Source organism: Campylobacter sp. BCW_6465 (genome assembly GCF_001762815.1).
Lineage (GTDB): Bacteria > Campylobacterota > Campylobacteria > Campylobacterales > Campylobacteraceae > Campylobacter_D > Campylobacter_D jejuni.
Window position 1 is genome coordinate 102,233 of sequence record NZ_MJXN01000112.1, and the last position, 42,821, is coordinate 145,053.

General features: G+C 30.5%; 42 protein-coding genes and 1 pseudogene. 32 read left to right on the top strand and 11 right to left on the bottom strand.

The features are described 5' to 3' along the window. On the bottom strand, nt 1-229 hold a 229-nt coding region (locus AJ886_RS10910), incomplete at its 3' end, for a ribbon-helix-helix domain-containing protein (protein WP_070275083.1). A 10-nt stretch (nt 230-239) separates the two neighbouring features. Then, on the bottom strand, nt 240-839 hold the full coding sequence (locus tag AJ886_RS08665) for a bacteriohemerythrin (protein WP_002861919.1): 600 nt from the start codon (nt 837-839) through the stop codon (nt 240-242). A 148-nt stretch (nt 840-987) separates the two neighbouring features. On the opposite strand from AJ886_RS08665, the gene dccR reads away from it, so the two are divergent. After that, nucleotides 988-1,653, top strand: coding sequence for a two-component system response regulator DccR (dccR, locus tag AJ886_RS08670; protein WP_044779059.1), 666 nt, complete (start codon nt 988-990; stop codon nt 1,651-1,653). Then, nucleotides 1,646-2,836 carry a two-component system sensor histidine kinase DccS gene (dccS, locus tag AJ886_RS08675; protein WP_070286633.1) on the top strand — a complete coding sequence of 397 codons (1,191 nt, stop codon included), beginning with the start codon at nt 1,646-1,648 and terminating at the stop codon, nt 2,834-2,836. Before dccR ends, dccS begins: the two co-directional genes overlap by 8 nt. A gap of 42 nt (nt 2,837-2,878) precedes the next feature. On the opposite strand, the gene groL is transcribed toward dccS, so the two are convergent. Together groL and groES are read right to left on the bottom strand one after the other, a co-directional pair. Then, nucleotides 2,879-4,516, bottom strand: coding sequence for a chaperonin GroEL (gene groL / locus AJ886_RS08680; protein WP_044779061.1), 1,638 nt, complete (start codon nt 4,514-4,516; stop codon nt 2,879-2,881). 19 nt (nt 4,517-4,535) lie between these two features. Next, a complete protein-coding gene (gene groES / locus AJ886_RS08685) occupies nt 4,536-4,796 on the bottom strand; it encodes a co-chaperone GroES (RefSeq protein ID WP_052834033.1) in 261 nt (86 codons plus the stop codon). A gap of 161 nt (nt 4,797-4,957) precedes the next feature. Between groES and AJ886_RS08690 the strand changes: the two genes are divergently transcribed. The 4 genes from AJ886_RS08690 to AJ886_RS08705 are packed head-to-tail and all read left to right on the top strand — an operon-like array spanning nt 4,958 to nt 8,967. Further along, nucleotides 4,958-7,498 (top strand): hypothetical protein, encoded by a 2,541-nt coding sequence (locus tag AJ886_RS08690; protein WP_070287562.1) that lies wholly within the window; start codon nt 4,958-4,960, stop codon nt 7,496-7,498. A gap of 8 nt (nt 7,499-7,506) precedes the next feature. Further along, nucleotides 7,507-8,118 (top strand): riboflavin synthase, encoded by a 612-nt coding sequence (locus AJ886_RS08695; RefSeq protein ID WP_052857481.1) that lies wholly within the window; start codon nt 7,507-7,509, stop codon nt 8,116-8,118. Next, nucleotides 8,082-8,762, top strand: a complete 681-nt coding sequence (locus AJ886_RS08700) for a polyphenol oxidase family protein (RefSeq protein WP_052857484.1) — start codon at nt 8,082-8,084, stop codon at nt 8,760-8,762. Before AJ886_RS08695 ends, AJ886_RS08700 begins: the two co-directional genes overlap by 37 nt. A gap of 1 nt (nt 8,763) precedes the next feature. Beyond that, entirely contained in the window at nt 8,764-8,967 is a 204-nt protein-coding gene (locus AJ886_RS08705) for a hypothetical protein (RefSeq protein WP_070276671.1), read from the top strand. Here AJ886_RS08705 and AJ886_RS08710 read toward each other — a convergent pair. Beyond that, the gene (locus AJ886_RS08710) at nt 8,964-10,124 is read right to left on the bottom strand and encodes a M23 family metallopeptidase (protein ID WP_070287563.1); all 1,161 of its coding nucleotides are present in this window, start codon (nt 10,122-10,124) and stop codon (nt 8,964-8,966) included. The genes AJ886_RS08705 and AJ886_RS08710 overlap by 4 nt on opposite strands. A 122-nt stretch (nt 10,125-10,246) precedes the next feature. On the opposite strand from AJ886_RS08710, the gene AJ886_RS08715 reads away from it, so the two are divergent. Genes AJ886_RS08715 through AJ886_RS08725 form a run of 3 tightly spaced genes read left to right on the top strand, consistent with a single transcriptional unit; the run spans nt 10,247 to nt 13,167 of the window. Beyond that, entirely contained in the window at nt 10,247-10,972 is a 726-nt protein-coding gene (locus AJ886_RS08715; RefSeq protein WP_070283112.1) for a plasminogen-binding N-terminal domain-containing protein, read from the top strand. Between the two features lie 2 nt (nt 10,973-10,974). After that, a complete protein-coding gene (locus AJ886_RS08720; protein ID WP_070286630.1) occupies nt 10,975-12,357 on the top strand; it encodes an FAD-linked oxidase C-terminal domain-containing protein in 1,383 nt (460 codons plus the stop codon). A gap of 3 nt (nt 12,358-12,360) precedes the next feature. Next, nucleotides 12,361-13,167 carry a YihY/virulence factor BrkB family protein gene (locus AJ886_RS08725; RefSeq protein WP_070286629.1) on the top strand — a complete coding sequence of 269 codons (807 nt, stop codon included), beginning with the start codon at nt 12,361-12,363 and terminating at the stop codon, nt 13,165-13,167. On the opposite strand, the gene AJ886_RS08730 is transcribed toward AJ886_RS08725, so the two are convergent. Genes AJ886_RS08730 through AJ886_RS08745 form a run of 4 tightly spaced genes read right to left on the bottom strand, consistent with a single transcriptional unit; the run spans nt 13,111 to nt 17,036 of the window. Then, complete coding sequence (locus tag AJ886_RS08730) at nt 13,111-14,370, bottom strand: ComEC/Rec2 family competence protein (protein WP_070287564.1); 1,260 nt, start codon at nt 14,368-14,370, stop codon at nt 13,111-13,113. The two genes, AJ886_RS08725 and AJ886_RS08730, sit on opposite strands and share 57 nt — an antisense overlap. Next, on the bottom strand, nt 14,370-14,927 hold the full coding sequence (locus tag AJ886_RS08735) for a DedA family protein (protein WP_053872364.1): 558 nt from the start codon (nt 14,925-14,927) through the stop codon (nt 14,370-14,372). The genes AJ886_RS08730 and AJ886_RS08735 overlap by 1 nt, the downstream gene beginning before the upstream one ends. An 8-nt stretch (nt 14,928-14,935) precedes the next feature. Further along, the gene (gene rny, locus AJ886_RS08740; protein ID WP_052857493.1) at nt 14,936-16,489 is read right to left on the bottom strand and encodes a ribonuclease Y; all 1,554 of its coding nucleotides are present in this window, start codon (nt 16,487-16,489) and stop codon (nt 14,936-14,938) included. Beyond that, nucleotides 16,410-17,036, bottom strand: coding sequence for a 5-formyltetrahydrofolate cyclo-ligase (locus AJ886_RS08745; RefSeq protein WP_044779072.1), 627 nt, complete (start codon nt 17,034-17,036; stop codon nt 16,410-16,412). Before AJ886_RS08745 ends, rny begins: the two co-directional genes overlap by 80 nt. Before the next feature lie 82 nt (nt 17,037-17,118). Between AJ886_RS08745 and AJ886_RS08750 the strand changes: the two genes are divergently transcribed. The 8 genes from AJ886_RS08750 (at nt 17,119) to AJ886_RS08785 (ending at nt 24,431) form a co-directional block, all read left to right on the top strand. Further along, a complete protein-coding gene (locus AJ886_RS08750) occupies nt 17,119-17,676 on the top strand; it encodes a TlpA family protein disulfide reductase (protein WP_053872365.1) in 558 nt (185 codons plus the stop codon). Continuing rightward, entirely contained in the window at nt 17,676-18,542 is an 867-nt protein-coding gene (gene ftsY, locus AJ886_RS08755) for a signal recognition particle-docking protein FtsY (RefSeq protein WP_053872366.1), read from the top strand. The genes AJ886_RS08750 and ftsY overlap by 1 nt, the downstream gene beginning before the upstream one ends. Beyond that, nucleotides 18,542-19,882: a DNA repair protein RadA gene (radA, locus tag AJ886_RS08760; protein WP_070287565.1), complete on the top strand. Its 1,341-nt coding sequence runs from the start codon at nt 18,542-18,544 to the stop codon at nt 19,880-19,882. The genes ftsY and radA overlap by 1 nt, the downstream gene beginning before the upstream one ends. A gap of 68 nt (nt 19,883-19,950) precedes the next feature. Beyond that, on the top strand, nt 19,951-20,631 hold the full coding sequence (locus AJ886_RS08765) for a F0F1 ATP synthase subunit A (RefSeq protein WP_070287566.1): 681 nt from the start codon (nt 19,951-19,953) through the stop codon (nt 20,629-20,631). Next, nucleotides 20,628-20,813 (top strand): hypothetical protein, encoded by a 186-nt coding sequence (locus tag AJ886_RS10915; protein ID WP_053872368.1) that lies wholly within the window; start codon nt 20,628-20,630, stop codon nt 20,811-20,813. The genes AJ886_RS08765 and AJ886_RS10915 overlap by 4 nt, the downstream gene beginning before the upstream one ends. A 118-nt stretch (nt 20,814-20,931) precedes the next feature. Next, on the top strand, nt 20,932-22,350 hold the full coding sequence (gene gatB, locus AJ886_RS08775; protein ID WP_070240412.1) for an Asp-tRNA(Asn)/Glu-tRNA(Gln) amidotransferase subunit GatB: 1,419 nt from the start codon (nt 20,932-20,934) through the stop codon (nt 22,348-22,350). After that, nucleotides 22,347-23,243, top strand: coding sequence for an NAD(P)H-dependent glycerol-3-phosphate dehydrogenase (locus AJ886_RS08780; RefSeq protein WP_074468983.1), 897 nt, complete (start codon nt 22,347-22,349; stop codon nt 23,241-23,243). Before gatB ends, AJ886_RS08780 begins: the two co-directional genes overlap by 4 nt. A 9-nt stretch (nt 23,244-23,252) precedes the next feature. Continuing rightward, nucleotides 23,253-24,431 carry a metal-dependent hydrolase gene (locus AJ886_RS08785; RefSeq protein WP_070287567.1) on the top strand — a complete coding sequence of 393 codons (1,179 nt, stop codon included), beginning with the start codon at nt 23,253-23,255 and terminating at the stop codon, nt 24,429-24,431. A 7-nt stretch (nt 24,432-24,438) separates the two neighbouring features. On the opposite strand, the gene AJ886_RS08790 is transcribed toward AJ886_RS08785, so the two are convergent. Further along, complete coding sequence (locus AJ886_RS08790) at nt 24,439-25,965, bottom strand: inorganic phosphate transporter (protein ID WP_070233544.1); 1,527 nt, start codon at nt 25,963-25,965, stop codon at nt 24,439-24,441. Between the two features lie 141 nt (nt 25,966-26,106). Between AJ886_RS08790 and AJ886_RS08795 the strand changes: the two genes are divergently transcribed. Continuing rightward, nucleotides 26,107-26,913 carry an inverse autotransporter beta domain-containing protein gene (locus tag AJ886_RS08795; RefSeq protein WP_002887816.1) on the top strand — a complete coding sequence of 269 codons (807 nt, stop codon included), beginning with the start codon at nt 26,107-26,109 and terminating at the stop codon, nt 26,911-26,913. Here the strand turns inward: AJ886_RS08795 and AJ886_RS08800 are convergent. Next, entirely contained in the window at nt 26,910-28,286 is a 1,377-nt protein-coding gene (locus AJ886_RS08800; protein ID WP_070287568.1) for a cation:dicarboxylate symporter family transporter, read from the bottom strand. The two genes, AJ886_RS08795 and AJ886_RS08800, sit on opposite strands and share 4 nt — an antisense overlap. Before the next feature lie 261 nt (nt 28,287-28,547). Between AJ886_RS08800 and cetC the strand changes: the two genes are divergently transcribed. The 14 genes and pseudogenes from cetC to AJ886_RS10920 all read left to right on the top strand — a co-directional run. After that, on the top strand, nt 28,548-29,042 hold the full coding sequence (cetC, locus tag AJ886_RS08805) for an energy taxis response protein CetC (protein ID WP_070242795.1): 495 nt from the start codon (nt 28,548-28,550) through the stop codon (nt 29,040-29,042). Nucleotides 29,043-29,794: 752 nt separating this feature from the next. Next, complete coding sequence (locus AJ886_RS11040; RefSeq protein ID WP_374700111.1) at nt 29,795-30,541, top strand: methyl-accepting chemotaxis protein; 747 nt, start codon at nt 29,795-29,797, stop codon at nt 30,539-30,541. 17 nt (nt 30,542-30,558) lie between these two features. Next, on the top strand, nt 30,559-31,056 hold the full coding sequence (cetB, locus tag AJ886_RS08815) for a bipartate energy taxis response protein CetB (RefSeq protein WP_002861897.1): 498 nt from the start codon (nt 30,559-30,561) through the stop codon (nt 31,054-31,056). An 87-nt stretch (nt 31,057-31,143) separates the two neighbouring features. Next, nucleotides 31,144-33,003, top strand: coding sequence for a tRNA uridine-5-carboxymethylaminomethyl(34) synthesis enzyme MnmG (gene mnmG, locus AJ886_RS08820; RefSeq protein WP_052949273.1), 1,860 nt, complete (start codon nt 31,144-31,146; stop codon nt 33,001-33,003). Further along, entirely contained in the window at nt 33,004-34,290 is a 1,287-nt protein-coding gene (locus tag AJ886_RS08825) for an arsenic transporter (RefSeq protein ID WP_070287569.1), read from the top strand. It begins immediately after the preceding gene. A gap of 89 nt (nt 34,291-34,379) precedes the next feature. After that, a complete protein-coding gene (gene petA / locus AJ886_RS08830) occupies nt 34,380-34,883 on the top strand; it encodes a ubiquinol-cytochrome c reductase iron-sulfur subunit (RefSeq protein ID WP_002852880.1) in 504 nt (167 codons plus the stop codon). Between the two features lies 1 nt (nt 34,884). Beyond that, on the top strand, nt 34,885-36,135 hold the full coding sequence (locus AJ886_RS08835; protein WP_002852758.1) for a cytochrome b: 1,251 nt from the start codon (nt 34,885-34,887) through the stop codon (nt 36,133-36,135). Beyond that, the gene (locus AJ886_RS08840) at nt 36,132-37,256 is read left to right on the top strand and encodes a cytochrome c1 (protein ID WP_070287570.1); all 1,125 of its coding nucleotides are present in this window, start codon (nt 36,132-36,134) and stop codon (nt 37,254-37,256) included. The genes AJ886_RS08835 and AJ886_RS08840 overlap by 4 nt, the downstream gene beginning before the upstream one ends. Nucleotides 37,257-37,383: 127 nt before the next feature. Further along, a complete protein-coding gene (locus AJ886_RS08845; RefSeq protein ID WP_002861892.1) occupies nt 37,384-38,547 on the top strand; it encodes an SAM-dependent methyltransferase in 1,164 nt (387 codons plus the stop codon). A gap of 115 nt (nt 38,548-38,662) precedes the next feature. Then, a complete protein-coding gene (gene rpsB, locus AJ886_RS08850; RefSeq protein WP_070287571.1) occupies nt 38,663-39,454 on the top strand; it encodes a 30S ribosomal protein S2 in 792 nt (263 codons plus the stop codon). Then, nucleotides 39,454-40,527: a translation elongation factor Ts gene (tsf, locus tag AJ886_RS08855; protein WP_070287572.1), complete on the top strand. Its 1,074-nt coding sequence runs from the start codon at nt 39,454-39,456 to the stop codon at nt 40,525-40,527. The genes rpsB and tsf overlap by 1 nt, the downstream gene beginning before the upstream one ends. A gap of 12 nt (nt 40,528-40,539) precedes the next feature. Next, on the top strand, nt 40,540-41,175 hold the full coding sequence (locus AJ886_RS08860; protein WP_044780077.1) for an ABC transporter ATP-binding protein: 636 nt from the start codon (nt 40,540-40,542) through the stop codon (nt 41,173-41,175). Continuing rightward, nucleotides 41,162-41,929: a flagellar biosynthetic protein FliR gene (gene fliR / locus AJ886_RS08865; protein ID WP_002855878.1), complete on the top strand. Its 768-nt coding sequence runs from the start codon at nt 41,162-41,164 to the stop codon at nt 41,927-41,929. Before AJ886_RS08860 ends, fliR begins: the two co-directional genes overlap by 14 nt. A 293-nt stretch (nt 41,930-42,222) precedes the next feature. Next, a pseudogene (locus tag AJ886_RS10920) lies at nt 42,223-42,821 on the top strand (highly acidic protein); the annotation flags it as partial.

Here is a 42,821-nt window from a genome sequence, read left to right on the forward strand (position 1 = left end):
TTTTGACAATTTTATCTATTTTTTTACTCGCCTTTTGATAATCCCCATCTTTAAGTTCTTCTAGGGCATTAACAGCAAAAGAAAAATCTTCAACTTCATTAAGATAAGCTTCTATAGCTTCTTTTATTATAGCTGATTTTGGCTTAGAAAGATTTTTACTTAAATTATCCAAACGCTCCTTAAGCTCTAAAGGCATTCTAAAAGAATAAGTTTTTACATTGTGTTTCATTTTATCCTCCTTAAGAATGTTTTTTGTAAAATTTTATAATTTGCTTACAAGTTTTGCAGGTAAATTTGTGACCTTGTAGTTCTATTTTTTGATGAATGTTATAAGGAACATCGTGAATTTTACCAGGACAATTACAGATATAAAGATAAAATTGTGGATGCTCATTATCTTCATCTTCTGCTGCTTCAAAGCTAATATCACTGCCATCATCTGTAGATAAAGAAGAACTTCTCCATTTTTCAACTTTCATGTCTTCGTATAGTATGTGTTCTAAAAGCCACTTTTTAGCCACTATATAAAGTTTTTCTTTAAGATCATTGGTTGATTTGATATCTTTGATTAAATTAATCATGGTTTGGATGATTTCTTTATGTATTTTTCGATGTTCTTCTAAATTTGGATAGCCTATTAGCTGCATGTATTTTTCTTCATCATTAAAGTGATCTTTCATATAATTAAAAAATTCAGCCAAAAGTTCTTTGACTTCATTTTTACTTACAGATCTATCTGATACAACTTCAACTTTTGCAGCAAGTTCAAAAAGCTTTTTATGTTGCTCGTCAATTTTAGCATTGTGCACACTATAGCTATTATCCCATTTTGGAAGCATTTTAACTCCTTAAGGAAAAATTTATTTATATAAAAGGATTATAGATAAAAATAAATTAAATAAAAATGAAATTTTATTAAATAATTGATAGGAATTTTGATACAATGATATATATTTTAAGAGATTTGAAATTAGAAAGATTTAAATTATGGCTGCTAAAATTTTACTTTTAGAAGATGATTTGAGTTTGAGTGAGATCATTGAAGAGTTTTTAAATGATGAAGGATATGAAGTATTTTTATGCAATAATGCGCAAGAAGCTTTAGATATAGCTTATGAAAGATATTTTGATCTTTGGATTTTAGATGTAAAAGTTCCTTTAGGAGATGGATTTTCATTGCTTAAAGAATTAAGAAAAAGCGGAAAGCAAACCCCAGCAATTTTCATGACTTCTTTAAATACAACAAACGATTTAAAACAAGGCTTTGATGCAGGTTGTGATGATTATATAAAAAAACCTTTTGAACTTGCTGAGTTATCTATTAGGGTTAAAGCTTTGCTTAAAAGAGCTTTTTCACATAAAAATGAAGATTTTGAAGATTTAGGGGATGGATTTAGATTTGAATTTACTACACAAATTCTTTACTATAATAATAAAGCCTTGACTTTACCGAGTAAAGAAATTAAGCTTTTGTCTTTATTACTTAAAAATAAAAACAACTTTTTAAGCACAGAGAGAATTTTTGAAGAACTCTGGGATTATGATGAGGAGCCTAGTGAGCTAAGTTTAAGGGCTTATGTGAAAAATTTACGTAAAATTTTAGGAAAAGAAAAAATTATAAATCAAAGAGGCAGGGGATATTGCTATGGCTAAAAAAGTCATTAGGCAAATTTTATTAATCTATCTAACAACTACAGGTATTTTTTTAACTATTTTTTTTGCATTATGGTATCAAAAATTATATGAAGAATTAGTTGTTTTAAAGGGTGCCACTTTGAGAGAAAATCATAGAAATATTGTTATAAGCATCTTAAATTCTCGTTTTACCCCTATAGATATAAGTGCAAAAAATATTGCTCAAAGCACAGCATTAAAATTTGCTATATTTGATACTAAAAAGATTGTTTTTAGTAATATAGATTTTGATTTAAGAAAGGCAAAGATAGAGCTTAAAGGTAGAGGTATTTGTGATAATAAGGTTTTTTTTCTTGCTCCTATGAGTGCAGATCATTATTTTTTAAGACATGCTAGCAATGAAGAAGTAAATACTAACGATGGTTTGCAAATTTTAATACAGGGTGAAGATGTTGGTAAAGATCTTTTTTGGATTAGAACGAAAGTTTTTGGTTTTGCTATTATGGCTTTTTTCATATTGGGCTTAATATCTTATATTCTAGTAAAAATTGCTCTAAAGCCTTTAGAGGATAAAATCAGCACACTAAATCGTTTTATTAAAGATTCAACTCATGAACTCAATACCCCATTAAGTATTATTTTGATGAGTATAGAACAACTTGATCATCAAAATTTAGGAGATAATGCTAAATTTACAAGGATTAAGCTTGCTGCAAAAAGTTTGTCTCAAGTGTATTCTGATCTTGTTTTTTATAATTTTCCTAATACCTTAGAAACAGAAAAACAAAAATTTGATTTAAGAATGCTACTTGAAGAAAGATTGGAATATTTTAAAGTATTTTTTGAGCAAAAAAAAATTACACTAAAGCTTGATTTAAATCAAGCAAATATTTTTGCCTCTAAAAATCAAATTTCTAAATTGATTGATAATCTTATAAGCAATGCTATTAAATACAATAAAAAAGGTGGAGTAATTTCTATAATTTTGAAAGCCAATTTTTTAAGTATTGCGGATACAGGTTGTGGAATTTCAAAGTCAAATTTAAATCAAATTTTTGATAGATATACAAGATTTAATACCGATCAAGGAGGATTTGGTATAGGGCTTTCTTTGGTAAAAAAAGTTTGTGATGATAATGATATTAAGATTATTTGCGAATCTGTAGAAAATCAAGGGAGTGTTTTTAAATTAAATTGGTAATCAGCAAGAATTTTTCTTGCTGATTAGAGGTTAGAGCAGATATTACATCATTCCGCCCATACCACCCATTCCTCCCATACCGCTCATATCTGGCATAGCAGGTTTATCTTCTTTAATTTCACTAATTGTTGCTTCTGTGGTTAAAAGCATACTAGCTACAGAAACTGCGTTAAGTAAAGCTACTCTTTCTACTTTAACAGGGTCGATAATTCCACTTTCAAGCATATTGACATATTCACCTTTTGCAGCATCAAATCCTGTGTTTTCATCTTTAGCATTTTCTACACTATTTACAACCACACCTGCATCAAATCCTGCATTTTCAGCAATTTGTCTTAAAGGTGCTCTTAAAGCTCTTTCAACGATAGCTGCACCAATTGCTTCATCACCTTTTAAATCAAGTTTGATTTTAGCTTTTGCTTTGATAAGTGCTGCACCACCACCGATTACTATACCTTCTTCCACTGCTGCTTTGGTAGCACTTAAAGCATCATCAACGCGATCTTTTTTCTCTTTCATTTCAGTTTCAGTTGCTGCGCCTACTTTAATAACTGCAACACCGCCACTTAATTTTGCAAGTCTTTCTTGCAATTTTTCTCTGTCATAATCTGAAGTTGTTTCAGCAATTTGTGCTTTGATTTGATTTACTCTTGCATCGATATTTGCTTTTTCACCTGCGCCATTTACTATGGTTGTATTGTCTTTATCGATAATTACGCTAGAAGCTTGTCCAAGATCTTGTATGGTCGCACTTTCAAGAGTTCTTCCAAGTTCTTCAGAAATCACTTCTCCGCCTGTTAAAATTGCTATATCTTCAAGCATAGCTTTCCTTCTATCGCCAAAACCTGGAGCTTTTACGGCTGAAATATTAAGAACACCGCGAAGTTTATTTACAACTAAAGTTGCAAGCGCTTCACCTTCAATATCTTCAGCGATAATTAAAAGTGGTTTGCCTGTTTTTTGAATTTGTTCTAAAACCGGTAATAAATCTTTTAAATTTGCAATTTTTTTATCAAAAAGCAGGATATAAGGGCTTGAAAGCTCTACGGTCATTTTTTCTGCATTAGTGATAAAATAAGGGCTTAAATAACCTCTGTCAAATTGCATACCTTCAACCACATTTAATTCATCATTGATTGATTTTGCCTCTTCAACAGTGATAACACCATCTTTGCCCACTTTTTCCATAGCATCAGCGATTAAATTTCCGATTTTTTCATCAGAGTTGGCTGAGATTGTAGCAACTTGTGCAATTTCTTTTTTATCTTTTACTTCGCGAGAAAGTTTTTTAAGTTCGCCTACTATAGCTTCGCAAGCCTTATCCATACCGCGTTTTACTTCAATAGGATTTGCGCCTGCTGTGATATTTCTTAAACCTTCTTTGAAAATTGCATGAGCTAAAACCGTTGCAGTAGTTGTTCCATCCCCTGCTTGATCAGCTGTTTTGCTTGCTACTTCTCTTACAAGTGAAGCACCCATATTTTCAAGACTGTCTTTAAGTTCTACTTCTTTAGCAACACTTACGCCATCTTTAGTAATGCTTGGAGCACCAAAGCTTTTTTGTATTAAAACATTGCGTCCTCTTGGCCCCATAGTTACTTTTACCGCGTCATTAAGTTTTTTAACGCCCTCATAAAGTTTATTTCTTGCTTCATCTGAAAAAATAATTTCTTTTGCCATTTTTTATCCTTTTTATAAATTATTTTAAAATTCCTAAGATATCATCTAAATTTAAAACTAAATATTCATTATTATCAAGTTTAATTTCTGTTCCACCGTATTTAGCAAACACGATTTTATCACCATTTGCAATATCAGTGATTTCTTTACTTGCTGCCACTACTTCACCCATTAAAGGCTTTTCTTTAGCATTATCTGGTATAATTATGCCTGAGGCTGTTGTTTTGGTTTCTTCAACGCGTTTAACTAGAACACGCTTTCCTAAAGGTTGAAAATTCATTTTTGTCCATCCTTAAAAATATTGATTTTAGCACTCTTTTATTTAGAGTGATAAAATCATACTATAAAAAATGAATTTTGTCAATACTTTAAATTAAAATATTTATAAAAGTTTAGTTTTATAGACTAAAGTTATTTTATAAAATAAACTAAAGGATAAAAATGAAAAAGATTTTTTATGGAGTTATAGCTTTTGTTGTTGTGCTTTTAATTGCTATTTATACCATACTTTTCACAAGTTTTGGTAATAATATAGTGGCAAATATAGCACAAAAAAAAATCAAAGAAAGTGCGAGATTAGATGTAAATATCACGCATTTTAATTTACGTTTTTCAAGTCTTGAACTGCAAGCAAATATCGCAAATATGGCAGATTTTAATCTTAAGGGAGCTTTGAGTCCTTTTAAGCTTGGATTTGATCTTGACTATCTTATTTCTTTAAATCAAAATTATGCTAAAAATTTAGGTTTAAATTTAAATCAAAACCTTTCTTTTGGCGGTAAGATTCAAGGTAAAGCAAGTGATTTTACTTTAGATGGAAAAGGTTATTTATTAGGTTCAAATGTACTTTTAAATGCAAGAATGTATAATTACAATCCTATTGCTTTAAATTTAGATGCGCAAAATCTTAAGGTAGAAGAAATACTTCATCTTTTATCTTACCCTAGTTACGCTAAAGGTTTTTTAAATGCTCAAGCAAAAATTTCAGCACAGGATTTAAAACCTGATGGAAATATTATCATAAAACTTGATACAAGTTATATAAACTATGAGGCGATAAAAAAAGATTTTTCTTTAGACTTGCCTTTAAATTCTAATCCTAAAGCAGAAATTTTGGCCAATGTTAAAGAAGATAAGATTTATGCTGTAAGTAAAATTTACAATGATTATCTTAACTTACAAACCCAAAAAACTCTTTATGATATTAGCAAGAATGCTTTAAGTACTGATTTTAATTTAAGTATTCCTTCTCTTGCAAAGCTTGAAAAACTTACAAAAACTAGACTAAATGGTAGTTTGGGTGTGATAGGTCAAACAAGTGTTGTAAATAATGCCTTATCAAGTTTAAATGCTCAAGTTATCGGACTTGGTGGAGAGGTAAAGGCAAGTTTGAAAAATAATAAAATTTTTGCAGATATTAATGAAGCAAGTTTGGAAAAATTATTAGCTCTTGCAGGATATGGAGCTTTGGTTTCTGGAAATTTAAATGCTAAGCTTCTAAATGCGGATTTAGATTTTTCTAATTTCGATCTTGAAGCAAAAATAAACAATGCAAAGATTAACACCAATGAGCTTAAAAAAATAGCCAAAATAGAACTTCCAAATACAATTTTTAGTCTTGATACTAAAGCAAATGCAAAAAATAGCAATATTTCTTACAATGCTTTACTTGCTTCAAATTTGCTTAATATTAAAAAACTTCAAGGAACTTATAATTTAAAAAATAGTGAGTTAAATACAGATTTAAATGCTTTTATTGATGACTTGTCTCAGTTTAGTACTATAGCAGGACAAAAATTACAAGGTAAGGCAGATCTTACTGCAAAAGCTCATATTATAGGCACTCAAATACAAAATTTAAATGCAAATGCAAATTTGGCAGATGGTGTAATCAAGGCTGATTCAAATGGTAAAAAACTTGATTTAAACATTGATAAACTTGATTTATCTAAACTTTTTGTTATAGCAGGTATGCCAAATTATGCCAGTGGAATTGTTAATGCAAAAGTTAATTTAGATAATATCGATTTTAACAACCTTAATGGTAAAGCAAATTTAGAAGCTAAAGGTATTTTAAATGTTACAACTTTAAGTAACATTTTAAATAAAAATTTTCCAAACAATACAAGTTATGATTTAAATACCAAAATTAATTTTAAAAATAATATCGCTCAATTTGATTCCGTTTTAAATTCATCTTTAGCTGATCTTACAAAACTACAAGGAAGTTTTGATATAGGCAAAATGCTTTTAAATTTGGATTTTAGTCTAAAGATAAATGATTTTTCAAAACTAGGCTTTTTGTTGGATAGAAAACTTAAAGGTAAGGCAGAATTTAATGGAAAGGTAGGTTTTGATAAGAGTTTAAATTTTGTTGTAAATAGTCCAAATTTATTTGAAGGGAAGCTTCAAAGCACACTTAAAAATAACCTTTTGCTTGCTGATTTAAATGGAGTGGATTTAAGTAGTCTAGCTCAAAGTTTGGACTTTATGGATGTTTATCAAGGCAAGGCAGATGTGAAGGCAAATTACAATCTTTTAAGCGAAGAAGGCGAGGTTAATTTGGACATGAAAGAGGGTAAATTAAAACCAAATCTTATTACCAATGCTTTAAAAATTTTAATGCTAAAAGATATTACAAATGATGTTTATCGCACTGTTAATGCTAAAGCTTTGATTAAAAAAGAAAATATCAAACTTGATCTTAATATGCAAGCGGATCGTTCTTATATTTTAGTACAATCAGGAGCTTTAAATTCTAAAAGCGGGGCTTTAAATTTGCCTTTTGATATTAAACTCGATAGAGCCAATTTTAAAGGAAGCATTACAGGAACTACGGAAAACCCTAAAGTAAATTTAAATGCAGGAAGTGTGTTAAATTCTATTAAAAATGTAGTAGGTGGTGGTGTGAGTGATGGTGCTAAAAGTACAGGCGATAAAGTAGATAAAGCGGTAAATAAATTATTAAATAAGATTTTTTAAGGTAAAAAATGTTTAATGGACTCATAAGAGAAATTGCTAAAGTTCAATCTTATCAAAACAATACTTTAAGTTTAAAAGCAAAATATCGCCCAAATCTTGGCGATAGTATAGCTGTGAATGGAGCTTGTTTGAGTGTGACAAAACTTTATGAGGGAGGTTTTGAAGTGGAGCTTTCTCGTGAAAGTCGCACTCATATAGCTATAGAAAATTTAAAAGATAAAGTTCATATAGAATCTGCTTTAAGATACGGTGATAGAATTGATGGACATCTTATGCAAGGACATATTGATTTTATTGGCACACTTGAAAAAATTCAAAAAGATGAAAATGGAGTAGATTTTCATATATCTTTACCTAAAGAAGCTATGAAATTTATAGCAGAAAAAGGAAGTATAGGCGTTGATGGAGTAAGTCTTACTATCAATGAAATTTTAAAAAATGGTATCAGGCTTACTATTATTCCTATTACCTTTAAAGAAACGCTTTTTAAAGACTATCAAGTAGGTAGAAAAATCAACATAGAAAGTGATTTGCTTGCTCGTTATATTTATGCACAATTACAAGGTAAAAACAAAGGATTGTCATGGGAAGAAGTGGAAAGAATTTCTTATCTTTATTAGAAAATGATAAAGTCGGTATTTTTTGCGCTTTTGATAAGGATTATAATGTTTTTAGAGCTAAAATTTATAATGAGAATTTATTTTCTCATTTAGGTTTTAAAGACATTGAAAAATGTGTTTTTATGGATCAAATTCACTCCCATAAAGTTATTATTTATGATAAAAATTTAAAAAATCTCAGTTGTGATGGACTTATAAGCAAGGAAAAAAATACTGCTCTTTGTGTTTTAAGTGCGGATTGTTTGCCTTTAATTTTATATCATGAAAGTGGTATTATAGCAGCTTTGCATTCAGGTAGAAAAGGAAGCTTTGAAAATATCCTAAAAGAATGCGTTGATCAAATTGCTATGCAAAATTCACATTTAGATAAAAATAAATTTCATCTTTTTATCCTGCCTGGAATTTGTGCTAAAAATTATGAAATAGATGGAGAAATTTTAGAATTTGCTAAAAAAGAATTTAAAGAATTTGTTCAAGACGATAAACTTGATTTAAAAGCTTTAGTAAAATTTCAAGCGCAAAATTTAGGCATTGAAAATATTAAAGATTGTGGAATTTGTAGCTTTGATGATGAGAGTTTTTTTTCTTATCGTCGAGATAAAACGACTAAGCGTTTTGTGAGTGTGGTTTATTTAAAGGATTAAAATGTACGAAAGAAAAGATTTAAGAGTGTTAAAAATCATTCAAAAAGCTAGAGAATTTGGCGATGGGGATTTGCTAAATGAAGCTTTGGTGAAACAATTGATTAATGCAGATTTTTGTGAAATTAATGAAAAAGAAAAAGAAGAGCTTGCAACTCTTCTAAATTCTTTAATCAATGCGAAAGATAAAGCGTTATTGAGTAATTAAAATTCTATATAGTTTTCAAAATCTTCTTCTTTTGGAGGATTAGGTTGATTTGAAGCTAGGGCTTCTTTAACAACCTGGTCGTATCCAGCTATGATATGCTTAAAATTCTCTTTCGCTTTTCCACTAAGTTCTGATTTGGCGATTTTTACAACAGATGCAGGATTTATAGCTCTATTATTTAAATATACTCCAAAATGCAAATGAGGACCTGTGCTCATACCTGTTGAACCAACATATGCAATTACTTGTCCTTGATTTACCTTTTGTCCGTTTTTAATTTTTGCAAAACGACTAAGATGAGCATATAAAGTCATATAACCTGAGTCATGCTTGATTTGAATTACATTTCCATAACCACCTTTTGTGCCTATAAAGGTTACTACTCCTTTGCCAGCACTTTTCACAGGAGTTCCGGTAGGTGCAGCATAGTCTATACCAAGATGGGCGCGATAGCGTTTTAATATAGGATGATATCTTGCTGTTGTAAAAGGAGAAGAAATTCTAGTGTAATTCACAGGTTTTGTAAGTAAAAAAGATTCCAATTCTTTGCCATCACGATCATAGAATATATCATTATAAGAAAAGACTTCTCTTGCGCTTTTATTGATTTCTACCATTGCCATTTTTATATTTATATCACCCCAAAGTTTACCCATGCGTCTTTTTTGTTCATAATATAGGGTTACTTCATCACCTTTTTGGATATTGCGAAAATTTATACTTCCTCGAAAAGCACGAACCATAGCACGAGCTAAAGTGCTGCTACCACTTTCTTCATAGACATCTTGATAAGCAGAGCTTTTAATGGTTAAATGTAAAATTCTATCTTCTTTTTGATAAGATACAGGAGTAAAAGCAAGAGTGTATTGTCCACCTTTATCTTTATAGATATGAATTTGTAAATCATCACTAATTGGAATTAAAACTTGTTCTATGTTGTTGTTTTCATCTTTTAAAACTTGATATTTTATTTTGTAGGCTATATCAGAAGCAAGCTCTTGATCTTCTCTATCAAGTCCATAATAAAGCGACATAGGTATGGAATTTCTTTGTAAGAATTTAAGTAAGGTATCTCCATTATCCCAAGTTAGCTCTTCAACACTTAAAGCTGCAAAACTTTGAATAACAAAAATAAATAAAAGTAATAATTTTTTCATGAGATAACCTTAATTTTTAAAAGAATTTTGAAATTTTGAAAGCTATATTTTACTTTATTTTTCTTACAATTGCTTAACAAAAAAGGATTATAATTCTATAAATTTTTATTTAAGGAGTAAATTTGTTTAAAACTATAGTGTGTTTTTTAGCTTTAAACCTTAGCCTCTTTGCGGTTGGATTTGATTTAAAACCTATAAAAAGTAAACTTGTAAAAGTTGATGATATTTATGGCTATATTAAAGATAGTGATGATATAAAACTTTATTCAAGTGGTGTAGTAGTGCAACATTTTAGCAATTCGCAAAGTATCATCGCTAGAGCAAGTGTTATAGATAAAAAAAATGGTTTGGCAAAATTAGAATTTAGTGTTTTTTCAGCTCTTAAGCAAGATGCTTTGCCTTTACCAAATGTTTTACCTAAAGTAGGTGATGAGGTTGTTTTAAATTTTCTTTATGATAGAGGATTGGTAATTGCTCCTGATGAACAAACTTATAATGAACTTGTTAGAGAATTTCCGCAGATATATTTTACCCATATTGACATTTTTGGAGCACAATTAATTAGAACGGCCACTCTTTCTCCTAAGCGTTCAGATTTTAGGCAATTTTGTGATGATAATGCGGTTGGCATTTTGGTTGTGGCTTTGGAAAATCAAGCAGAAGTTGTGGATTGTCAAGATTTTAATAAGCTTTATGAAGTGCCTATAAGCAAGCCAACTAGCGTTCAGGTTCCTTTTTATTCTCGTATAGGTGGATATAAAAGTAATTTTTTTGATTTTAACTCTCAAGAAATAGGAAATTATTATAGGTATTATGATGCTTTGATTAATCTTCCTAAGGTGCAATAAACATGAAAAAAGAATTTGAACAATATTTTAAACGATTTTTAGGAGAAGAAAACGCTTATTTTGATGAAATTCACAAAAGAGCTTATAGCTATGATGCGACAAAAAAACATTATTTACCCGATGGGGTTCTTTTTCCAAGACATGAAGAAGATATTGCTCAAATTTTAAAATTTTGCAATGAAAATAATATCATAGTCATACCACGAGGCTCAGGATCTGGTTTTACAGGAGGAGCTTTAGCTGTTAATGGCGGGGTGGTGCTTGCTTTTGAAAAGCATATGAATAAAATTTTGGAAATTGATCTTGAAAATTTAGTGGCTGTTGTGCAACCTGGGGTTATTAATATACATTTACAAAAAGAAGTGGCTAAATACGGACTTTTTTACCCGCCTGACCCTGCTAGCATGGAGTATTCTAGCTTAGGGGGTAATGTAAGCGAAAATGCTGGGGGAATGAGAGCTGCAAAATATGGCATTACAAAAGATTATGTGATGGCTTTAAGGGCTGTTTTGCCTAGCGGAGAAATCATTCGTGCAGGAAAACGCACTATTAAAGATGTGGCAGGTTATAATTTGGCAGGAATTTTAATCGCTAGTGAAGGTTCTTTGGCAGTTTTAAGTGAGCTTACTTTAAAATTAATGCCTTTACCTAAATTCAAAAAAACCGCTTTTGCTATTTTTCCAAGTATAAAAAGTGCTATGAATGCGGTTTACAAAAGTCTTGCTAGCGGCGTAAGTCCTGTATCTATGGAATTTTTAGACAATCTTAGCATTAGAGCGGTTGAGAGTAAATTTAATAAAGGTTTGCCTATAGAAGCTGGCGCTATTTTGATTGCTGATGTGGATGGTAATGTTAAAGAAGCTATTGATGAGGATTTAAGAAATTTAGAACATTATTTTTTAGAAGCTGGAGCTAGTGAATTTAAAATAGCAAAAGACGAACAAGAAGCCGCAGATATTTGGTTTGCTAGAAGAAATTGTTCTCAAAGCATTTCCATGTATGGAACTTTAAAACTTAATGAAGATATTACAGTTCCGCGTTCTAAACTACCTGCCTTGCTTGAAGGTATAGATGAGATTTCTAAAAGATATGGTTTTAAAATTCCTTGTTTTGGGCATACAGGGGATGGAAATGTGCATACTAATGTGATGGTTCCTGATAAAAATGATCAAGAGCAAGTGAAAAAAGGCTATGAAGCTGTGGAAGAGATTTTTAAATTAACAGTGAAACTTGGAGGAACTTTAAGCGGAGAGCATGGTATCGGACTCTCTAAAGCACCTTTTATGAATTTAGCTTTTTCTGAAGCCGAAATGAATTTAATGAGAAATATTAAAAAAGCTTTTGATCCAAATAATATACTAAATCCTTTTAAAATGGGACTTTAGAAGGTGAAAAATTTTTTTACTATTTTGCTAAATTTGCGTGATAAGGAAATTTTAAATTATGCAGCAGCGCTTAGTTTTTATACTGTATTATCTTTAATACCTATTTTATTTGTATGTTTTTCTGTTTTTACGCAAATTTCTAGTTTTAAAGCTTATTATGAAAAAGCAAAGCAAGTAATTTTTGCTTTTTTAATACCAACGCAACAAGATGTTGTTGCTACTTACATCGATACTTTTTTAAAAAATAGTGTAAATTTGGGTATTGTAGGTCTTATTGCTATGGCATTTACTTCTTTAGCTTTTTTTTCAGGCTATGATTTTGTAATCAATCGTATTACTAAAAATGAACCTAAAGGACTTTGGCAAAGCATTAGTTCTTATTGGACTCTTTTAACTCTTGTTCCTTTGGGGCTTGGGCTTAGTTTTTATATTTCAGGTTTTATCCAACAAGCTTTAGATGATTATAAAATAGGGTTTAATTTTTTTGAAATTTTACCCTTTGTAATTATTTGGGGTTTATTTTTTATATCTTATTCAAGTTCTGTTCATAAGGGAACTCTTAAAAGTTTAGCTTTAGTATCTTTTGGAGCGGGTGCTATTTGGTATATAGGAAAAAATTTATTTGTATATTATGTGGTATATAATAAAACATACGCTAGTGTTTATGGATCTTTTTCTACTATTTTATTCTTTTTTATTTGGATTTATATTTCTTGGATTATTTATCTTTTTGGGCTTAAACTCTATTATTTTCTAAATTACAATCATAATGAAGGGAATAAAATTCGCAAAAATACAAAGAAAAGCTAGATATTTAAATCGTACAGAGATTAAAGAAGCAATAAGATAACTTATAAAAATCCAAAATGGGATATGGATATTAGTTCCATAAATTTTAAATTTAAAAAATTCATCTAAGATAAAATTGAGCAAATCTCCATAGTTTATAAGATGCAAAAATAATACTAAAGGATAAAATATTACAAAAATTCCACTCAAAATAATACCTAAAATTTGTTGGTAGCTTATAAGTGGAAAAAAATAAAGCACAGGTAAAACCATAGCAAAAAAAGTCCAAATATTAAGCAAAATAATATTTATAAGATTATTAAATTTATTTGCAAAATGATGCATATATAAAAAAATATAAAAAACACCTAAAATAGAAAATAAAAATCCAATGCTAAATAAAAGTCTAGGGTAAAGAGAAATGCATAATAAAATACTACAAAAAAGCGTAAAGAAATTAATAATTTTTATATTTTTACACAATAGATAAAAAACCCAAAAAGCCATAATCAAGGAGCGCACAAAAGAAGGGACAAATCCTATTAAACAAGCATAAGCTAAAAGTAGTGTAAAAATTAAAATACTTAAATCTAAACGTAAATTTCTATAAGGAAAATATCTTTTTTGGAAAAAACTATAAATTGGAGCTAAAATAAAGAAAATTAAACTAAAAAGCAAGCCTATGTGATAACCGCTAATTGCTATAAGGTGTGCTATGCCGTAGTAATTTACATCGTTTCTAAGCTCTAAAGATATGGGCAGTGCAAAAAATAAAGCACCATAAAATTCTTTAATTTTTTCATTTGTATGTTGATTTAAGAAGTAAGATATAATGGGATTGTATTCTTTTTCTTTTAATTTTTTAAAATCATAAGAAGGTGCATAAAAACTTTTGCTCAGATAGTCTTTAAAGTTAATATTATGGGTGATAATTCTAAGGCTTAAAAGTTGATTCTTGCTTAAATTTAAATCCTTAAAACTTGTAGTATAAAAAGTGAAGTTTTCAGTTTGTAGCTTTAAAACCCAGTATTTTTTATTTTTTTTATTATATTTTATATATTGGTGCGTTAATAGAGCGTTACTTATAAAGTAATGTTTTTGGTTTTTAAAGTTTAAAAAATTATTATATTCTAAAAGGATATTAAAAATAAAAATAATAACAACAGATAAAAATAAATAATGAAATTCTTTAAAAGAGTAAAAAAAAGAATTCCATAGAGACATTATTTTTTGGAAAATTTACTTAAATAAAACCAAATTATTCCAGCTAAAAATAATAAAAATAAAGGAGCAGCATAAGGATATAAACTCAGTTTATCAAAAATTGCTTCAATAATATACCCAAAAGTATAAGCAGTAAAACCTAGAACAATAGCCCATGACAAACTAGCTAGAGTATTGATAATAAAAAATTTAATAAAATTATATTTTGCCATACCTGCAGCTATAGGAATGAAAGTTTTTAAACCATAAATAAATTTTTGAGTTACAAATAAAATAATTCCGTGTTGTTTTGTTTTCATCATAGCAAGGGCTAGCTTGCGTCGGTGTTTTTTAAAATAAGGCATAATATCTTTTTTATAATATTTTCCAAGTATAAAAAGCAAAGTTGAACCTATGGTATTAGCAATAAAAGCAAGAGCAATGCAAAAACTAAGATCCATTTTTCCTTGAGAACTTAAAACTCCTGCAGCTAAAATTCCAACCATTCCACCTCCTAAAGAGTAAAAGAATAAAACAATATAACCATATTTTATTAAAGTATCAATCATATCTTGCATAATAAACCTTATTTAGCGTATTCTACAGCTCTAAGTTCACGTATAACATTGACTTTAATTTCACCAGGATATTGCATTTTTTCTTGAATTTCAGCTGCTATTTCCTTAGCTAAAAGTACACTTTCATCATCATTAACAAGCTGAGCATTGGCTATGACGCGAATCTCTCTTCCGGCATTGATTGCATAGGCATTTTTAATTCCTTCTTTACTTTTAGCGATATCTTCTAGCTCACTGACTCTTTTTAAGAAAGCTTCTAACACTTCTCTTCTAGCTCCAGGTCGTGCAGCACTTAAAGTATCTGCTGCACAAACAGCTGCTGATTCTATACTTGTAGCTTCTTCGTGTCCATGATGTGCGTAAATAGCATTGATTACTACAGGATGCTCTTTGTAGCGTTTGCAAAGTTCTGCACCTAAATCCACATGAGATCCTTCAAAATCATGGGTTAATGCTTTTCCTATATCATGTAAAATTCCCGCACGACGTGCTAAATTCTCATCTCCACCACACTCAGCAGCAATGATTCCTGCAAGGTGAGCCACTTCCAAAGAATGTGCTAAAGCGTTTTGTCCATAGCTTGCTCGGTATTTGAGTTTTCCTATGAGTTTTACAATTTCAGGGTGTATTTTATTTAAACCTAGATCCATAACTATGGTTTCGCCTTCTTCTAGAATGGCACTATCAAATTCTTTACACACTTTTTCGTGAATTTCTTCTATGCGCGCGGGTTGAATTCTGCCATCTTCAACTAAAAGTTCTATAACTTTTGTAGCAATAGCACGGCGATAAAGATTAAAACAACTTACTATAATAGCACCTGGTGTATCATCGATGATAATATCAACACCTAAAACCATTTCCAAGGTTTTAACATTGCGTCCTTCTTTACCAATGATACGTCCTTTAAGTTCATCGTTTTTAATGTTAATAACATTGATAAGTCTTTCAGCCGCAAATTCACCTGCAAAACGAGAGGTAGCTTGAGCAATGATGAAATTAGCTTTTCTTTTGGCTTCATTTTTTGCTTCTTCTTCATATTTTCTTACTATATGTGCAATTTGCTCGCGAGAATTTTCTTCTACTTTTTTAAGAATGATTGCTTTAGCTTCATTTTGTGTAAGTCCTGTAGAATGTTCTAAAATTTTTAAAACATCGTCAAGTTTTTCTTGATATTTATTTTTTAATTTATCAACATCAGATTGTAAGTCTTGAATGTGTTTTTGTGACTTACAAAGGTATTCTTTATCTTCTTTTAGTTTTTCTTCTTCTTGCTGAAGTTTTTGTTCTTTTTTAGAAAGATCATCAAATTTTTGATTAAAATCTTTTTGAATTTTGTGAGTTTTTTCTTCATATTTTTTTTTAACTTCTAATTCTGCATTAAGAATTGAATTTTTTGCATCTTTTAAAATAAGCTCTGCTTCGTATTCTATAGCTTTAGCTTTAGCTTTAGCTTGCTCTACGAAAATTTCATATTTGGCATCATTGATTTTTTTTGCAACTAAATATCCTATACCGAGTCCGACTATAGCGGCTATAAATGCGATAAGTGATTCTATCATTTTTTCTTTCTTTCTTGTAATATTTTTTATAAGGGTTTATGTATAATTTTCCTGAAATATCATGCTTTTGTGTTAGATTATTTTGACTTAAAGCATCTATACTTTGGACAAATATTATATGAGGTTTGTAATTTAAATTTTCAAAAAATCTATCATAAAAACCTTGCCCATGTCCTATTCTTTTTAAATTTTTATCGACGCCAATTACAGGCACAATAGCTAAATCAATTTTTGCTTTAAAAAAAGAATCTATAGGCTCTAAAACCCCAAACCTTTTTTTAATAAAAGGCAATCTTAATTTTACAATTTTTAAACTTTTATCTTGCATAAATGGAACAAAAAGTTTGTAATTTTTATTAAGAATATGGCGAAATTTTATTAAGTTTGGTTCATAATGCAAGGGAATAAAAATTAAAATATTTTTAGCTTTAAATAGTTTTATTATTTTAAGACATTCTTTAAATATTTTATAATCTTGTTTGAAATTTAGTTTTGAATGTTTGAAAAGGCGTATTTTTTGCAATGCCCTAAAATCTGTTTTTTCCATTAATATGCCTTTAAAAAAATATTATCTTATATATGTTATAATTTTAGCATTTTTATAAAGAAGAATAAAGGATTGATAAATAATGAAGATTAAAAAAATACTTTTACTAGTGGTAATATCTTGTTTATTTGTTGCTTGTAGCAATGATAAAGAAAAACAGCAAAATGATGTAAATTTAAGCACCGAGGCAAGTATAAATCAAAGTGATGATATGAATTTTAAACTTAATTTGATTGATGGAGGATCAATTTCAGTAAAAAAAGAAAATGCCGTTTTAAATTTCAACGATGAAGATAAGGCAACTTTGTTTGTATTTTTTACTACTTGGTGTACTCCTTGTATTGTCGAAATTCCTCATCTTAACAAACTGCAAGAAAAGTATAACAATGATTTTAATATAGTTGGAGTTTTATTAGAGGATAAGTCTAATGAGGAGATTCAAAAATTTATAGAACAACATAAAATATCTTATAAAGTCTCTAATGGTGAAAATAACTATCTTTTAGCTAAAGTTTTAGGTGGGGTAAATGGAATTCCTACCATGTTTCTTTACAACAAGCATTCTAAATTGATTAATCAGTATTTAGGGCTTATTCCTGAAGAAATGCTAGAAATCGATATACAAAAGGCTATACTTTAATGTTTAATTTTTTTAAAAAAGGACTTGCAAAAACTCTTGAAAATATTATTGGAGTTAAAGGAGAGAATAAAAAGATAACCAAAGATTTGCTTGAAGAAATTTTGCTTGAAGCAGATGTAAGTTATGAAATAGTTGAAGAGATAATTTATTATTTACCGCCTCAAAATGAAGTAAAAAAAGAAGATTTAAAGCGTGTTATGGGTTCTTATTTTCTTTATGAAAAAAAAGAAACCAATCAAGAAAAACCTTTTGTAGAGCTTATTTTAGGAGTAAATGGAGCGGGAAAAACAACAAGTATTGCCAAACTTGCTTATTTATATAAAAACCAAAATCAAAAAGTGATTTTAGGAGCGTGTGATACTTTTAGAGCAGGTGCGATTGAGCAATTAAAACTTTGGGCGCAAAAAGTGGATGTAGATATAGTTTTAACTGCACAAGGGCATGATCCTTCAGCGGTTGCTTTTGATACCATTTCTAAAGCAAAAGCAAAGGATTTTGATAGGGTTATTATCGATACAGCAGGGCGTTTGCAAAATCAAAAAAATTTAACTCATGAGCTTGAAAAAATTGTAAGAATTTCAAACAAAGCTTTAGAAGGTGCACCACATAGAAAAATTTTAGTTTTAGATGGAACACAGGGAAATGCTGGAATTTTACAAGCTAAAGCTTTTAATGAGCTTGTAAAACTTGATGGCGTGATTATCACAAAGCTTGATGGGACTGCTAAAGGGGGTGCGCTTTTTAGCATAGCAAGAGAGCTTGAACTTCCTATTTTTTACGTAGGCGTAGGTGAGCAAATGACGGATTTACAAGAATTTAATGCAAGTGCTTATTTAGATACTTTATTAGATCCTATTTTTGAATAATGGCAAAAAATAAAGCACTTTTTGAATGTCAAGCTTGTGGAAATCAACAAAGCAAATGGCTTGGAAAATGTCCTGATTGTGGAGCTTGGGATAGTTTTGTAGAATTAAAAGCTGAGCAAATTAAAGTTTTAAAAGAGCTTGCGCAAGTTAGTATGAAAACAAGTGAAGCTGTTTGTATTGAAGATGTGGAGTTAGAACATTTTACAAGATACAGCACAGATGATAATGAGCTTGATTTGGTTTTAGGTGGAGGGCTTGTTGAAGGTTCTTTAGTGCTTATAGGTGGAAGTCCAGGTGTGGGAAAATCTACGCTTTTGTTAAAAATTGCTTCAAATTTAGCTAAACAGGGTAAAAAAGTGCTTTATGTCAGTGGCGAAGAAAGTAAAGCCCAGATTAAATTAAGAGCTGATCGTCTTGAGGCTAATACTCCGAATTTATTTTTACTTACTGAACTTTGCCTTGAAAATATTTTAGAAGAATTGCACAAAAAAGATTATAGCATTCTTATCGTTGATTCTATACAAACTCTATATTCAAATAAAATCACTTCAGCAGCAGGAAGCATCACTCAGGTGCGTGAGATTACTTTTGAACTTATGCGTGTTAGCAAGGCTTATAATATCAGTACTTTTATCATAGGGCATATTACTAAAGAAGGTGCTATAGCAGGGCCTAGGGTTCTTGAGCATATGGTAGATGTGGTGCTTTATTTTGAAGGAGATGCCACTAAAGAAATCAGACTTTTAAGAGGCTTTAAAAATCGTTTTGGTGGAACGAATGAAGTAGGTATTTTTGAGATGACTGCTAAGGGTTTGATCAGTGCAAAAGATTTAGCAAATCGTTTTTTTACTCGTGGAAAGGCTATTTCAGGAAGTGCTTTAGGTGTTGTGATGGAAGGATCTCGTGCCTTGGTTTTAGAAGTTCAAGCTTTAGTGTGTGAAAGTTCTTACCCAAAACGCAGCGCTACAGGATATGAAAAAAATCGCTTAGATATGCTTTTGGCTTTGCTTGAAAGAAAACTTGAAATTCCTTTAGGGCATTATGATGTATTTGTAAATATTAGCGGCGGAGTAAAAGTAAGTGAAACTGCGGCGGATTTGGCTGTGGTTGCAGCTATTATTTCAAGTTTTAAAAATCGCCCTTTGAGCAAAGATAGTATTTTTATAGGGGAGCTTAGTTTAAATGGAGAAATTAGAGAGGTTTTTAGCCTTGATATTCGTTTAAAAGAAGCTAAAATGCAAAAATTTAAAAATGCCATTGTTCCTTCTAAGCCTTTGGAAGATATAGGGCTTAAGTGTTTTGTTGCTAAAGAACTTTCGCAAGTTTTAGAATGGATGTAAATTTTCATTAAAATATAAGTAAGATTTTGCTAAAATTCCGAGTTTAGAATAAAATTTTTGAGGAAACCATGAAAGATTTATTTTTATTTAGCTCTTTGCTTGATGCAAGTCATACTTTTTCTTATTTTTTTCACATAGGTTTGGTAGCTTTAATTGCTGTTATAGTGGCTATGATGGCTACTCGTTCTATGCAACTTGTTCCACGCGGTATGCAAAATTTAGGCGAGGCTTTTTTAGAGGGAGTTTTATCTATGGGTAGAGACACCATGGGAAGTGAAAAAGGTGCAAGAAAATATCTTCCTTTGGTTGCAACTTTGGGGATTATAGTGTTTTTTAGCAATATTATAGGTATAATACCTGGTTTTCACGCTCCAACTGCAAGTTTAAATTTGACTTTGTCTTTGGCTATTATAGTTTTTGTATATTATCATTTTGAGGGTATTATGGCGCAAGGTTTTGTAAAGTATTTTGCTCATTTCATGGGACCTATTAAACTTTTAGCTCCTTTGATGTTTCCTATAGAGATAGTCTCTCATCTTTCTCGTGTGGTTTCTTTGTCCTTCCGTTTGTTTGGAAATATTAAAGGTGACGATTTATTTTTGATGGTAATTTTAGCTTTAGTTCCTTATATAGCTCCACTTCCTGCTTATGTGCTTTTAACTTTTATGGCATTTTTACAAGCTTTTATTTTTATGATTTTAACTTATGTATATTTAGCGGGTGCAACTGTTGTTGAGGAAGGTCATTGATCTATATTTTAGAATTTTTCAAAGGTGCATCTTTAGCTTTAATGCTTTTGTGCACCTTTTTTCTCTTTTTTAAATTTATATCTTATTTTTATCTTGTTTTGGGGTTTATTTTTAGCCTGCTTTTATTTTTGGTTTTTATGTTGTTTATAGAAAATCATGAACTTAAAAATCAGAAAAAATAGTTGTTTTATAATTTCATAATTTTAAAATTAAACAAATACAAATCAAAGTCTAATATTTAAAGCCTTTTCTAAAAGAAAAAAAGATAAAATAAAGCATTTAAAAATTCAAGGAAATTTTATGTTTGAAGTAGTTATAGGTCTTGAAGTTCATACTCAATTAAATACTAAAACAAAAATCTTTTGTTCATGTGCAACTTCTTTTGGAGAAGCTCCAAATACCAATGTTTGTCCCACTTGTTTGGCCTTACCAGGAGCTTTGCCTGTTTTAAATGAAGAGGTTGTAAAAAAAGCTATAGCTTTTGGAAAAGCTGTCAATGCAACAATTAATAAAAAAAGTGTTTTTAATCGTAAGAATTATTTTTATCCAGATTTACCTAAGGCTTATCAAATTTCACAATTTGATATCCCTATAGTAGAAAAGGGTGAGCTTTTTATCAATGTAAAGGGTGAAAATAAACGCATAGGTATTACAAGAGCACACTTAGAAGAAGATGCAGGTAAAAATATCCACGAAAATAATTTTTCTAAAGTGGACTTAAATCGTGCAGGAACTCCTTTGCTTGAGATTGTCAGCGAACCTGAGCTTAGAAGTAGCGATGAGGCAGTAGCTTATCTTAAAAAGCTTCATTCTATCATACGCTTTTTAGACATTTCAGATGCAAATATGCAAGAAGGAAGTTTTAGATGCGATGCAAATGTTAGTATAAGACCTAAGGGTGATACAAAACTTTATACTAGGGTAGAGATTAAAAATCTTAATTCTTTTCGTTTTATCCAAAAAGCTATAGAATATGAGGTAAAAAGACAAAGTGAGGCTTGGGAAGATGGAACTTACGAACAAGAAGTAGTTCAAGAAACCAGACTTTTTGATACAACAAATTTAGTTACAAGAAGTATGCGTGGTAAAGAAGAAGCGGCAGAATATCGCTATTTTCCAGATCCTGATTTATTGCCTGTTTTATTAAAAGATGAGTTTTTGGATATTAAAATCCCTGAACTTCCTGATGAGAAGAAAGCACGCTTTATAGACGAGCTTGGTATAAAAGAAAGTGATGCTGAGGTTTTAATCAGTTCTTTAGAAATGAGTCGTTTTTTTGAAAGTCTTATTTCTCAAAATTTAAATCCTAAACTTTGTGTAAATTGGTTAAATACTGAACTTATGGGACTTTTAAAAGGAGAATTGACTATAGAAAATTCTCCCGTAGATGCTCAAAAGCTTGGAGTTTTAATTAAACGCATAGAAGATGGCACTATCAGTGCAAAAGCGGCTAAAGATGTCTTAGCTTTTGTGTTTGAAAATACTAGTATGGAAATTGATGATGCTATAGAAAAGCTAGGACTTAAGCAAGTAAGTGATGATTCAGCTATAGAAGCGGTAATTGAACAAATTTTAAATGCAAATGCTGATAAGGTTGCAGAGTATAAAAGCGGTAAAGACAAGCTTTTTGGATTTTTTGTGGGTCAAACAATGAAAGAGGGTAAGGGAGCTTTTAACCCTGCAAAAGTAAATGAAATTTTAAAAGCAAAGCTTGGTTGATGCGTATAGCGGTTATTGGTGCGGGAAAATGGGGCAGTGCTTTACATCTAGCCTTAAAAGAAAATCACAATTGTTTTATCAGTTCTTTGCATCAGCGTGATTTAGAAGATTTTGTTAGCATAAAAGAAGCTTTAGAATGTGAATACCTTGTTTTTGCTTTAAGTTCTCAAGGGATGCGTGCTTGGCTTAAAGAAAATTTCATCAACAAAGGACAAAAAATTTTAATTGCTTCAAAAGGCATAGAAGATCAAAGTTGTCAATTTTTAGATGAAATTTTTTTAGATTTTGTGCCAAAAGAAAATTTTTGTGTTTTAAGCGGTCCTTCTTTTGCTGCTGAAGTAATGCAAAAACTTCCTACTGCTTTGATGATTAGTGGGATAAATCAAGAGCTTTGTAAAAAATTTGCGAGTTTTTTCCCTGATTTTATTAAAACTTATATTGATAATGATGTGCGTGGTGCTGAAATTTGTGGTGCTTATAAGAATGTTTTAGCGATTGCAAGTGGGATTAGTGATGGGTTAAAACTTGGCAATAATGCAAGAGCAGCATTGATTTCAAGAGGACTTATAGAAATGCACCGTTTTGGTAAATTTTTTGGTGCTAAAGAAGAAACTTTTTTAGGGTTAAGTGGAGCAGGGGATTTGTTTTTAACTGCAACCAGTGTTTTATCAAGAAATTATAGAGTGGGTTTAAAACTGGCGCAAAATCAAAAGTTAGATAGTATTTTAGCCGAGCTTAATGAAGTAGCAGAAGGTGTAAAAACTGCTTATGCTATAGAAAAATTAGCAAAAATGAAAGGAATTTATACACCTATTGTAAATGAAGTAGTGGCAATTTTTAAGGGTAAAAGTGTGCAAGAAGCAACGCAGAATTTATTAAAGCAAAATGATTAAGGAAAAATCATGATAATTAAAAATGCAAAAATTTATGGAGATTCTTTACAAGATATAGAGATTAAAGAAGGAAAAATTACCAATATTGGTTCTAATTTACAAGGTGAAGAAATTTTAGATGCTAAAGGTATGACTTTACTTCCATCTTTTGTGGATTTGTGTGTAAGTTTGAAAAATGATAAATTTTCTTTAGCTAATTTAGAGCTTTTAGAAAATGAGTGTCTAAAAGGAGGAATTTCTAGTATAGTTTTGCGTGATTGCATGGATTTTGATGAAGAAAGTTTTGCTTTATTTTTACAAAATTTAGCTCAAAGAAAGATGCAAATTTTTTCAAGTGTGCGGGTTAAGGATGCAAATGGCAAGCTTAAAAATTTAGCCACTCTTTTAAACAAGGGGGCTTGTGCTTTAGAGCTTAATAGCTCTTTGGATGCAAATACTTTAAAAGTAAGTTCACAATATGCTTTTATGAAAGACTCTCCAATTTTTGTGCGTTGTTATGATAAGGATTTTGATGATAATGGAGTGATGAATGATTGTGAAATGAGTTTTGAGCTAGGGCTTATAGGCATGAGTAAAATTGCTGAAACTAGCCAGATAGCTAAAATGAAAGAATTGGCTAAATTTTATAAAAATAAGGTTATTTTTGATCTTTTAAGTTTGAAAGATTCTTTAGTATTATTAGATGAAAAGGATTTAAAACTTGTAAGCATTCATCATCTTATCAAAGATGATAGTGCTTGTGAAGATTTTAATACGGCTGCGAAACTTATGCCACCTTTAAGAAGCAAAGAAGATGTTTTGGCTTTAAGAGAGGCTTTAAAAGAAGGAAAGATCAGCTTTTTAACTTCCTTGCATAGTGCAAAATCAATTTCTTTAAAAGATTTAGCTTTTGATGAAGCGGCCTTTGGAATCCATAGCGTATGCGAATTTATAAGTCTTTGCTATACTTTTTTAATCAAAGAAGGATTTTTAAATTGGCAAGAGCTTTGTCAATTTACAAGTAAAAACCCTAGTGAATTTTTAGGTTTAAATAGTGGAGTTATAGAAGTTGGCAAAGAAGCTAATCTAGTTCTTTTCGATGAGAATGAAGAAATTTTTGCTCCAAAAAGTTCTCTTTATTCTGAGGATAAACTTTTTGGAAAGATTAAAATGCATATAATTAAAGGAAAAAATATTTTAGAAAAATAAGCTTTACTTAAATTCCTAAAGATAGTTTAAATCCTAAAAATACAAGTGCTGCCATAATACCAGCGGCTGGTAAAGTGATAATCCAAGCCAATCCTATAGGCTTCATCATAATCCAATTTGCGTTTTTATTATACACTCCTATACCCAATATAGCACCTATGAGTATATGGGTGGAGCTAACGGGAATTCCAAATTGTGTAGCTAAGAGTATAACTATGCTTGCACCAAGTTCTGCAGAAAATCCAGTAGTAGGGCGTATGGTTGCAAGTTTTGAACCCACTGTAGTAATCACTTCTTTACCTAAAAACCAAAGCCCTACAACTAGAGCAACTCCAAACATAGCTAAAGCAGCAAAAGGTACAGGAGAAGTCGCGTTAATTGTGCCGTTTTTTAAGACATCTAAAATTGCTGCAAAAGGACCTATAGCATTGGCTATATCATTGGCCCCGTGTGAAAATGCAAAACTAGAGGCTGTAAATATTTGAAACCATGAGAAAATTCTATCAGTAGTTTTATTAAGTTCTGTTTTTTTAACGATTTTGACTATAGCAAATGTTACAACATAACTTATAGTTCCTATAATTCCGATAATCCAAAAGTTTTGTAAAATATCCAAAGTGCTAACATTATTTAAACCTTTAAATAAAAACATTGCCGAAATGATAGCAGCAGCAATACAAGCAATGATTGGCATATGAGTTTTTAAAATAGAGTAAATATCTATATCTTTTTCTTGATCCTTAAATTCCTTCATTTTATTTCTATAGAAATTATTTTCTTGTTCTTCCTCATCTAAAGCAATAGCGGAAAGTTCTTTAATTTGTTCTTCTTGGGATTTTGTTTTTAAATTTAAAAAATATTCTTCTTTGAATTTTTTTCTTTCTTTTTTGATATTTTTCAAATCATCATTTAGTTTTTCTGATGGTTTTAAAATTTTCTTATCAATATATGAATAAATAATATAAGCTACAATACCCCCTAAAAGAGGCGAAGCTACCCAAGAAATAGCTATTCTTAAAATTTCACTCCATTTAACCATGGAGAGTGTTTGAATCCCATCAAATTTTAAAAGCCCCATCATAATACTAGCACCTACAATCCCACCGACTATACTGTGTGTGGTTGATACAGGTAAGCCTTTCTTGGTTGCAATAAAAATCCAAACCCCAGAGCTTAAAAGTGCGGCAAGCATAATGATAACAAAAAGCATAGGATCTAAAGAATTTGGAAAAACAACAATACCGCTACGTATGGTCTTAGTAACTTCTGCGCCTGCGAAGATTGCCCCGCTTAGCTCAAAAACAGCTGCTATAATTAAAGCTTGTTTAATGGTTACTGTTTTTGCACCAACGCTTGTTCCAAAAGAATTGGCTACATCATTTCCACCTATATTAAATGCCATAAAAATGCCAAATATAGAAGCAAGAATAAAAAGAATGAGTTGATGTTGCGAAATATAACCAAATCCCCAAATAACAAATGCGATAGTGCTGATAATAAAAATAACAAAAGCTATGAGGTTGTCTTTTTGCATTAATAACCCTTTTTTATTTTAATTATACACTTATTTACTTTAAATTTGCTAATTTTAGTTTTTAGTCTTTGTGGAATTTTTATTTATATTATTTTTTTATAATAAATACTCAAACAAGAAATAATAAGGAATATAAGAATAATGAGGGGTATTTTTTATATAATAGCATTGTTTTCTTTACTCAATGCCGATGAACTTACAGAGGCTTTAGCAAAAAATAATAATCAAAATTCTTGGGAGCACTTTGATTATAAAAATACCAAAGAAGCTCCAAAAATTCAAGAAGAGAATGTGGATTTTAAAAGCACTTTTGATAGCTTACTTTCAAAAACTTTAGAAAATAATAATGGTATAGATAAAACAGATGGGAATTTAGATTTTCAAAACGAAAACGCGCAGGTTAAAAATTTAAGTTCTCTTTATGAGGGAGAGAATAATTCTTTACTTTTTCAAAAAGAACTTTTTGTGGCTCAAGATAATTATAATTACTCAGGGGGCTTAATCAATCGTTATGAAAAAGATGATTTTTTATTTGGAGTTAATGGTTTTATTGACAAACAAAAGGAACAAAAAGATACTAAAAGCTTTGGTACAGAGTTTGGTTATAGTAAATTTATAAAGGCTTATAGTAATTATTACATACCCAATGAAGCAGAAAAAAATTTACAGCTTGGAATGAGTTTTGTAATTCCAACTTACACCGCTTTTGCTTTTGATATAAGCAAGGATAATGATAAAACTAATTATCAAGTATCTTACTCTCCTTATAGTGTATTTAGTTTAAATTTATTGCGTCGTGATTATAGCGCAAGAGAGACTGTTGATGATACCGTTGTTCAAGTTGGATTTAGTTTTAATTTCAATGAAAGTTTTTTAAAACAATTTAGGAAAAAAGATAATACTTTAGAGGAGGTTAATCGATATGATTTCCTCCAAAGAACCCATTAGTTCATTCCAGCATTATGGAATTTTTCTGGATTATCTATAGCATAGTTGAATTTTTCCCGATCAATTTGTTTATCCCAGATCGCAACGATTAAGGCTGCTACTGAATTTCCACAAAGATTTCCAACAGCCCTCATTTCAGACATAAATTTATCAACACCTAAAAGAACGCCTATAGCAGCTACTGGTAGAACTTGCGCTAAGGTTGCATTTGCTTCTGAAATTTCCATATTTCCTAGAGCTGCAAGCGTACTTCCAAGCACTATAAAACCTGATCCAGTTACACCCACTGCACCTTTTGAAGCTATCATTAATACTATTAAAATACTAATTTCGTGTGTTAAACTTAAATTTACATTAAAAGCTTGTGCTAGAAAGATTAAGCTCATAGCTAGATAAATATTTGTACAATCAAGATTAAAACTATATCCCGTTGGTAAAACAAGTCCGACTGTTGCTTTAGAAAGTCCCGCTTTTTCTAGTTTTCTCATTAAAGGAGCAAGTGCAGACTCGCTTGAACTGGTTGCAAAAACGATCAATACTTCTCTTGAGATAAATCTCATAAATTTGAAGATATTTACTTTTGCAAAATAACAAATCAGACCTAAGATTCCAAATATAAAAACAAGACATGAAATCAGCATTACTAAAAGTAAATATGCTAAGTTGATCAAAGAGCCAATTCCGTATTGAGCTATGAGTACAGCCATTGCTGAAAAGGCGGCAATAGGACTAAAATACATAATGATTTGTAGAATTTTAAAAACAAAATTTTGCACCACTTCAAAAACTCTTTGAATTGCCTGTTTATCTTCTATTCTCATTAAAGAAATAATCAAAGCAGTAATTATAGCAATAACTAAAACTTGTATGGTTTTTCCTTCTGTAAAAGGCGTGATAATATCAGTAGGCATAGCATCTTTTAAAATATGCATAATCTCAGAGCTTGCGCTTACTTCTGTGGTTTGAGAAATGTATTTTTGAACGCTTTTTGTATCAAGTTGACTTGGATCAAGATTCATTCCATGACCTGGTTGCATAACATTTGCCATAAAAATACCTATAGCAAGTGCTAAAGTACTTACAACTTCAAAGTAAATAACCGCTTTAGCACCAATACTACCTACTTTTTTTAAACTTTCAAGACTAATGATACCCAAAACCAAAGTAACAAAAATAATAGGACCTATAAGAACCTTTAAAGCACCTATAAAATAATCAACTCCTGGTTTGCTAGCAATGGCTAATTCTTTATCTGTATAGCCAAGTATAATACCTGTAATAATGCCTATAATCACCCAAAATCCAAGACTTTTTATAATACGTTTATATAAAGGCGGTTTTCTTTCAGCTAAAGTTTGACTTAAAGTTTCCAAGTTTATTCACTCCTTTTGATCTTTTGTGAAATATAATTTTAACAATGCGTATTGTAAATTTTAACAAAAAAACAACTCTAGAAATACTTTCTTTTATATGATATGACAATTTTTTATATAAATGTTACAAAATTTCTCATTATTTGCATTATAAAATTTAAAATATTTTTTGAAAATTTTATAATTTAGTATACTTTTTATTGTTTATTATTAGTAATAATTCTATTTTTGATTTATTTGTTTTATTGGGATGTTTTAATTATGAAAGAAATAGTTTTGTCTGAAAATGCTTTAATTACTTCTAAAACAGATCTTAAGGGGAATATCATTTATGCCAATAATGACTTTTTACAATACGCAGGTTATAAAGTCGATGAGCTTTTGTATAAATCTCATAGTATAGTAAGACATGAAGATATGCCACGTACTGTATTTAAATGTCTTTGGGATTATATTCAAAAAGGAGAAGAAATTTTTGCATTTGTAAAAAATAAAGCCAAGGATGGTAGTTTTTACTGGGTGTTTGCAAATGTAAGTGCTTCATTTGATACCAATGGAGATATCATCAACTACTATTCTGTTCGTCGTGCACCCAATAGAAAATCTCTTCCTATAATTGAAGAAGTTTATAAAATTTTACTTGAAAAAGAGCAAAAATCAGGCATTAATGCTGGAGTTTCAGCTTTAATAGATATTGTAAGTTCTTATAAAATGACTTATAATGAACTTGTTTTTAACTTACAAGAAGATAACTAAATAAGATATATTTAATCTTTTTTATTGTATAATCTTCGCCTAAAAATTAAAGTAATATATATTATTAAAGTATTACTTTAATTTATGACTTCAAAAATTTTTAATAAAGGGGTAAATTTATGGTGAAAAATGGATTATTATTAACTATTTTTCTAAGTATTATCGGTGTTTTAGGTGCCATTTTTATTCATATTTATGTTGGAGTGATAATTTTTATTTTAATCGCTGTTTTAATGATTTATTTGCTTAGACAACACAAAGATGAGCAAATAATGATAGATAAACTTTTGGTTCTTTGTAGAGAGTTAAAAGAAGGAAATTTTGACAATAGAATGATCTATGTAAAAACAAAAAGCAAAAAATTAGCCGAAATAGCAGATAATCTTAACAATACTATTGATGGACTAGAAGCTTATTTAAGGGAAATTAATACTTCTATTTCTTGTTCCCAAAAAGGCGAATTTTATCGTAAGGCTTTGCCTGAAGGTTTAAAAGGAATTTTTGCTCATAATATCGAATTTATAAATAAAGCTTTAGCAAACATAGAAGTGACAGCAAGATCCACTTTTAAAAATGCTTTATCAAGAACTTTAATGGATTTAAGCCTTGGAAATCAAAATAAAGATATGTCTCAAATTTCTAGCTCATTAAATCAAGATATTAGCATGATGAAAAATGTATATGATACAGTTGATGCCATTACTCATACAGCTACAGAAAATGGCTCAGAGGTGGATTCTTTGCAAAGTGCCATGGGTTCTTTAATGGATGTTGTAAATTCGAGCAAGGAAACAGTGCAAACTTTTGTGGCTAATTCCCAAAATATTACTTCAGTGGTTGAAGTAATACGCGATATAGCTGATCAAACCAATCTTCTAGCTTTAAATGCTGCTATTGAAGCTGCACGTGCAGGAGAACATGGTAGGGGCTTTGCGGTTGTGGCTGATGAAGTTAGAAAGTTAGCAGAAAGAACTCAAAGATCTACAAGTGAAATTTCCATTGCAATTCAGACTATGCAACAGGATTTTGTAAATATCCAAAGTGGCAGCGATCAAGTTTTTAACATTGTTAGTGAATCTGAAGAAAGAATTAATAAATTTTCTCAAGCTTTTAAACGTCTAGAAGAAAATAGTAGTGCTCTTGGTGTTAATTTTGGATCCTTTGCAAAGAGATTGATTTTGTCTGTGGTTAAAATCGATCATATTCTTTATAAATCAAATATATATTTAAATTTAAATGGGGCTCAAAATTTCAATCTTGAAAGTGTAGATCCAATTTCTAATCTTTGCCAAGATGAGAGAGCTCAAGGTGTTATTAATGAACTTAGTTCTGAAACTGAGTTAAATTTAGCTAAAGAATTTATAAAAGATAACGCTAAAAAAGCAATAGAAGAATCAAGTCAAGATTATATCGATCAAAAAGCTTATGATGCGATTGTAAATGATATTAAATCACTAGAGCAAAGAAGTGCTGAAATCTTAGCAAAATTAAAAATATAAATTAAGAGGGTGGGGAAATGTCAAGAGAAATTTTTTTACAAGAAGATAGTTTAATTACTTCTAAAACAGATTTAAAAGGTAAAATAGTTTATGCAAATGATGATTTTTTAAAGTATGCAGGTTATACCATGGGTGAAGTTTTAAATAAACCTCATAACATAGTAAGACATGAAGAGATGCCAAAAACTGTTTTTAAATATTTATGGGATTATATGAGAGAGGGTAAGGAAATTTTTGCTTACGTAAAAAACAAAACTAAAGATAACAATTACTACTGGGTTTTTGCAAATGTAACTCCATCAATAGATATTAATAATAATATCATAGGCTATTATTCCGTTCGTCGTATGCCAAATAAAAGCGCTATTTCTACAATAGAAAGCCTTTATAGCGATCTTTTAAGAGTAGAACAGCAACAAGGTTTAAATAAGGGTGTTGAGATGCTTAAAAATTTCTGCAAAGATGCAGATAAAACTTATAATGAGTTAATTTTCTCTCTCCAAGAAGCTAAATAAATTTTTGTTAGGCTTAAAACGAGTTTGTTTTAAGTCTAAATATTATATAATCTTTCTTTTAAAAATTCACATTTTTCAAGGCAAAATATGTTTGATGTCATTGTTATAGGTGGTGGACATGCGGGTGTTGAAGCAAGTGCTGCTGCTGCTAGAATGGGTAAAAAAACCTTACTTTTAACTACATTGATTGAGCAAATAGGAGCAGCAAGTTGTAATCCAGCTATAGGTGGACTTGCAAAAGGGCATTTGGTAAAAGAACTTGATGCCATGGGTGGTCTTATGGGTGAAATCACCGATGAAGCGGGAATACAATTTCGCATTTTAAATGAAAGTAAGGGTGTAGCCGTTCAAGGAAGTAGGGCGCAAATTGATATGGATAAGTACCGTATCATTGCACGTAATAAACTTTTAAAACTTCCAAATTTAGAAATTTCTCAAGAACAAGCGAATGCTTTAATCGTAGAAAATGATGAAGTTAAAGGCGTAAAAACAAATTTAGAAAATACATATTTTGCCAAAAAAGTGATACTTACAACAGGGACTTTTTTAAATGGACTTATTCATATAGGCGAAAATAAACTTCAAGCAGGAAGGGTAGGGGAGCTTGCTTCAGTAAATTTAGGCAATTATCTACAAACTTTGGGTTTAAAAATGGGGCGTTTAAAAACAGGAACTTGCCCAAGAGTAGATGCAAAAAGTATTGATTTTAGCGCACTTGAAATCCAAGATGGCGATGTAAATCCTAAAGCTTTTAGTTTTCGTTCAAGAAATTTTAATCCTACTCAACTTCCTTGTTATATCGCACGCACTAATACAACTACACATGAGATTATTAAGAATAATTTTTATCGTGCCCCACTTTTTACAGGACAGATTGAAGGCGTGGGGCCAAGGTATTGTCCTTCTATAGAAGATAAGATCAATCGTTTTAGCGACAAAGAAAGTCATCATCTTTTTATAGAGCCTCAAACTATCGATGCAACGGAGTATTATATCAATGGTTTTTCTACTTCTTTGCCCTATGAAGTGCAAACTCAAATGCTACGTTCTGTAAAGGGTTTTGAAAATGCTAAAATAACCCGTTTTGGTTATGCTATAGAATATGACTATATAGAGCCAACTGAACTTAAGCATACTTTAGAACTTAAAAAGATTAAAAATCTTTATTGTGCAGGACAGATTAATGGAACTACAGGTTATGAAGAGGCTGCAGCACAAGGCTTTATGGCAGGAATCAATGCAAGTTTAAGCATAGATATGAAAGAGCCTTTGATTTTAAGGCGTGATGAAGCTTATATAGGAGTTTTAATCGATGATTTGGTAGTAAAAGGTACAAAAGAACCTTATAGAATGTTTACTTCAAGAGCGGAATTTAGACTGCTTTTAAGGGAAGAAAATGCTATACTTAGACTTGGAAAATATGGCTATGATTTAGGGCTTTTAAGCGAGCAAGATTTTACTTATATACAAAATATCGCAAACAATCTTCAAAAAGGACTTGAATTTTTACTTTCTAAAGAATTCACGCCTAATAACCAAAATAATGCTTTTTTAGAGAGTTTAGGAGAAGATAAAATTTCTTCTATAGTCAATCTTCAAAAAATTGTTGCAAGAGCAAGTTTTGATATAGAAAAATTAAAAAAACTTGACCCTATGTTTAAAACCATGGATCATTACTCCTTAAGAGAGATTTTAAATGAGGCAAAGTATTATCATTACATTAGTATGCAAAAAGCTCAAGTAGAAAAAATGAAAAATCTTAGCGAGCTTAAAATTCCTGAAAATTTTGATTTTAAAAGTGTAAGTGGTTTGAGTAATGAAGTTGTAGAAAAGCTTAATCATCATAAACCTCCAACTATTTTTGCTGCAAGTCAAATCAGTGGAATCACTCCTGCGGCGTTGGATATTTTGCAAATTTATATCAAAATGCAAAAGAAAAAAGCTTAAATGCTTGCTTTTTTTATTTTTTTATCTACTTTAATTTTACTTTTTTGGCGTCCATGGAATTTACCTATTTGGGTATTTTCTAGCTTGGGAGCTTTTTTTGTTTTTATTTTTCAATTGGTAGATTTTACAGACGCTTATTTTGTTTTTTCTTTAGTTTGGGATAGTTCTTTAACTTTGGTTGGGTTGATTATTCTTTCTTTTAGCTTGGAAGCTTTGGGATTTTTTGATTTTATTGCGAGTAAAATTTTGCATTTTTCTAGAGAGAAAAATCAAGAAAAAATTTATATTAGCACAAAGAAATTGATGTTATTTTTGTTGATTTTTGTCTTTTTTCTTTCTGCATTTTTTGCTAACGATGGAGCGATTTTAATCATTACACCTATTATTATAGCTTTATTTTCAACTCTTAAAGATTGTAAAAATCATGTTTTTATTTTAAGTTCTTTTTTGCTTAGTCTTTCTTTTTTATGTGATGCAAGTTCAAACGCTTTGGTTATTTCAAATTTAACCAATATTATTACAGCAAATTATTTTAAGATAGAATTTTTAGAATTTGCTAAAAATATGTTTTTGCCAAATTTTTTTGTTTTGCTTTCTACTATAGTTATGGTTTTTATGCTTTATGGGAGAGTTTTGCCTAAAAGGCTTGAAATTAAATTAGTCAAAAAAGAGCAAATTTCATTGAAATTGTTTTTTCTTTGCATAGTATTTTTACTTCTTTTTGTGATCAGTTTTTTTATAGGTGAAATTTTTGATATTAAAATAAGTTTTTTTGCTTTGCTTTGGGCGGGAATTTTTTGGCTTATTGTTTTAAAAATTCAAGGTAAAAAAAGTGTTAAAATTCTTTTTGAAGCACCTTATGGAGTTTTGCTTTTTAGTTTTGGGCTTTATATGGTGGTTTTTGCTTTACATAAAATAGGCGTGAGTGAAATTTTGGTTAAAAGCTATGCTTTTTTGATGCAAGATAAGAGTGGAATTTTTGGTATGGCTTTGATTTCAGCTTTTGGATCTTCTGTGTTTAATAATTTGCCTATGGTTTTAATCGGCGATTTGGCATTAAAAGAATATTTTGAGAATTTTTCTTTTGATTCCTTGATGATTTATGCGCATCTTTTGGGGGTAAACATAGGCCCAAAACTTACGCCAATAGGTTCTTTGGCAACTTTGCTTTGGCTTGGAGTTTTGGCTAGAAAAGGCATTAATATTTCTTTTTGGCAATATTGTAAATTTGGCTTTTTGATAACTTTACCTGTGCTTGTTTTTTCTCTTTTTGCTCTTATTGTCTAAATATCAAAATTTGTTAAACAAAGAAAAAATTTATTTTAATTTCGATAAACTTTTAACTTGGTTAAAAAATAAAATCGAAAGGACAAGTTATGGCTACATCTGAGAGTAGACGAAGCTTTATGGGCTTTGCATTTGGAAGCGTAGCTGCTGTAGGCGGTGTTTTCTCGCTTGTTGCGATGAAAAAAACTTGGGATCCGCTTCCAAGTGTCAAAGCTGCAGGTTTTACTACAGTAGATTTATCAGGAATGCAAGATGGAGAGCTTAGAACTATAGAATGGCGTAAAAAGCCTATTTTTATATTAAAAAAAGATGCGAGTATGCCAAAAGATGAAAAACGTGATGTTGTGGTAGATAACGCAGCTTATACTGTGGTTATAGGACTTTGTACGCATTTGGGTTGTATACCTGCTTACCAACCAAGTGAGCAATTGTTTAAATGTGCCTGTCATGGTGGAGAATTTGACACAAGTGGAAAAAATGTCTTTGGACCTCCTCCAAAGCCTCTTGAAATTCCTCCTTTTAAGATTGATGGAACCAAACTTGTTTTAGGTGAAGAGGGTCCTGAATATAAAAAAATGATAGCGGAGGCTTAAGATGGCACAAATTAGAAAAGCTAATGGCCTTGTAGATTGGCTTGATCAAAGACTTGCAGTACATAAACTGCTTGATGTTTTAATGGTAAAGTATTGGATACCAAAGCAAATTAACTTTCTTTGGGCAATGGGGGTTATTTTAACCACTCTTTTTGCAGTGCTTTTTGTTACAGGACTTTTACTTGTAATGTATTATAAACCAGATACTGCACTTGCTTTTGATAGTGTGAATAAGACTATTATGCAAGAGGTGGATTATGGATGGCTTTGGCGTCACATGCATGGTGTTGCCGCTTCTGTTGTATTTTTGATTATATACATACATATGCTAACAGGAATTTATTACGGTTCTTATAAAAAAGGTCGTGAGATGATTTGGGTTAGCGGTATGCTTTTGTTTGTTGTATTTTCTGCTGAAGCTTTTAGTGGCTATATGCTTCCTTGGGGACAAATGAGTTATTGGGCAGCTCAAGTAATCACTAATCTTTTTGGAGGGATACCATTTATTGGCCCTGAGCTTGTGATTTGGATTCGTGGAGATTATGCGGTTTCTGATCCAACTTTAACAAGATTTTTTATGCTTCATGTGTGCTTGCTTCCTATAGTTATCATTGCTATTATAGCATTTCACTTCTATTCTTTAAGAATTCCTCATGTTAATAATGAAATTTCTGAAGAACTTGACTTTGATTTAGAGGCTGAAAAATACATGGCAGGTGACACAAAGGGTTCTAAAGTGATTCCTTTTTGGCCAGGATTTTTATCAAAAGATTTTATGTATATAAGCTTTTTTATGATTTTCTTCTTTTATTTGGTCTGTTTTAAATTTGAATTTGCAATGGATCCAATTAATTTTGATCCAGCTAATGCGCTTAAAACACCAGCTCATATTTATCCTGAGTGGTATTTCTTATGGAGTTATGAAGTTTTAAGAGGATTTTTCTTTGATATTGCAGGTATTAAAGCTTTTGATATAGGTTTGGCTGCATTTGGTATTGCTCAAGTGATTTTCTTCTTGCTTCCTTGGCTTGATAGAAGTGATGTTGTAAAACCAGCTCATGAAAGACCTTTATTTTTCATTTGGTTTTGGATATTGCTTATCGATTTAATTGTTTTAACAGTTTATGGAAAATTACCTCCAACAGGTGTAAATGCTTGGGTAGGATTTTATGCTTCTATAGTATTTTTACTTTTACTTATTGTAGTTTTACCGGTTATTACTATTATGGAGAGAAAAGGAGCTAAACAATGAGAGAAATAAAAATATTTTTAGTTGTGGTAGTTTTTACTGCGCTTGTATATTGGGGGGTAGAGCCTTATGCTCATTCAGTGATGAAACCTCATGTTGCTCCTGCAAATTTTGATTTTGCTGTTGAAGATACTACTTTTGCAAAAGGTATAGTTGAAGCTAAAGAATTAGCTCTAAAAGATGCACAAGCTTCAGGAGATGCTAAAAGAATAGAGAGTGCAAACAAAGAACTTGAAAAAGCAAAAGAAGAATTAAGCAAAGTTGAAACACTTTGGGCAGATGTTGCAAAGATCGATTTTGCTAAGGGTGATGCAAAAAAAGGTAAAGAATTTTTTGAAAATAACTGTTTTGCATGTCATGGTCTAAAAGAAGATGGAATAACAGCTAATATTACTGATTCTTCTATGGGAGTAATACCACCTGATCTTAGTGCAGCTGGTGCTATTTTTGATGAAAAATTTTTAGCAGCTTTGATTATGCATCCTGCGCTTGCTTTAAAAGTAGATCATAAATTTGGTGATGCTTTTATTATGACAGCTTACAATAAAGATACTTCAGGAGAAAGCGAAGAAGCTACAAATGCAAATATAGCCAATGTAATTGCTTATCTTAAAGATGTGAGTGTTAAATTTGAAGCCAATGAAGATGCTACTATTAAGAAAGATGTTGAGGCAAAATATGCTAAAATGGAAAATAGTGCTCAAAAAGCGGCTTTAATGGAAAAAGATATAAAATTTGCTAAAGATAAAGCAACTTTTATTGAGGCTTGCGGACGTTGTCATGATATGAAATACGATAGCTTTTTTACTCCATCAAATCAAAATGATTTAAAAACTTATTTAGGTTCTGTTCCGCCTGATCTTTCTATGATGATAAGATCTCGTGGTGAGCAATATTTACATGATTTTATTAATAACACTCAAAAACTTCTTCCAGGAACCGCTATGCCAAGAGTAGGTTTAACAGAAGCTGCACAGGCTAAGGTTGTATCTTATATTGATCAAGTGGGTGATAGCAAAAAAGAAGAAAGAAAAACTACAGGAATTTATGTAATGATATTCTTTGTAATTTTAAGTATTTTTGCTATAGGTTGGAAGCGTTCTGTTTGGTCTAAATTACATTAATATTACATTTTTTGCCATTATTTAATGATAATGGCAAAAATCTTATTTTTTCTTCATTTTTATTAATTTTTAATATTTAAAGAGAGATACTTCAAAATATAATTATTTTAGAATTTAGGAGTATTTTATGTTAGAAAAAACTTTAATCAAATCTATTTTAAAAAAATGGGATTATGGGGATTTTAGAGTTGTTTTTTGGGATAAAGAAGAATTTTTTATCGGAAACAAACCTGCTAAATTTTCTTTAATTTTTAAAGAAAAAATTCCTTTTTTGGAGTTATTTGGTGATACAAGTTTGGTTTTTGCAAGACATTATATGCAGGCAAAACTTGACATAGAGGGCGATTATGATGAAATGGCTAGGGTATTATATTATTTTTCTAATCAGCAATTTTTTAAAACCAAAAAAGATGTATTGAGTAAAATAACTCAAAAGCAAGAAAGTAAAAATATCAAAAGTCATTATGATATAGGTAATGATTTTTATAAGCTTTGGCTTGATGATACTATGAGCTATTCTTGCGCTTATTTTAAAGAGCCTAATAATACTCTTTATGAAGCTCAAATTAACAAAATAGAACATACCCTTAAAAAACTTGATTTAAAAGAAGGAGAAAAGCTTTTAGATATAGGTTGTGGCTGGGGTTGGCTTTCTATTATGGCGGCTCAAAAGTATGGAGTTAAGGTTGTTGGAATTACTATTTCAGAGGAGCAGTGTAAAAAAGCTAAGGAAAGAGTAAAAGAACTTGGTCTTGAAGATAAAATAGAAATAAGACTTCAAAATTATCAAGATTTAGAATTTGAAAATTATTTTGATAAAGTTGTTTCTGTGGGTATGTTTGAACATGTAGGTAAAGAGAATTTAGGACTTTATTTCATGAAAGTAAAACAAGTGTTAAAACCTGGAGGTTCTATGCTTTTACATTCTATTTTAGCCATGTTTGAAGGAAAAACAAATGCTTGGATAGATAAATATATTTTTCCAGGAGGATATTTACCTTCTTTAAGAGAGGTTGTAAGTGCTATGAGCGAGTGGGATTTTCATCTTCTTTTAGCAGAAAGTTTAAGAATGCACTATGCAAAAACTTTAGATTTATGGGATGAAAATTTTAACAAAGTATTGGACAAGGTAAGGGAAAAATATGATGAAGAATTTATAAGAATGTGGGATTTATACCTTCGTTCTTGTGCCTCTGCTTTTCGTGTTGGAAGCGTGGATTTGTTCCAATTTTTAATCACAAAAGAAATCAATAATAATCTAAGCCTTACCAAGGACTACATATATAAGTAAAAACTAAACTTAAATTTGATAGAATCTTAACTTCATTTCACACACATCAATTCTTTTTAGCTTGTGTAAATTAAGGGATGTGGAGGAATAAAGCTAAATTTATAAGGAGAAACTCATGGTTAGTATGAGAGATTTATTAGAATGCGGTGTGCATTTTGGACACCAAACAAGACGCTGGAATCCAAAGATGAAAAAATTCATTTTTGGCGAGAGAAAAGGTATTTATGTAATTGATTTACAAAAAACTTTAAGATATTTTAGATATACCTATAATATCGTTCGTGACGCTGCTGCCGAAGGAAAAACTATACTTTTTGTTGGAACAAAAAAACAAGCAGGTGGAGCGATTAAAGAATACGCTGAAAAATGCGGTATGCCTTATGTAAATCATAGATGGCTTGGCGGTATGATGACAAATTTTGGTACTATTCGCCAATCAATTAGAAAATTAGAAGTAATTGAAAAAATGGAAGAAGATGGAAGTATTAAGCTTTTAACTAAAAAAGAAGCTTTAATGCTTACAAGAAAAAAAGAAAAATTATTAGCTTATTTAGGTGGAATTCGTTATATGAAAACTCAACCTGATATGATTTTTGTTGTTGACACAGTAAAGGAAAAAATTGCTGTTCAAGAAGCAAATAGATTAAGAATTCCTGTTGTAGCTCCACTAGATACAAACTGCGATCCTGATTTGGTAACTTATCCTATTCCAGGAAATGATGATGCAATTCGTTCAGTGCAACTTTTCTGTCAAGAAATGGCTGAAGCGATTAATGAAGGAAAAGCTTTAAGAGAACAAGATAGTGAAGCTTTAGCAAATGAAGAAAAAGAAATCACCGATGAAGAGAAAAAAGAAGTTTTAGATGAAGCGATGAGCGAAGAAGACTTCGGTGAGGAGCAAGAATAATGGCTGAAATCACTGCTGCAATGGTAAAAGAACTCCGCGAAAGTACAGGTGCGGGGATGATGGATTGTAAAAATGCTTTGAGTGAAACTAATGGAGATTTTGATAAAGCAGTACAACTTTTAAGAGAAAAAGGTTTAGGTAAGGCTGCTAAAAAAGCAGACAGACTTGCTGCAGAAGGTTTAGTAAGTGTAAAAGTAAGCGATGATTTTACAAGCGCAACTGTAAGCGAGATTAATTCCGAAACAGATTTTGTGGCAAAAAATGATCAGTTTATCGCTTTAACAAAAGATACTACAGCTCATATTCAAAGTAATAGCTTACAAAGTGTGGAAGAACTTCATTCAAGCACAATCAATGGTGTAAAATTTGAAGAATATTTAAAAAGTCAAATTGCAACTATAGGAGAAAACTTAGTTGTAAGAAGATTTGCAACTTTAAAAGCAGGTGCTAACGGCGTTGTAAATGGTTATATCCATACAAATGGCCGTGTTGGTGTTGTGATCGCTGCAGCTTGTGATAGTGCTGAAGTGGCTTCAAAATCAAGAGATTTGTTAAGACAAATTTGTATGCATATTGCAGCAATGAGACCAAGTTATTTAAGTTATGAAGATTTGGATATGACTTTTGTTGAAAATGAATACAAAGCTTTGGTTGCTGAACTTGAAAAAGAAAATGAAGAAAGACGCAGACTTAAAGATCCAAATAAACCTGAACATAAAATTCCTCAATTTGCAAGTCGCAAACAATTAAGCGATGCAATTTTAAAAGAAGCTGAAGAAAAAATCAAAGAAGAGCTTAAAGCTCAAGGTAAACCTGAAAAAATTTGGGACAATATTATCCCAGGTAAAATAAATAGCTTTATAGCAGATAATTCTCAACTTGATAGCAAACTTACTTTAATGGGTCAGTTTTATGTAATGGATGATAAAAAAACCGTAGAACAAGTAATTGCCGAAAAAGAAAAAGAATTTGGCGGAAAAATTAAAATTGTCGAATTTATTTGCTTTGAAGTTGGCGAAGGTTTAGAAAAGAAAACTGAAGATTTTGCGGCTGAAGTTGCTGCACAACTTTAAAAACGGTTAAAAATGGAACTCTTAAGAGCGGAAAATTTAAGCCATAGTTTTGATTATCCGCTTTTTGAGGGTTTAAATCTTACTTTAAACACTAAAGATTGCATTGCTATTCAAGGGAGTAGCGGTTGTGGCAAATCTACTCTTTTACATATACTTTCTTCTTTATTAATTCCAAAAAAAGGTGAAGTTTTTTTTAAAGGTTCTAGTCTTTATCAGATAGATGAAAACGAAAGATTAAAAATTCGCCGTTATGATTTTGGTATTATTTTTCAGACACATTATCTTTTTAAAGGTTTTTCAGCTTTAGAAAATATCGAACTTGCTAGTGTTTTATCGGGTCAAGATTTAGATGAGAAAATTTTAAAAAGATTAGGTATTGATGCGCTTTTACATCAAAAAATAGGAAAGCTTAGCGGCGGACAACAACAGCGTGTGAGTATCGCGCGCGTGCTTTGTAAAAAACCAAAGATTATTTTTGCTGATGAAGCAACTGGAAATTTGGATTTTGATAATGCTAAAAATGTTATCGAACTTTTAATTTCCTATGTTAAAGAAAATGATGCAGCTTTATTTTTTGTAACTCACGATAGCAAGCTTGCAAGTTTTTGTGATAAAACTTATACTATAAACGCCAATGGAATTTGTTAATTATTTAGGTGATAAAAATGTTGTAACTTTTATGTTGCTTCTTGCTAGAATGAGTGGTCTTATAGTTTTTTTTCCTTTTTTTTCACATAATTCTATTCCTATGGTGATAAAAAGTACTATAGTTTTATTTTTGACTATGTATTTATATCCTTTGGCTAGATTAGAATCTTTGCATTTAGATAGTTTTTTTGTTTTGCAGCTTATTAGTGAAGTGATTTTTGGAATGATAGCAGGATTAATGCTTCAAATTATTTTTGCTATTATTATGATGGCAGGTGAGCAGATTGCTTTTACTATGGGATTTACTATGGCAAGTATATTAGATCCAAGTTCTGGAACGAGTATGCCTATCACATCTCAAATTTTAAATTTGCTTGCTTTGATGTTTTTTCTTGCTTTTGATGGCCATCATTTAATGCTTTTGTTTTTAAGTCATTCTTTGGGTTATATTAGTTTAGGTGGATTTTATCCGCATGAGAATTTAATGCATTATCTAAATATGGGTATGTTTAATATTTTCATCATAGGTTTTACTATGAGCTTTCCCATACTTGGAATTTCACTTTTAGCCGATGTTATTTTTGGACTTTTGATGAAAACAATGCCACAATTTAATCTTTTAGTTATTGGCTATCCTATAAAGATAGCTTTAGGTTTTGTAGTTTTGATCGCTATTTTATTAGTTATGATGCAATATTTTAAAAATTTAATTTTAGAACTTTTCACTCATATGCAAACTCTTTTTTTCTCCTAAGGAAAGGATAAATGAAATTATCGTAAAATAGCGATTATTTTTTAAGGATTAAAGTGATGAAAATTTTACTTTTAAATGAAAACCCTGTAGTTTCAAGACTTGTAAGCCTTAGTGCTAAAAAAATGTCTTATGATTTTGAAGAACTTAATGCTTATAGTGAAAATTTGGGTAATTATGATGTGATTGTTGTAGATAGCGATACTCCAGCACCTTTAAAAATTCTTAAAGAAAAATGTGATAGATTGATTTTTTTAGCTCCGCGAAACCAAAATGTAGAAGATATAGATGCGCAAATTTTACAAAAACCTTTTTTACCTACAGATTTTTTAAATTTACTTAATAATAAAGATGTAAACAAACATACACCTATTGATTTGCCAATGTTAAGCAATGATGAAAATCCCTATGCTGATATAAGCTTGGATTTAGATAATTTAAATTTAGATGATTTGCCTGATGAAAATTCTTTAGATATAAATTCAGAGGGAGTGAAAGATTTGAGTTTTGATGATGATGTTCAAGATGATAATGCAAACAAAACTTTAGAAACTCAAAATTTAGAAGATGAAAATTTAGAACAAGAAGCAATTAAAGAACAGACTCAAGAAGACATTCAAACTGATTTAGATTTAACTTTGGAAGATCGCGAAAGCGAAAAAGAAGACTTAAGCCAAGAACATACAGCTTTGGATACTGAACCTAGTTTAGATGATAAAAATGATGAAGATTTAGAAATCAAAGAAGATGACAAAAATGAAGAAATAGAAAAGCAAGAATTATTAAACGATTCTAAAACAAATACATTAGAAATGCAAGAAGAGCTTAACGCTCAAGATGATAATGCAAACAAAACTTTAGAAACTCAAAATTTAGAAGATGAAAATTTAGAACA

Coding starts and splice junctions, on each gene's coding strand:
- AJ886_RS08750 (WP_053872365.1), top strand. CDS start 17,119: ATGAAGATTAAAAAAATACTTTTACTAGTGGTAATATCTTGTTTATTT.
- AJ886_RS08735 (WP_053872364.1), bottom strand. CDS start 14,927: ATGCAAGATATGATTGATACTTTAATAAAATATGGTTATATTGTTTTA.
- groES (WP_052834033.1), bottom strand. CDS start 4,796: ATGAATTTTCAACCTTTAGGAAAGCGTGTTCTAGTTAAACGCGTTGAA.
- radA (WP_070287565.1), top strand. CDS start 18,542: ATGGCAAAAAATAAAGCACTTTTTGAATGTCAAGCTTGTGGAAATCAA.
- rny (WP_052857493.1), bottom strand. CDS start 16,489: ATGATAGAATCACTTATCGCATTTATAGCCGCTATAGTCGGACTCGGT.
- AJ886_RS08835 (WP_002852758.1), top strand. CDS start 34,885: ATGGCACAAATTAGAAAAGCTAATGGCCTTGTAGATTGGCTTGATCAA.
- AJ886_RS08825 (WP_070287569.1), top strand. CDS start 33,004: ATGCTTGCTTTTTTTATTTTTTTATCTACTTTAATTTTACTTTTTTGG.
- AJ886_RS08705 (WP_070276671.1), top strand. CDS start 8,764: ATGTACGAAAGAAAAGATTTAAGAGTGTTAAAAATCATTCAAAAAGCT.
- rpsB (WP_070287571.1), top strand. CDS start 38,663: ATGGTTAGTATGAGAGATTTATTAGAATGCGGTGTGCATTTTGGACAC.
- AJ886_RS08845 (WP_002861892.1), top strand. CDS start 37,384: ATGTTAGAAAAAACTTTAATCAAATCTATTTTAAAAAAATGGGATTAT.
- AJ886_RS08765 (WP_070287566.1), top strand. CDS start 19,951: ATGAAAGATTTATTTTTATTTAGCTCTTTGCTTGATGCAAGTCATACT.
- AJ886_RS08795 (WP_002887816.1), top strand. CDS start 26,107: ATGAGGGGTATTTTTTATATAATAGCATTGTTTTCTTTACTCAATGCC.
- AJ886_RS08720 (WP_070286630.1), top strand. CDS start 10,975: ATGAAAAAAGAATTTGAACAATATTTTAAACGATTTTTAGGAGAAGAA.
- petA (WP_002852880.1), top strand. CDS start 34,380: ATGGCTACATCTGAGAGTAGACGAAGCTTTATGGGCTTTGCATTTGGA.
- ftsY (WP_053872366.1), top strand. CDS start 17,676: ATGTTTAATTTTTTTAAAAAAGGACTTGCAAAAACTCTTGAAAATATT.
- AJ886_RS08860 (WP_044780077.1), top strand. CDS start 40,540: ATGGAACTCTTAAGAGCGGAAAATTTAAGCCATAGTTTTGATTATCCG.
- dccR (WP_044779059.1), top strand. CDS start 988: ATGGCTGCTAAAATTTTACTTTTAGAAGATGATTTGAGTTTGAGTGAG.
- cetB (WP_002861897.1), top strand. CDS start 30,559: ATGTCAAGAGAAATTTTTTTACAAGAAGATAGTTTAATTACTTCTAAA.
- AJ886_RS08730 (WP_070287564.1), bottom strand. CDS start 14,370: ATGTCTCTATGGAATTCTTTTTTTTACTCTTTTAAAGAATTTCATTAT.
- AJ886_RS08690 (WP_070287562.1), top strand. CDS start 4,958: ATGAAAAAGATTTTTTATGGAGTTATAGCTTTTGTTGTTGTGCTTTTA.
- AJ886_RS08665 (WP_002861919.1), bottom strand. CDS start 839: ATGCTTCCAAAATGGGATAATAGCTATAGTGTGCACAATGCTAAAATT.
- AJ886_RS11040 (WP_374700111.1), top strand. CDS start 29,795: ATGGGTTCTTTAATGGATGTTGTAAATTCGAGCAAGGAAACAGTGCAA.
- AJ886_RS08710 (WP_070287563.1), bottom strand. CDS start 10,124: ATGAAAAAATTATTACTTTTATTTATTTTTGTTATTCAAAGTTTTGCA.
- AJ886_RS08745 (WP_044779072.1), bottom strand. CDS start 17,036: ATGGAAAAAACAGATTTTAGGGCATTGCAAAAAATACGCCTTTTCAAA.
- AJ886_RS08785 (WP_070287567.1), top strand. CDS start 23,253: ATGATAATTAAAAATGCAAAAATTTATGGAGATTCTTTACAAGATATA.
- dccS (WP_070286633.1), top strand. CDS start 1,646: ATGGCTAAAAAAGTCATTAGGCAAATTTTATTAATCTATCTAACAACT.
- AJ886_RS08790 (WP_070233544.1), bottom strand. CDS start 25,965: ATGCAAAAAGACAACCTCATAGCTTTTGTTATTTTTATTATCAGCACT.
- gatB (WP_070240412.1), top strand. CDS start 20,932: ATGTTTGAAGTAGTTATAGGTCTTGAAGTTCATACTCAATTAAATACT.
- AJ886_RS08695 (WP_052857481.1), top strand. CDS start 7,507: ATGTTTAATGGACTCATAAGAGAAATTGCTAAAGTTCAATCTTATCAA.
- tsf (WP_070287572.1), top strand. CDS start 39,454: ATGGCTGAAATCACTGCTGCAATGGTAAAAGAACTCCGCGAAAGTACA.
- groL (WP_044779061.1), bottom strand. CDS start 4,516: ATGGCAAAAGAAATTATTTTTTCAGATGAAGCAAGAAATAAACTTTAT.
- AJ886_RS08700 (WP_052857484.1), top strand. CDS start 8,082: ATGGGAAGAAGTGGAAAGAATTTCTTATCTTTATTAGAAAATGATAAA.
- cetC (WP_070242795.1), top strand. CDS start 28,548: ATGAAAGAAATAGTTTTGTCTGAAAATGCTTTAATTACTTCTAAAACA.
- AJ886_RS08840 (WP_070287570.1), top strand. CDS start 36,132: ATGAGAGAAATAAAAATATTTTTAGTTGTGGTAGTTTTTACTGCGCTT.
- mnmG (WP_052949273.1), top strand. CDS start 31,144: ATGTTTGATGTCATTGTTATAGGTGGTGGACATGCGGGTGTTGAAGCA.
- fliR (WP_002855878.1), top strand. CDS start 41,162: ATGGAATTTGTTAATTATTTAGGTGATAAAAATGTTGTAACTTTTATG.